Source organism: Rheinheimera sp. 4Y26 (assembly GCF_025245835.1).
In the GTDB taxonomy this organism is placed as follows: domain Bacteria; phylum Pseudomonadota; class Gammaproteobacteria; order Enterobacterales; family Alteromonadaceae; genus Pararheinheimera.
Genome location: NZ_JAOBWS010000018.1, coordinates 1 through 52030, shown reverse-complemented (window position 1 = coordinate 52030; position 52030 = coordinate 1). Strand labels below are relative to the sequence as shown.

Annotated in this window: 53 protein-coding genes; 30 read left to right on the top strand and 23 right to left on the bottom strand. The window is 49.6% G+C overall.

What is annotated here, in order from left to right; all coding sequences use genetic code 11:
* Window positions 1-371, bottom strand: a 371-nt coding sequence (locus tag N3Z11_RS17090; RefSeq protein WP_260658415.1) for an integrase repeat-containing protein, incomplete at its 3' end; no start/stop codon positions are given.
* Complete coding sequence (gene gmtY / locus N3Z11_RS17085; protein WP_260658414.1) at window positions 368-1669, bottom strand: gamma-mobile-trio recombinase GmtY; 1302 nt, start codon at window positions 1667-1669, stop codon at window positions 368-370. The genes N3Z11_RS17090 and gmtY, both read right to left, overlap by 4 nt.
* A gap of 163 nt (window positions 1670-1832) precedes the next feature.
* Here gmtY and N3Z11_RS17080 point away from each other — a divergent pair, with 163 nt between their 5' ends.
* Window positions 1833-2234, top strand: a complete 402-nt coding sequence (locus tag N3Z11_RS17080) for a GreA/GreB family elongation factor (RefSeq protein ID WP_260658413.1) — start codon at window positions 1833-1835, stop codon at window positions 2232-2234.
* A gap of 140 nt (window positions 2235-2374) precedes the next feature.
* Here N3Z11_RS17080 and N3Z11_RS17075 read toward each other — a convergent pair whose 3' ends face one another.
* Together N3Z11_RS17075 and N3Z11_RS17070 are read right to left on the bottom strand one after the other, a co-directional pair.
* Window positions 2375-3565 (bottom strand): acetyl-CoA C-acyltransferase, encoded by a 1191-nt coding sequence (locus N3Z11_RS17075; protein WP_260658412.1) that lies wholly within the window; start codon window positions 3563-3565, stop codon window positions 2375-2377.
* A gap of 1 nt (window position 3566) precedes the next feature.
* On the bottom strand, window positions 3567-4880 hold the full coding sequence (locus N3Z11_RS17070) for a mechanosensitive ion channel family protein (RefSeq protein WP_260658411.1): 1314 nt from the start codon (window positions 4878-4880) through the stop codon (window positions 3567-3569).
* Window positions 4881-5023: 143 nt separating this feature from the next.
* Between N3Z11_RS17070 and N3Z11_RS17065 the strand changes: the two genes are divergently transcribed.
* The 4 genes from N3Z11_RS17065 to envZ all read left to right on the top strand — a co-directional run bounded on the left by N3Z11_RS17065 (window position 5024) and on the right by envZ (window position 7844).
* On the top strand, window positions 5024-5314 hold the full coding sequence (locus N3Z11_RS17065) for a VF_A0006 family four-cysteine protein (protein ID WP_260658410.1): 291 nt from the start codon (window positions 5024-5026) through the stop codon (window positions 5312-5314).
* Window positions 5315-5452: 138 nt separating this feature from the next.
* A complete protein-coding gene (locus N3Z11_RS17060; RefSeq protein WP_260658409.1) occupies window positions 5453-5665 on the top strand; it encodes a hypothetical protein in 213 nt (70 codons plus the stop codon).
* Window positions 5666-5777: 112 nt separating this feature from the next.
* The gene (ompR, locus tag N3Z11_RS17055; RefSeq protein ID WP_260658408.1) at window positions 5778-6503 is read left to right on the top strand and encodes a two-component system response regulator OmpR; all 726 of its coding nucleotides are present in this window, start codon (window positions 5778-5780) and stop codon (window positions 6501-6503) included.
* On the top strand, window positions 6504-7844 hold the full coding sequence (envZ, locus tag N3Z11_RS17050; RefSeq protein WP_260658407.1) for a two-component system sensor histidine kinase EnvZ: 1341 nt from the start codon (window positions 6504-6506) through the stop codon (window positions 7842-7844). It abuts the gene before it with no gap.
* Window positions 7845-7989: 145 nt separating this feature from the next.
* On the opposite strand, the gene N3Z11_RS17045 is transcribed toward envZ, so the two are convergent.
* A complete protein-coding gene (locus N3Z11_RS17045; protein WP_260658406.1) occupies window positions 7990-9528 on the bottom strand; it encodes a phosphoenolpyruvate carboxykinase in 1539 nt (512 codons plus the stop codon).
* 800 nt (window positions 9529-10328) lie between these two features.
* Between N3Z11_RS17045 and N3Z11_RS17040 the strand changes: the two genes are divergently transcribed.
* The gene (locus tag N3Z11_RS17040) at window positions 10329-14012 is read left to right on the top strand and encodes a S8 family serine peptidase (RefSeq protein WP_260658405.1); all 3684 of its coding nucleotides are present in this window, start codon (window positions 10329-10331) and stop codon (window positions 14010-14012) included.
* Window positions 14013-14124: 112 nt separating this feature from the next.
* Here N3Z11_RS17040 and hslO read toward each other — a convergent pair whose 3' ends face one another.
* Window positions 14125-14976 carry an Hsp33 family molecular chaperone HslO gene (gene hslO, locus N3Z11_RS17035; protein WP_260658404.1) on the bottom strand — a complete coding sequence of 284 codons (852 nt, stop codon included), beginning with the start codon at window positions 14974-14976 and terminating at the stop codon, window positions 14125-14127.
* 7 nt (window positions 14977-14983) lie between these two features.
* On the bottom strand, window positions 14984-15397 hold the full coding sequence (hslR, locus tag N3Z11_RS17030; RefSeq protein WP_260658403.1) for a ribosome-associated heat shock protein Hsp15: 414 nt from the start codon (window positions 15395-15397) through the stop codon (window positions 14984-14986).
* A 154-nt stretch (window positions 15398-15551) separates the two neighbouring features.
* Between hslR and gspC the strand changes: the two genes are divergently transcribed.
* From gspC to N3Z11_RS16970, 12 genes are all read left to right on the top strand, one after another.
* A complete protein-coding gene (gene gspC / locus N3Z11_RS17025; protein ID WP_260658402.1) occupies window positions 15552-16490 on the top strand; it encodes a type II secretion system protein GspC in 939 nt (312 codons plus the stop codon).
* Between the two features lie 27 nt (window positions 16491-16517).
* Window positions 16518-18614 (top strand): type II secretion system secretin GspD, encoded by a 2097-nt coding sequence (gene gspD, locus N3Z11_RS17020; protein WP_260658401.1) that lies wholly within the window; start codon window positions 16518-16520, stop codon window positions 18612-18614.
* Entirely contained in the window at window positions 18615-20117 is a 1503-nt protein-coding gene (gspE, locus tag N3Z11_RS17015; RefSeq protein WP_260658400.1) for a type II secretion system ATPase GspE, read from the top strand. It begins immediately after the preceding gene.
* Window positions 20117-21340: a type II secretion system inner membrane protein GspF gene (gene gspF, locus N3Z11_RS17010; protein WP_260658399.1), complete on the top strand. Its 1224-nt coding sequence runs from the start codon at window positions 20117-20119 to the stop codon at window positions 21338-21340. The genes gspE and gspF overlap by 1 nt, the downstream gene beginning before the upstream one ends.
* Window positions 21341-21344: 4 nt before the next feature.
* The gene (gene gspG / locus N3Z11_RS17005) at window positions 21345-21785 is read left to right on the top strand and encodes a type II secretion system major pseudopilin GspG (protein ID WP_260658398.1); all 441 of its coding nucleotides are present in this window, start codon (window positions 21345-21347) and stop codon (window positions 21783-21785) included.
* Window positions 21785-22474, top strand: a complete 690-nt coding sequence (locus N3Z11_RS17000; protein ID WP_260658397.1) for a prepilin-type N-terminal cleavage/methylation domain-containing protein — start codon at window positions 21785-21787, stop codon at window positions 22472-22474. Before gspG ends, N3Z11_RS17000 begins: the two co-directional genes overlap by 1 nt.
* The gene (gene gspI / locus N3Z11_RS16995; protein WP_260658396.1) at window positions 22464-22937 is read left to right on the top strand and encodes a type II secretion system minor pseudopilin GspI; all 474 of its coding nucleotides are present in this window, start codon (window positions 22464-22466) and stop codon (window positions 22935-22937) included. The genes N3Z11_RS17000 and gspI overlap by 11 nt, the downstream gene beginning before the upstream one ends.
* Window positions 22934-23557 carry a type II secretion system minor pseudopilin GspJ gene (gene gspJ, locus N3Z11_RS16990; protein WP_260658395.1) on the top strand — a complete coding sequence of 208 codons (624 nt, stop codon included), beginning with the start codon at window positions 22934-22936 and terminating at the stop codon, window positions 23555-23557. Before gspI ends, gspJ begins: the two co-directional genes overlap by 4 nt.
* Window positions 23554-24744, top strand: coding sequence for a type II secretion system minor pseudopilin GspK (gene gspK / locus N3Z11_RS16985; RefSeq protein WP_260658394.1), 1191 nt, complete (start codon window positions 23554-23556; stop codon window positions 24742-24744). The genes gspJ and gspK overlap by 4 nt, the downstream gene beginning before the upstream one ends.
* On the top strand, window positions 24741-25931 hold the full coding sequence (gspL, locus tag N3Z11_RS16980; RefSeq protein WP_260658393.1) for a type II secretion system protein GspL: 1191 nt from the start codon (window positions 24741-24743) through the stop codon (window positions 25929-25931). Before gspK ends, gspL begins: the two co-directional genes overlap by 4 nt.
* A complete protein-coding gene (locus N3Z11_RS16975) occupies window positions 25928-26392 on the top strand; it encodes a type II secretion system protein M (RefSeq protein WP_260658392.1) in 465 nt (154 codons plus the stop codon). The genes gspL and N3Z11_RS16975 overlap by 4 nt, the downstream gene beginning before the upstream one ends.
* Window positions 26393-26512: 120 nt before the next feature.
* Window positions 26513-27271 (top strand): type II secretion system protein N, encoded by a 759-nt coding sequence (locus N3Z11_RS16970; protein WP_260658391.1) that lies wholly within the window; start codon window positions 26513-26515, stop codon window positions 27269-27271.
* Window positions 27272-27684: 413 nt separating this feature from the next.
* Here the strand turns inward: N3Z11_RS16970 and N3Z11_RS16965 are convergent, their stop codons facing one another.
* Both N3Z11_RS16965 and N3Z11_RS16960 read right to left on the bottom strand, forming a co-directional pair.
* Window positions 27685-28449: a hypothetical protein gene (locus N3Z11_RS16965; protein ID WP_260658390.1), complete on the bottom strand. Its 765-nt coding sequence runs from the start codon at window positions 28447-28449 to the stop codon at window positions 27685-27687.
* A 411-nt stretch (window positions 28450-28860) separates the two neighbouring features.
* Window positions 28861-29070, bottom strand: a complete 210-nt coding sequence (locus N3Z11_RS16960; protein WP_260658389.1) for a hypothetical protein — start codon at window positions 29068-29070, stop codon at window positions 28861-28863.
* 205 nt (window positions 29071-29275) lie between these two features.
* Between N3Z11_RS16960 and N3Z11_RS16955 the strand changes: the two genes are divergently transcribed.
* Window positions 29276-29653, top strand: coding sequence for a PadR family transcriptional regulator (locus N3Z11_RS16955; protein ID WP_260658388.1), 378 nt, complete (start codon window positions 29276-29278; stop codon window positions 29651-29653).
* A gap of 1 nt (window position 29654) precedes the next feature.
* A complete protein-coding gene (locus N3Z11_RS16950) occupies window positions 29655-30224 on the top strand; it encodes an HAAS signaling domain-containing protein (protein WP_260658387.1) in 570 nt (189 codons plus the stop codon).
* Between the two features lie 102 nt (window positions 30225-30326).
* Here N3Z11_RS16950 and yrfG read toward each other — a convergent pair whose 3' ends face one another.
* Window positions 30327-31004 carry a GMP/IMP nucleotidase gene (gene yrfG / locus N3Z11_RS16945; protein WP_260658386.1) on the bottom strand — a complete coding sequence of 226 codons (678 nt, stop codon included), beginning with the start codon at window positions 31002-31004 and terminating at the stop codon, window positions 30327-30329.
* 64 nt (window positions 31005-31068) lie between these two features.
* On the opposite strand from yrfG, the gene nudE reads away from it, so the two are divergent.
* Window positions 31069-31647: an ADP compounds hydrolase NudE gene (gene nudE / locus N3Z11_RS16940; RefSeq protein WP_260658385.1), complete on the top strand. Its 579-nt coding sequence runs from the start codon at window positions 31069-31071 to the stop codon at window positions 31645-31647.
* A complete protein-coding gene (cysQ, locus tag N3Z11_RS16935) occupies window positions 31634-32467 on the top strand; it encodes a 3'(2'),5'-bisphosphate nucleotidase CysQ (RefSeq protein ID WP_260658384.1) in 834 nt (277 codons plus the stop codon). The genes nudE and cysQ overlap by 14 nt, the downstream gene beginning before the upstream one ends.
* Window positions 32468-32476: 9 nt before the next feature.
* Here the strand turns inward: cysQ and N3Z11_RS16930 are convergent, their stop codons facing one another.
* Both N3Z11_RS16930 and N3Z11_RS16925 read right to left on the bottom strand, forming a co-directional pair.
* Window positions 32477-32716 carry a YheU family protein gene (locus N3Z11_RS16930; RefSeq protein ID WP_260658383.1) on the bottom strand — a complete coding sequence of 80 codons (240 nt, stop codon included), beginning with the start codon at window positions 32714-32716 and terminating at the stop codon, window positions 32477-32479.
* Window positions 32717-32729: 13 nt separating this feature from the next.
* Window positions 32730-33737: a hydrolase gene (locus tag N3Z11_RS16925; protein WP_260658382.1), complete on the bottom strand. Its 1008-nt coding sequence runs from the start codon at window positions 33735-33737 to the stop codon at window positions 32730-32732.
* An 86-nt stretch (window positions 33738-33823) separates the two neighbouring features.
* On the opposite strand from N3Z11_RS16925, the gene N3Z11_RS16920 reads away from it, so the two are divergent.
* Both N3Z11_RS16920 and N3Z11_RS16915 read left to right on the top strand, forming a co-directional pair.
* On the top strand, window positions 33824-34336 hold the full coding sequence (locus N3Z11_RS16920; RefSeq protein ID WP_260658381.1) for a hypothetical protein: 513 nt from the start codon (window positions 33824-33826) through the stop codon (window positions 34334-34336).
* Window positions 34329-35909 (top strand): GMC family oxidoreductase, encoded by a 1581-nt coding sequence (locus N3Z11_RS16915; RefSeq protein ID WP_260658380.1) that lies wholly within the window; start codon window positions 34329-34331, stop codon window positions 35907-35909. Before N3Z11_RS16920 ends, N3Z11_RS16915 begins: the two co-directional genes overlap by 8 nt.
* 235 nt (window positions 35910-36144) lie before the next feature.
* Here the strand turns inward: N3Z11_RS16915 and N3Z11_RS16910 are convergent, their stop codons facing one another.
* From N3Z11_RS16910 to N3Z11_RS16900, 3 genes are all read right to left on the bottom strand, one after another.
* Complete coding sequence (locus N3Z11_RS16910) at window positions 36145-36282, bottom strand: DUF3149 domain-containing protein (RefSeq protein WP_260658379.1); 138 nt, start codon at window positions 36280-36282, stop codon at window positions 36145-36147.
* A 62-nt stretch (window positions 36283-36344) separates the two neighbouring features.
* Window positions 36345-36875, bottom strand: a complete 531-nt coding sequence (locus N3Z11_RS16905) for a TIGR02444 family protein (protein ID WP_260658378.1) — start codon at window positions 36873-36875, stop codon at window positions 36345-36347.
* 8 nt (window positions 36876-36883) lie between these two features.
* Window positions 36884-38788, bottom strand: a complete 1905-nt coding sequence (locus N3Z11_RS16900) for an ABC transporter ATP-binding protein (protein WP_260658377.1) — start codon at window positions 38786-38788, stop codon at window positions 36884-36886.
* A gap of 128 nt (window positions 38789-38916) precedes the next feature.
* Between N3Z11_RS16900 and N3Z11_RS16895 the strand changes: the two genes are divergently transcribed.
* Window positions 38917-39123 (top strand): YheV family putative zinc ribbon protein, encoded by a 207-nt coding sequence (locus N3Z11_RS16895; RefSeq protein ID WP_260658376.1) that lies wholly within the window; start codon window positions 38917-38919, stop codon window positions 39121-39123.
* Between the two features lie 108 nt (window positions 39124-39231).
* Here N3Z11_RS16895 and N3Z11_RS16890 read toward each other — a convergent pair whose 3' ends face one another.
* Both N3Z11_RS16890 and N3Z11_RS16885 read right to left on the bottom strand, forming a co-directional pair.
* Window positions 39232-39465 (bottom strand): SlyX family protein, encoded by a 234-nt coding sequence (locus N3Z11_RS16890; protein WP_260658375.1) that lies wholly within the window; start codon window positions 39463-39465, stop codon window positions 39232-39234.
* Entirely contained in the window at window positions 39462-40445 is a 984-nt protein-coding gene (locus N3Z11_RS16885; protein WP_260658374.1) for a WD40 repeat domain-containing protein, read from the bottom strand. The genes N3Z11_RS16890 and N3Z11_RS16885 overlap by 4 nt, the downstream gene beginning before the upstream one ends.
* 98 nt (window positions 40446-40543) lie before the next feature.
* Between N3Z11_RS16885 and N3Z11_RS16880 the strand changes: the two genes are divergently transcribed.
* Entirely contained in the window at window positions 40544-41311 is a 768-nt protein-coding gene (locus tag N3Z11_RS16880; protein ID WP_260658373.1) for an FKBP-type peptidyl-prolyl cis-trans isomerase, read from the top strand.
* A gap of 82 nt (window positions 41312-41393) precedes the next feature.
* Here N3Z11_RS16880 and rsd read toward each other — a convergent pair whose 3' ends face one another.
* Complete coding sequence (rsd, locus tag N3Z11_RS16875; RefSeq protein ID WP_260658372.1) at window positions 41394-41882, bottom strand: sigma D regulator; 489 nt, start codon at window positions 41880-41882, stop codon at window positions 41394-41396.
* Window positions 41883-42028: 146 nt separating this feature from the next.
* On the opposite strand from rsd, the gene nudC reads away from it, so the two are divergent.
* Both nudC and hemE read left to right on the top strand, forming a co-directional pair.
* Complete coding sequence (gene nudC / locus N3Z11_RS16870; RefSeq protein WP_260658371.1) at window positions 42029-42832, top strand: NAD(+) diphosphatase; 804 nt, start codon at window positions 42029-42031, stop codon at window positions 42830-42832.
* Between the two features lie 289 nt (window positions 42833-43121).
* A complete protein-coding gene (gene hemE, locus N3Z11_RS16865; protein ID WP_260658370.1) occupies window positions 43122-44198 on the top strand; it encodes a uroporphyrinogen decarboxylase in 1077 nt (358 codons plus the stop codon).
* 144 nt (window positions 44199-44342) lie between these two features.
* Here hemE and N3Z11_RS16860 read toward each other — a convergent pair whose 3' ends face one another.
* The 3 genes from N3Z11_RS16860 to N3Z11_RS16850 form a co-directional block, all read right to left on the bottom strand.
* A complete protein-coding gene (locus N3Z11_RS16860; protein ID WP_260658369.1) occupies window positions 44343-45707 on the bottom strand; it encodes a TonB family protein in 1365 nt (454 codons plus the stop codon).
* Between the two features lie 125 nt (window positions 45708-45832).
* Window positions 45833-47260, bottom strand: coding sequence for a Si-specific NAD(P)(+) transhydrogenase (gene sthA / locus N3Z11_RS16855; protein WP_260658368.1), 1428 nt, complete (start codon window positions 47258-47260; stop codon window positions 45833-45835).
* A 123-nt stretch (window positions 47261-47383) separates the two neighbouring features.
* A complete protein-coding gene (locus tag N3Z11_RS16850; RefSeq protein ID WP_260658367.1) occupies window positions 47384-48523 on the bottom strand; it encodes a fatty acid desaturase in 1140 nt (379 codons plus the stop codon).
* A 98-nt stretch (window positions 48524-48621) separates the two neighbouring features.
* Between N3Z11_RS16850 and fabR the strand changes: the two genes are divergently transcribed.
* On the top strand, window positions 48622-49230 hold the full coding sequence (gene fabR / locus N3Z11_RS16845; protein WP_260658366.1) for an HTH-type transcriptional repressor FabR: 609 nt from the start codon (window positions 48622-48624) through the stop codon (window positions 49228-49230).
* Here the strand turns inward: fabR and trmA are convergent.
* A complete protein-coding gene (trmA, locus tag N3Z11_RS16840; protein ID WP_260658365.1) occupies window positions 49220-50314 on the bottom strand; it encodes a tRNA (uridine(54)-C5)-methyltransferase TrmA in 1095 nt (364 codons plus the stop codon). The genes fabR and trmA overlap by 11 nt on opposite strands.
* A 162-nt stretch (window positions 50315-50476) precedes the next feature.
* Here trmA and murI point away from each other — a divergent pair, with 162 nt between their 5' ends.
* A complete protein-coding gene (gene murI / locus N3Z11_RS16835; protein WP_260658364.1) occupies window positions 50477-51262 on the top strand; it encodes a glutamate racemase in 786 nt (261 codons plus the stop codon).
* Window position 51263: 1 nt separating this feature from the next.
* Here the strand turns inward: murI and N3Z11_RS16830 are convergent, their stop codons facing one another.
* Window positions 51264-51761 (bottom strand): RNA recognition motif domain-containing protein, encoded by a 498-nt coding sequence (locus N3Z11_RS16830; RefSeq protein ID WP_260658363.1) that lies wholly within the window; start codon window positions 51759-51761, stop codon window positions 51264-51266.
* Between the last annotated feature and the right edge of the window lie 269 nt (window positions 51762-52030).

The following is a 52030-nucleotide window of genomic DNA, read 5'->3' as shown; positions in this document are numbered from 1 at the left end:
TAGAACTGTACTTTTGGTTTCCCCAGGAAATGAGGCCAGCCCTGCCATTCTGCTTTATAGACTGCGTTGGGCACTGCAGGCAGGCGTGGGTCTTCTTTATATCTTTGGTTGTATTCAGCGCGGGTGGTGATGCCGAGAGCGATGGTTGCTTGGCTTGCTTCTGTTAAGGTCCGATAGAACGGTTCTTTTGACTTATCCAGGAAATGAAGCCAGCCCTGCCATTCTGCTTTATATACTACGTCGGGGTGTGCGGGCAGGCGTGGGTCTTCTTTGTACCTTCGCTTGTATTCAGGGCTGGTGGTGATGCCGAGAACGATGGTCGCTTGGCTTGCTTCGGCTAAGGTCGGATAAAACCGTACATTTTGTCTCAAAGTTCGATGTCCCTCATTTTTTGTCTAACTTCTGAATCTGTCGGTTTGATATAGACCAAACAGCTTTCTGGGCTTTTCTGGTGCATTGCCTTTTGGATTTCGAATTGGGAGAAACCTGCCTCAGCTAACCGATAACCATAAGCATGACGATGTGCATGAGGTGATAAACCATCATGTTTGGCAGCTGTCAGACCAATACGAGCCAGCGCACACTGATATTTTTTAAGAAAATTTTTCTTTGTTTCAGGCTTACCGGTCTGATTGCATATCAGGTATGGATGATTACCAGATGGGCGGTTGCTGAGGTAAAGCTGCAGATACTGTGTAAATAACAGAGAAGCACTTTCAGGAAAAAACAGAACGGTAAAAGAATAGTCTTTGTTAGTGAGTAACGGGTTTTTCCAACCTGAGTAGAGTGTATGGGTTCTGTGATACGCGTTCCTGGGATCCATCCTGTATTTGCTAATCAAGTATTGTCTACGATTACCAAACATGGGCTCAGGACTTGCTCCTGCGCTGGGGTGGAATACCTTCACCTTTGATGCCAAGGTTAAACGGTCTATCGAAACATCATGAGTAAATATGTGAAAGCACTCAGATAAACGAAGCCCACCGAAGTGCATTAGCAGCAAAATCAATATGCTGCCGTAGTCACAAGAGCCGTCCCTGCGTTGAAATCCATACTTTAATAATTTCCCAAATTCCTCATCTGGAAATCGGAACACCGATTCGATCTGAATGAGTGGTTGTGCAAGTTTGTGAACAGACCTTACCGATCTCATCTGCTCTTTATCTGGCTGATGTAGATAATTAAAGAAGCAGTTTGCAGAACGACGGTAATACGCACACCACAGCATCTTTTCTTCAGCTGCCGTTGCTTTTCGCCAAGGATTTAACTTTGGCAAGTCTCGTCCATTCACCTCATCCAGGTAATCGCAATAGGCATTGATATGGCCTAGTAAGGTATTGGCATCATCTATGCGACGGGCTAACCAATATAGTGATGTGGGATCTGAACCATCAGCGGCTATTGTTCCAAAACAAAGACAGTTAACAAAGTAGCGAAGTAATTCTATGGCTGAGAGCGCAGTGCTTTGATGTGCTTGTATGTATTGCAGTAACAGTTCTACCGCGAATGTATTTCGCTCATGCCATGATGGTGATTTATGACGGTTGCGCTCTAAAAAACGAAGGTGTGATAAAAGAAGGCCAGAATGAGTAAAAAGAGCGTGCACCACTAGGGGTTTACTGCAGTCATTGGCACGGTAGCTCACCCTGCGCTTAAGCACGTATTTCATCTGCTGAAAAAGCCATTAAGTAATAGTTACAGGTATATAGTTGATGGCTCTAATAAATACAAATATTACAGAAAGCTTGCTGAAAATTGTAAAATTGGCAGGGGAATAGCAGTAATTAGTATGTGATTTATGGTGGTACTAATATCAGTTTAATAAGAGGCTTTTGCGGCAAATAGACAGTAGGATCAGATACTTACGTAAGCGGCTTGATGACTTAAAAATTGTCGATTATGCACCTGAGCAGGAAGGTAAAGTGTTTTTTGGCGCCTGGGTAGAAATTGAAGATGAAGCAGGGGCCTGTCTGAAATTCCGTATTGTCGGGCCCGATGAAATTTATGGCCGCAAAGATTACATCTCAATTGATGCCCCTATGGCGCGGGCTTTGTTAAAAAAACAAGTGGATGACACTTTTGTGGTGCAAACACCGGCGGGCAGTAAAGAGTGGCTGGTCAGCCAGATTTATTACCCTAAAGCAGGTGCTGAACTGGCGCCGGACTGGGCGGCACGCTTGCTGGACGAGTTGGATGCGTCTGAACTTGATGATGCCGATGAACAACAGAGTTGAGACAGCGCGCTTTCACCAGATACTGCTGTCACAGCTTCACAGCTTCACAGCTTCACAGCTTCACAGCTTCACAGCTTCACAGCTTCACAGCTTCACAGCTTCACAGCTTCACAGTATCAGGCTGTAACCAAAGCGTTGTGTTAACTGCAGCGCTCCAGCAGCAAAGCCACACCCTGACCGCCGCCGATACACATGGTAACCAGCGCAAACTGCCCATCAATCCGTTCCAGCTCATACATGGCTTTGATAATTAATATCGAACCTGTGGCGCCAACCGGATGCCCTAATGCAATAGCACCGCCATTGGGGTTTACTCTGGCTTCGTCAAAACCCAGGCTCTGGCTGACGGCAATGGCCTGAGCTGCAAAAGCTTCGTTGGATTCAATTACCGCTAAATCCGTCACCGACAAGCCGGTTTTTTTCAGCAGTTGTTGCACAGCTGGTATAGGTCCAAGCCCCATCACTTCAGGCGCTACTCCGGCAAAACTATAACCTCTGAGTCTGGCTCTGATGCCAAGGCCATGACTTTGTGCATACTGGCGACTGCTCAGCACCAAAGCAGCAGCGCCGTCGTTCAGGCCAGAGCTGTTACCTGCCGTCACTATACCTTCTTTACTAAAAGCGGGTTTTAGCGCAGCCAGACTGGGCAGACTGGTGTCTGGCCTTGGATGTTCATCCTGCAAAAATATGCGGCTGTTTTTGCCCTGAGTGACTGTCACTGGCGTGATCTGGCCGGAAAAATGACCGGCCGAAATAGCGGCAGCGGCTTTTTGCTGGCTTTGCAGCGCAAACTCATCCAGTTGCTGACGGCTTAGCTGGTATTGACTGGCAATACGTTCGGCAGTGAGCCCCATATGCCCACTGCCAAAAGGGTCGCTCAGAATTCCCAGGGTTAAATCTGTAACAGGCGCTGATCCCATCCGTAAGCCAGTGCGCAGGCCCGGCAATAAATAAGCGCCACGGCTCATGCATTCTGCACCACCGGCCAGCGCCAGCAGGCTGTCGCCAAGCATCAGCATCTGGGCTGCTGAAATCACCGACTGCACCGCAGAACCACAAAGCCGGTTGACATTAAAAGCGGCTGAACTTTGAGCCATGCCTACACTCAACGCAATATGGCGTGCCAGATAAGCATCCTGTGGTGCAGTGGTAATAATGTGGCCAAACACTGCATGGTCGATGGCCGTTGCATCTACACCGGCCTGGCTGATGGCACTTTGGGCAGCAAAACTGCCAAGCTCCGCCGGGCTGAAGCCCGACAAACTGCCGCCAAAACTGCCAATGGCAGTACGGCTGCCACTTAAGATCACAATATCGTCAATCGCATGCATGTTAAGACTCCGGATCTGCCTGAGTTGGGGCATGGGCAGGCAGAGGCCAACCAGTTTTTAAATGCAGATCCCGTTGTGGGTAAGGGAAGCTGATGTGATGTTGTTTAAACTTGTGCCAGATGGCTCTGTTAATATCGGACTTGACGGCGCCACGGCCGTTCTCCAGATCGGCAATCCATACCCGGAGTTGCAGGTGAATGCCGTTGTCGGCAAAGTTCAGCAGTCTGACGGTTGGTTCTGGTGTTGTTAACACCCTGGGGGAAGCGTAAGCACATTCCAGCATTAATGCCATGGCTTGTTCAGGGTCGTCGTTGTAACTGACCTGCACATCAAGCTCCAGCCGCACATTAGGGTCGGCATAACTCCAATTGGTCACTTCATTGATGATCAGATGTTCATTGGGAATAAGCGAGTCAACACCCTGGCGGTTGCGCAGTACCACATAACGGGCATTCAGCTGTTCTACCCGGCCAAAGTTTTCGCCCACAGTGATGAGATCTCCTGGTTTGACAGATCTGTCTAATACCAGAATAAAACCACTGATAAAATTCGACGCTATGCGTTGTAAGCCCAAACCCAGACCTACGCCCAGGGCACCACCAAACACTGCCAGTGAGCTCATACTGATGCCGGCAGCATTCAACGCCACCAAGAAGGCTACTGTCACCAGAAAAAACTTGGTGAACTTCACCAATCCCACCTGCATGCTGGGGCTGATACTGCGAGAGTTTTTCAGGCGCTGGCTGATAAGTTCCGACAGCCACAAAGACACAGTAAAAGCTGCAGTGACCAGCATGATGAGCTCAAGCACCATCAATAGCGAGATGCGGGTTGTTCCTACTGTGAGGGCTAATTGGTCAATTAACGCGAGAGTTGCGCTGAGCCAGCCAGCCAGATGTAATACCAGCACCAGCCAAATCAGCGTTGAAATCAATGGCTCCAGTGTTTTTAGCAGCGGGCTGGATAAAAACGCCTTGCGCAGCATATAGACCAGTAAGCGGATCACCCCTAGTGCCAGTGCTACAGGTTGTAACAGCTGCAATACGGCCACTTCAAAATCAAAATTCAGCATGATCTCGGCGGCAAGCCACAAGCTCAACGCCATAAAAAACGGGAAAAATATGCGTTGTGAGCTACTGATGGCAACATGACGTAAATTGTTGCTACCATCGTCAATCAGTCTTTGTTGTAACCTGTGATTCAGCCACCAGCCCACAGCGGTAATGACTGCAATAATCGCCAGTTGCATTATAAAGTTGGGTTGCGATAAAAAGTTCTGGGTACTGTGCCAGAGGGTGTCGAACAAGTTGCTCATAAATAGTTATTTCACCGAAGAAAATTCAAATTACCTTAGCAAAAATGTACAACGAAAGCTGTAGTTAAAAATGCTGCTGACTTTTTGTTCAGCCGGTTTTCACTTGTGGTGGTTAGTTTCAGTAAACTAACCAGGAGCTTATGATGAAAAGACTGCAAATTTTGTTGTTATTACTGCCCTTCACTGCTGCAGCGGATGATAAAGACGAGTTGTATCATCAGTGTTTATTAAAAAATGCACCCAAGGCGCAACTGCCCCAGGTCTGGCATAAAGTGAAACAATCCTGCCATCAGCTGCACCGGGAGCTGGTGTTATTGCCAGACAAAAAAGCATATCACCAATGTGTGTTGCAACATTTACCAGCGGTTGAATTGGCTGAGGTGGTGCCTGATGTGTTAAAGGCCTGCGCCGATGATAATGATTTTAGAAACTAAAAATAATTTAAAATCATATGGATAGGTTTATTTTTCCTGCTTTGTGTTTTTGTCATCTACGTGTAACAAAAATCTGCTAGCGAATTTGCCTTGCTGTTGGCTATAGTCAGGGTACAGACCAAGCCAGAGGGTAAAAAGATGAAAAAAAATGCAGTGTTAGTTGGCGTGGCGACTTTGGCATTGATGCTTACCGGTTGCAGCACGCTTGATCAAAATTACGCTTATGTGGTGGATCAGGAACAAGTCAACAAAGCGGAAAATTCGCAGCGTCAGCATCGCCAGGTGGCGCATGTGGTCTGGGTGAATCCACCACTGAAAAAAGTCAGCAGTGCTGATTTGGCAAAACCCTGAGTAGTCACTGCCTGAGCAGAAACGATTTGTAACACCAAAACCCGCAATGTGTTTCCGACCTTGCGGGTTTTTCGTTTATAGTGGGAAAAAATCGTAGCCAAGGTAACTCTTTATGCAGACTCAGGAAACAACCAAAATTCTGGTGGTCGATGACGATATGAGATTACGTTCTTTGTTAGAACGTTATCTGGTAGAACAAGGATATATCGTTCGTACTTCGGCCAATTTTGAACAAATGACGCGGCTGATGGAACGGGAAAACTTCCATTTACTGGTGCTGGATCTCATGTTGCCGGGCGAAGACGGTTTGTCGATTTGCCGCAAGTTACGTCAGCAGGAAAACGAAATTCCTATCATTATGCTCACGGCCAAAGGTGACGAAGTTGACCGTATTATTGGCCTGGAAATGGGCGCGGATGATTATCTGCCTAAACCTTTTAACCCACGCGAATTATTAGCGCGCATTCGCGCTGTGCTGCGGCGTAAATCTAAAGAATTGCCAGGCGCACCGACGCAGGAAGAAACTCTGGTCAAATTCGGGCCTTTTAGCTTTAACCTGGCTACCCGTGAAATGCGCCGTGGTGATGAGCTGATGCCGCTTACCAGCGGTGAATTTGCTGTACTCAAGGTGCTGGTCAGCCACGCCCGCGAACCTTTATCGCGCGATAAACTGATGAATATGGCGCGTGGCCGTGATTATTCGGCCATGGAGCGCAGTATTGACGTGCAGGTGTCGAGATTACGCCGCATGATTGAAGATGATCCGACCAATCCACGTTATATCCAGACGGTATGGGGTCTGGGTTATGTGTTTGTGCCCGATGGTGTTGCCAGCTAAATGCGATTGTTGCCACGCAGTGCTTTTGGAAAAACGGTTTTTCTGATTGGTTTTTTATTATTAATTAACCAGTTAGTGTCGTATTTTCTGGTGGCTGTTTATGTTATCCAACCCAGCCTGCAACAAACCAACCACCTGATTGCCAAACAAATTAAGGTGGTTTTTATTGATGTAGGCCACAGCAATCCAACCTTGTCGGCTGAAATTACCGAAAGATTTCAGCAGGCAACCGGCATTGAGGTATACCGGCAGCAGGATGCGATGCTCAATGGCCTGGCCGACGCCACCTATTACCAGTACATCTCGGACCAAATGTCACGCGAGCTGGGTGGCCCGGCCGAAGTGCGCATTGAACAAAGTTTAAGTTTTGCCTTTTGGGTGCGCCCGCCGCAGGCGCCGGATTATTGGGTGCGTATTCCACTCAGTGGCCTTAATGAAACCGACTTTAAACCTTTGCAGATTTACATTCTGTTAATTGGCTTTTTAAGTGTGGCTGGCGGTTGGTGGTTTGCGCGGCAGCTCAACCGGCCTTTGCAGGGCTTGCAACAAGCGGCGCTCAGGGTTGGACGGGGTGATATTCCGGAGCCTCTCCCCGAAGTGGGCTCCAGCGAAATTATTGCCGTGACCCGCGCTTTTAACCATATGGCCAAAGGCATTAAACAACTGGAAAAAGACCGGGCCTTATTAATGGCCGGTGTTTCCCATGATTTGCGCACGCCGTTGACCCGTATTCGCCTTGCCAGTGAAATGATGAGCGAGGCCGACAGTTGGATAAGGGATGGCATTGCCAATGACATCGATGATATGAACGCTATCATCGACCAGTTTATTGATTACATCCGTCACCACAAAGAAGAGTCGCTCACTGAAGAGGATTTAAACCTGCTGGTCAGTGAACAAATCAGTGCTGAACGTTTGCAACAACGCGAGATCCAAACCGAACTGGCGACAAACTTACCTTTGGTGCCGCTGCGGCGTATTGCGATTAAAAGGGTACTGACCAATCTGATTGAAAACGCCTTTAAATATTCCGACGGTGCTATTGAAGTGCGTACAGGTTTTGAAAAAGGCAGTCAGCGGGTTTATGTGCAGGTACGCGATCACGGCCCTGGTATTCCGGAAAACCAGATGGCGCAGATGTTCGAACCTTTTACTCAGGGCGACAGCGCCAGGGGCAGTGCAGGTTCAGGTCTGGGTTTGGCCATTATCAAGAAGATTGTTGATATGCACAGAGGTGAAGTGACTTTACATAACCATGCTTTTGGCGGTTTGGTGGCAACAGTGTATTTGCCGCTGAAAAATAAAACTGAAGCAGCCGCTAAAACCAAAAAAGCAGGATAACAACCACGATATTGCCGTGAACGCTTTCAGCTACTGTTGCCTTCAGCTTCCCTGAACTTGTGCTGCGTGGGAGCGACCAATAAAAAAACCGCCACTTGGCGGTTTTTTTATTAAAGCCGGAACACCGGCTTTATCAGCTTATTCATTAAGCTTTTGGACCTGCATTGCGAATCGCTTCAGAAACGTCGTATTTCTTGAAGTTATTGGCAAATTCAGCCGCCAGTTTGGCAGCGTACTGGTCGTATTGTGTTTTGTCAGCCCAGGTATCACGTGGGTTTAACAGCGTGCTGTCTACACCTGGAATCGCAACTGGTACGTTCAGGTTCAGCTGTGGCAGGTGAATAGTTTCAACGCTTGCCAGTTCGCCAGACACGATAGCGTCAATAATGGCGCGGGTGGTCGGGATATCAAAACGTTTACCTACACCGTGTGGACCGCCGGTCCAGCCTGTGTTCACCAGGTACACTTTGCTACCAAATTCACGTACACGTTTGATCAGCAGCTCAGCATAAACGCCGGCCGGACGTGGGAAGAATGGTGCACCAAAACAGGTAGAGAAGGTAGACTCAATGGCTGCAGTAGAACCAATTTCAGTAGAACCTACTTTGGCAGTGTAACCACTTAAGAAGTGGTAAGCGGCCGCTTCTTCTGACAATACAGACACCGGTGGTAATACACCAGAAACGTCACAGGTCAGGAAAACGACAGCGCGTGGTTCGCCGGCACGGTTGGCCAGTACACGTTTTTCCACGTGAGCTAAGGGGTAAGCAGCGCGGCTGTTTTGTGTCAGACTGGCGTCTTTGTAGTCTGGTGTGCGGTTCGCATCCAGTACCACGTTTTCCAGGATGGTACCAAAACGGATGGCATCCCAAATCACAGGTTCGTTTTTCTTCGACAGGTCGATACACTTGGCGTAACAACCACCTTCGATGTTAAACACGCTGCCTGGTGCCCAGCCGTGTTCGTCGTCGCCAATCAGGTTGCGTTTTGGATCGGCAGATAAAGTAGTTTTACCAGTACCTGACAAACCAAAGAATAAAGTTACATCACCTTCGTCACCGACGTTGGCCGAACAGTGCATTGGTAATACACCTTTGGCCGGTAACAGGAAGTTTTGTACAGAGAACATGGCTTTTTTCATTTCGCCGGCATAACGCATGCCTGCTAACAACACTTTGTGGTCCGCAAAGTTGATCATCACTGTGCCGTCTGAGTTGGTGCCGTCACGGGCCGGATCGCAGACAAAACCAGGCACGTTCAGAATTTGCCACTGTGCTTTGTTGGCAGCATTCCAGCTTGCTGGGGTAATAAACAGGTTTTTGGCAAAAATGTGTTGCCATGCAGTTTCAGTGGTGACCACTACCGGCAGGTAATGCTCCGGATCTGCACCCACTTCCAGGTGCGACACAAAGTGTTCACGGTCAGAAATATAATGAGCTGCTTTGTCCCACAGCGCGTTAAATACTTCCGGCGCTATTGGCTGATTGACGTTACCCCACTGAATATCTTGTTCAGTGGTCGCTTCTTTAACAATATAACGATCTTTTGGTGAACGACCGGTGCGGGCACCTGTTTTCACAACTAAAGCGCCGTTATCGGCCAAAATTCCTTCCTGACGGCGAATGGCGTGTTCGACCAGATCGGCCACAGTTAAATCGACGTGACGAACAGTTTGAGCGGTCATTATCAGCTGACTCCTTGGGGGTACAGAGTTTGTGTTGTAGGCAGTAAATGATTTCAGGCTATTCTACTGTAACTGGACAGTTTCGGCGACAGAAAATTTGAATGGTACGACTAGAATATGCCTATGCTGACAAAAAATGGCGTGATCTTGAATATTCATCCGCATTTTTATGCATTTTGCTTGAGTGCTGCTGAATGTCGTAGTTTTTTATTACAGCCTGACTTACAACTTCAGCAGGCAGATGGAAAAGTGCTGAATGAAAAAATCTAAAGCAGATAAAATGGCAGAAACTGCACATAATTATGTACATCAGCTGTCGGCCAGGCAACGCTCCTGGTTTAAAACGCTATTTCCTGCCAACTGACAGCAATAACAGCCCTTTCAGCCGCTTTATGCACACAATAACTGGCGATGTGACTATGACTCTGCTTTATTTGCTGGCAATTTCCGGCAAGCATACAGCTGCTGGCGTGCGACAGTCAGTAAAAAAATGAGATGAGCGGTGGCTGGTCTGCCCGGCGCATCATTGACGTCAGCAAGAATACATGTGTAAAGTTTTTGTCATTTATTTACTAAATGAATTTATAAATGTGGGGAGTGACCGCTCTGCCTTCCTTTACATTTAATTAGCTACTGCATGTTTGTTCCCGCTGAGGCAATAACAATAGTGAGCTTATTCATCAGGTTGATGGTGTTTACCATTGCCCTGACAAACAAAATTTCGTTTTACATAAAAAATAACACCCAGGCAAAGACCTGGCGAATGCAACAAAAGTCCAAAAAATCCTTCTGGAGGAAACATGAAACAAATCTATAAAACAGCGCTGGCGACAGCCGTCGGGCTGGCCGTATCCAGCGGCCTGTCTGCAGCAACGCTTGAACAATATCGGATGGGAACGGCGCTGGCGACGGACCTGATTGGTGAACAAACAGCACCTCAGCAGTTGTTGGTCGATGATCAGCAGGTTCAGCCTTCTTCTTATTATGTGGTGTTACGTTCAGCCGGTTTGGCTGATTTAGCGTCTCAAGGTGTGGACGCAGCAGGGCTGCAAACAGCTCAGTTATCTATTGCTGATGCGCAGCAACAAGTAACAGCTGAATTACAACAACTGGACCGTGACTCTGAAGTACTGGCCTCTACCCGTAACCTGGCGGCAGGTTTAGTGGTACGCGCTTCACAATCAGCCTTAACTGCACTACAGCAAAATCCTCAGGTTGAAGCTATTTATCCGGTATTTGACAGCAAGCCAATGCTGGCCCCCAGTGTTGATTACATTAAAGCCAAAGCATTAATCAGCGCCGGTACAGTGACAGGTAAAGGTGTGCGTGTTGCTGTGTTAGACAGCGGTGTGGATTACACCCATAAAGCCATGGGCGGCGCAGGTACTGTTGCAGCTTATGATGCGCAGAATCTCGCCGTAGCCCCAAGCTGGCCGCAGGGGCGGGTGCTGGGTGGTTATGACTATATCAACAATGACGGCAACCCATTAGATCCAAGAACAGGTGGTCACGGTACTTTTGTTGCCAGTTCAGTGCTGGCGGTTGCACCTGAAGCCGAACTTTATGCTTATACCGTTTGTACCGGTACCTGCCCTGGTGCGGCACAGTTAGCTGCGTTAGATGCATCGATGGACCCGAACGGTGATGGTGATATCAGCGACCGCGTCAATGTGGTGAATATGTCTTTAGGTGGCCAGTTTGGTTCTGCCACAGCAGTCAGCGGTACTCAGTTTGCAATTCAGCGTGCGGCCAAACTTGGCGTAAATATGGTGATTTCTGCCGGTAATGACGGCCCGAACCCATTCCGTGTTGGCGGTCCAAGCACCACACCAAATGCATTGTCTGTTGGCGCTATGACACATCCGACCGGCGTTGGCACAGCTTTTACCAACAGCACTATTGCCGGTAAAAAAATTGCGATGGTGGCTTCTGGCTTTAACAAAGATGCGGTGTTCAGCTTTGATCAAACTTCAGCGCCGCTGGTGCGGGTTGATGCCAATCCACTTGGCTGTGACCCATTTGCTGAAAAGTCATTAGAAGGCAAAGCGGTGCTGGTAGACCGTGGTACCTGTAACTTCACACAAAAAGTGCTGAATGCACAAAATGCCGGCGCTAAATTTGTCATTATTGCCAACAATGCGGCTGGCGCAGGCCCAACCAATGCTGGTGGCGCCGATCCGCTGGTCACTATCCCTTCAGTGGGTATTTCGCTGGAAGACGGTAATGCGGTGAAAGCCGAGCTGGCAAAAGGTGCGGTCACTTACAGTGTGTCTACTGTATCTTTCCCATCAGCCGGTGGTATTGCAACTTTCACGTCGCGCGGCCCTTCAATGCAAGGTTTGTTAAAACCTGAAATTACGGCACCAGGCACCAACATTATTATGGCGGCTGTAGGTACGGGTGATAAAACGGCACCAAACTCAGGGACTTCTTTCTCAGGCCCAATTACCGCCGGTGCTGCTGCGTTGTTACGTCAGGCATTGCCAAACCGTACTGCACAGGAAGTTAAAGCAACTCTGATGAACACGGCAAACCCGGAGGTGTACAACCTGCCGGCTAAACATCCGGAAGCCAAACTGGCGCCTATTTCAGCCATTGGTGCTGGTTTAGTGGATGTAGACAAAGCGGTGAAACTGCCGGTTGCAGCCTGGGTTGACGACACTGCTTTTGATACCCAACAGGCGGCTCTGTCTTTTGGTCTGGTGAATTTAACCAAAACCACCACCCTGAAAAAAACCGTGACGCTGAAAAACTTCAGCACCACAGCCAGAACCTATAACCTGCGTATCAAAGACCGTTTTGCCGAAGATACAGCCACAGGTGCGCTGAGCTGGTCTTTCCCTGCATCTGTTACAGTGCAGCCGGGACAAGTGACCAAGTTTGACGTCAGCCTGACCATTAACCCGCAGAAATTACCGGCATGGGGCCTGGAAAACACCACGCCAACACTGGAAAAAGATGCGGCCTTAACCAAAGTAGAATTTGACGGTGCGCTGGTATTTGATGATCCGACAGTGACTGGTGACTACGACCTGCACCTGGTTTACCACGTGCTGCCAAAAGCTGTGGCTCAACTGTCAGTAGAAAACAAAATTGTTGATGGTAAAGCTGCACTGGTGGTGAGAAACAGCAGTGCCAAAGATGCTGAAGTGTATGCCACTCAGTTAATTGCCACTGATGCCAAAGAAAACGTGACACACGATATCCGTGCTGCATCCTTAGATGTGCTGGAAGTACCAACCAGCTTGTGTCCTTCAGGTTATTTACTGGCGCCAACCCTGACGCTGGAAAATGGCCTGAACCACCTGTTACAGGCTAACACCGGTGTGGATCTGGATGTGAACAACGACGGTGTCTACGACTATAAAATGGACTCGCTGTTATATAGCCGCCTGAATGCCAATAACCCGGCTGGTTTAATGGTTACTTTTGCCACACCTTACCCAACCCTGAGTGGTTTTGTTGGCAATATGTTCCATGCCACAGGTCAGCGTAATGTCACTTTAAGTGCCTGTTTTGATCATGTGGGTTTAACAGCCAGCAGCATTGGTCAGAATGTAACGCTGCGTTACCGTACTATTAACAACGGTTTTGCCATTGGTCTGGGTTCAGGCGTGCCGGCAGATGATATGGTTGTTGCCAAAGCCAAACTGACAGTGGGTGCTGTTGATGCAGTGATGACCTCTGGTGGTAAACCTGTCAGCGTGGTGCCTGCAGGTGGTGAGGTGGCACTGGATGTTAAGGTTGCAGATGGTGTGACCGGTTTTGCGCTGTTATCAGACGCGGGTGACGCCCTGTTTGCCGGTGACACCAGTGCCGTAGGTAAAGCGCCGGTAATCAGCAACCGCACTTTCAGCGTGGCCGAAAATGCAGCCGCCGGTACTGTGATTGGTCAACTGACCACTGAGTTTGATTACAACGAACCTGTGGTTGAGTTCTATCTGGCAGGCAGCAACAACTCGGCAATTCATCTGGAAAAAGATGGCCGTATTGTGGTGAAAAACACTGCAGGTCTGAACTATGACACAGGTGCAACCAGTGCAGTGCTGGAAGTTGTTGCTATCAATAGCCAGGGCGCTACTTCAGCACCAACCAGCGTGACTGTGAATATCAGCAACATTGCCGACGAAAAACCAACAGTTCAACTGCAAACCGTTAATGCAACACTGCCACAAGGCAGCACTGCAGGTACTGTGGTTGCCAATGTGGTGACTCAGGTGCGTGAAGCAGGTGCAACTGCCCGCAGCTTTACTGTGTCTCCATCCATCTTTGCTTATGCGGACGGTAAGATTGTATTAACCCGTACCCTGATCAAAGGTGATGCAGGTACAGTGAATCTGACAGTGACAGCCACTGACTCTGCCGGTTTAACTTCTGATGCAGCCACCAGCAGTGTCACCATCGAGAAGAAATCAAGCGGCTCTATGGGTTGGTTCAGCTTATTGTTACTGCCACTGGCGCTGTTACGTCGTCGCCAGCGTTAAGATGAAACACTGACGTTTTTGTCAGTCATAAAAAAGCCAGTCAGTTGACTGGCTTTTTTTATGTGGCTGCAGCACAACACAGCACGACAGTTACAAGGCTAACTGCTGAGGCTTAGAATTTTCTGGCTAGCTGGATCAGCGCGTTGCTGTCAAAATGATAAGTGGTGTTGCAATATTCGCAGCTGATATCCAGTTTGCCTTCGGCAATATGTTCTTCAATCGCCGCCTGACCCAGGCTGATAATGGCAGCTTCACATTTGTCGCGTGAACAACCGCAGACAAACTCAACCTTCTGTGCCGGGAATAACTCCACCACTTCCTGATGGAATAAACGGTACAACATATCTTCCGGTGCTAAGGTCAGCAGCTCTTCGGCTGTGATGGTATCGGTCAGCTGTTCCAGCTCAGCAAAGTCATGCTTGGCTTTGTCCTGATCCACCGGCAGTACCTGTAACAGCAATCCCGCGGCTTTGTTATGCACTTCGCCAATATCGGTATGCAGATAAATGCGGGTGGGCAGCTGCTCGGACTGATTAAAATAAGCTTCCAGTGTTTCCGACAAACTGTTGCCGGTAACAGGGATCACACCCTGATAACGTTCTCCCTGATCCGGGGTCACTGTGACCAGTAAAAAACCCTGACCAATCAGTTCCAGGAAACTGTCGCCTGTCACTTCACTTTGCATCCGCACTACACCACGGAACTGCTGTTTATTATTGCCGTTAACCGCCGCAAATTTCACCGGGCCGTCACCCTGAATCTGCACCGCAATCTGGCCTTCAAATTTTAAAGTGGCGGTTAATAAACTGGTGGCGGCCACCAGTTCGGCCAGTAATTGTTTCACCGGCTGGGCATATTGGTGATTCTGCAACATCAGATCCAGGCTGGCAGCCACCTGTACTATTTCTCCGCGCACGTCTTTTTCGCGGAATAAAAAACGAACCAGTTGATCAGATTGACTCATAACACCCTCATTGTTGCGATTTGAGCAGCAATAATTGCCGCCGCATTTTTTTGTCTGGTTTGCTGTCCGGATGAGGCGCAAACAACAAATTCAGTTTGCGAAGTTCGGCCCGCTCGGCGCGCTGCTGCACACTTTCAGCGGTTTCTTCATAAAGTTGTTGGGCCAGTGGCGCGGCCAGACGTTGTTCTGATAAAGCCCGCACTATCACAGTTTTTTCATCTGTGCCCTGGGTTAATCTGATGGTGGCACCAATTTCAACGTTTTTGCTGGCCTTACAACGTTGGCCATTATACTGAACTTTCCCGCCATCAATCATGTCTTTTGCCAGACTACGGGTTTTATAAAAACGGCAAGCCCACAACCATTTATCTAAACGTAATACGGCTGTGGTATTGTTCGGATTTGCGTTAGAGTGTGACATCGGAGTCTCCCAAAAAAGCAGGCGCGACCTTAACATAAAGCTTAGTTGGCCTCTAGCCGGCACTTGTTATCATTTGGTAAATTTTCAGCCTGCTCTTGTTGATACCAGAGCAACTGAGTAAGATGAATTTTGGTTAAAAAAAGAATTAGAAAAGATGAATTGGCCCTCTCTCTCCCGACATGAACTTCCTGCTGAGCTGATACGCCTCTACCAGCGGATACCAGTCAAACAGCTGAACCTGTTTTGCACTCTGGTGCTGGTGCTGCTGTTAGCCTGGCTGGCAGCCAGACTGAGCTGGATGTTGTGGCCAACTGAAACTGCTGCGCCGGTGCAGGCTGTGAGTACCGCAAATAGCGCATCCAACGAATCTGTCACCATTGAACCCTTGCTGGCTGCCCATTTATTTGGCCAGTATCAGGCCAAAGCTGAAGAGCCGGTGGCAAGACCTGCACCCAACCCAACAGATGCACCTAAAACCAGTCTGAATTTAAAACTGACCGGAGTGGTCGCCACCAAAAATAAACCCGAGCAAGGCACCGCCATTATTGAAAGTAACGGTGTAGAACAGGTTTATGGTGTGGATGAACAAATTGAAGGAACCAATGCCAGCTTAAAGCAGGTGCTGGAAGACAGAGTGTTGTTACAGGTGTCCGGCCGTTTTGAAACCCTGATGCTGGATGGTCTGGAATATCAGCAACTCAGTGCTGAAAACGCTGCTTTTAACGAAGGTATTCAGGAAGTACAGGCCATGCCTGAGCCAATGGAATATGGTCCGGCGCAGCAGGATATTGCTGCTGTGCGCCGCGAGATGCTGGCAGAACCGGCCAAACTTTTTGATTATATTCGGATTACACCGCGTCATCGTAATGGCCAGATGTATGGTTATGCCTTAACACCAGGCAAGGATCCGGAATTATTTGCCCGCATGGGGCTGATGCCCAACGACGTTGCCATCGAAATTAACGGTGTGCGGCTTGACGACATGCAGCAGGCTTATGGCCTGATCAACGAATTACGTGAGGCCAAAGAAGCCTCGATTAAAGTGGAACGTGACGGTGAGATTAAAGATGTTTTGTTTAGTCTGTCACAATAACAATCAGCTAATAATGGTTCACACCCAATGAATTTAAAGTCTATCCGTCGTCCGGCTTTGTTGTCGTGGCTGGGCGCAGGTGCGCTGGCCCTGCTGAGCTTTTTCAGTGCTGCGGTTGAATATCAGCCCAATTTTAAAGGCACTGAAATTAATGAGTTTATTAATATTGTCGGCAAAAACCTGAACAAAACCATTATTGTCGACCCGCAGGTGCGCGGCCGTATTAATGTGCGTTCTTACGAAATGCTGAATGAAGCGCAGTATTACCAGTTTTTCCTGAACGTGCTGGAAGTGTACGACTTCTCAGTGGTGGAGATGAAAAGTGGTGTACTGAAAGTCGTGCGGCAAAAAGACGCCAAAATGTCGAATATTCCGGTGGTGGGCGACGCCAACGGCGGTATTGGCGATGAAATGGTGACCCGCGTGGTGCAGGTGAAAAACGTGTCAGTGCGTGAATTAGCGCCTTTGTTACGCCAGTTTACCGACCAGGCCGGTGGCGGCCATGTGGTGAACTACGATCCGTCCAACGTCATTATGATGACGGGCCAGGCTGAAGTGGTAAACCGGCTGGTGGATATTATCCAGCGCGTCGATAAAGCCGGTAATCAGGATATTGAAATTATTAAACTTAGTTTTGCCTCTGCCGGTGAAGTAGTGCGCATTCTGGACAATATCTATAAAAAACAAGGGCAAGGTGACCAGCCTGAGTTTTTAATTCCAAAAATTGTTGCCGATGAGCGCACCAACAGTGTGATTGTTTCCGGCGAATTGCAGGCACGCCAGCGGGTGGCCGAAATTGTCAAACGCCTGGATGCACAGCAGGAAAATCAGGGCAATACCCGGGTGTATTACCTGAAATACGCCAAAGCCGAAGACTTAGTCAAAGTGCTGCAGGGGGTCAGTAATTCGATGGTGGCCGCAGCTGCCGGTCAGAATAGCGGTCAGGCCGCAGGTCAGGGCGCGGCACGCAGCAGTAGCCGTGGTGATGTCAGTATTGAAAGCCACACCGAAAGTAACTCTGTGGTGGTGACAGCCCAGCCGGATATGCTCAGAAGCCTGGAAGATGTGATTCGCCAGATTGACGTGCGCCGTGCCCAGGTATTGGTGGAAGCCATTATTGTGGAAATTGGTGAAACTTCAGGCATTAACCTGGGCGTACAGTGGATTAGTGCCGAAGGTGGCATCCAGCAATTTACCAATAGTGGTGTACCTGTGACTTCTGTGGCGGCAGGTGCTGCCGCCGCACGTAAAATCACCCCACCAAAACGAGTAGAGCAATCAACCATTCCGGGCGTGCCAAGCACCATAGTGCAAGATCCTGATTTACCTGGTGATTACAGCAAACTGGGTGAAGCTTTGGGTGGCCTGAACGGCGCTATGCTCGGTATTATCAAAAACGACTGGGGCGCGATTTTACAAGCCGTTTCCAGCGACAGTAACTCCAATATTCTGGCCACGCCGCACCTCACTACACTGGATAACCAGGAATCTTATTTTATTGTCGGTGAAGAAATTCCGATTAAAACCACCACCAGCCCGGGACAAGGTGGTACCAACCCCTTTACCACGCTGGATCGGCTGGAAATTGGTATCAAGCTGAAAGTGACCCCACAAATTAACGAAGGTAATGCGGTAAAACTCACCATAGAGCAGGAAGTTTCAGGCCGTGCCGGTGAAATTGAAGGCAACCCTATTGTCAGTAAAAGGGAAATTAAAACTACAGTGATGGCCGAAGATGGCGCCACTGTGGTGCTCGGTGGTCTGATTGACGAAGACGTGCAGGAAAGTGAATCCAAGGTACCTTTGCTTGGTGATATTCCGCTGATTGGTCAGTTATTCCGCTCGAATAAATCTGAGAAGAAAAAACGCAACCTGATGGTATTTATCCGCCCGACCATTATGCGGGAAGGTGGTGTGATGAACGAAGTCAGCCAGCGCAAATACAACTATATGCGTGCCCAGCAGCTCAGTGCTCAGGATGACGGCATTAAGCTGATGCCAAACACCGACAAACCACAAATGCCGGTGTGGGGTCAGGACCGTGAATTACCACCGGAAATTCAACAAAAACTGGACGCTATTGATCCACTGAAACAGCCGGATGCCGCAGAGGAGCAAAACTAAATGGCCGGTGTTGAACTGGAGGCCGTGAGCCCAAGCCGGGTTCGTTTGCCTTTTGGTTTTGCCAAGCGTCATGGGGTGTTGCTGCAGCCGCAGGGCGACGGCTGGGTGTTATTTATCAATCCAAACACCAATGCTGCCGCCATGCTGGAAGTACGGCGGGTGTTGTCGTTGCCTTTTGCCGTGCAAAAGCTTAGTGCCGTTGAATTTGAAGCCATGCTGGAAGCTGCGTATCAGCGTGATTCCAGCGAAGCACAACAAATTATGCAGGACATTGGCAATGAGGTGAATCTGGCTTCGTTGGCTGATGAAATTCCGGAAACCGAAGACTTATTAGAAAACGAAGACGACGCGCCCATTATTAAACTCATCAACGCCATGCTGGGTGAAGCTATTAAGCTCGGTGCTTCGGATATTCACGTCGAAACCTTTGAAAAAGCGCTGGTGGTGCGGTTTCGCATCGACGGCATTTTGCGTGAAATGCTCAGGCCCAACCGCAAGTTATCCAGTTTACTGGTGTCACGTATTAAGGTAATGGCCAAACTGGACATCGCTGAAAAACGTGTGCCGCAGGATGGCCGCATTAGTTTGCGCATTGCCGGCCGCGCCGTGGATGTGCGGGTGTCAACCATGCCGTCCAGCCATGGTGAGCGCGTGGTATTACGTTTACTGGATAAAAACAATTCGCACCTGAACCTGGCCGATTTGGGCATGACCCCTTCGGTACAGGACAGTTTTGCCAAACTGATTTTAAAACCACACGGTATTATTCTGGTGACAGGCCCGACAGGTTCGGGTAAATCCACCACTTTGTATGCGGGTCTTACCGACATTAACACTAAAGATCGCAACATTCTGACTGTCGAAGACCCTATTGAATATGAGCTTGAAGGCATAGGCCAGACTCAGGTGAATACCAAGGTGAATATGACCTTCGCCCGTGGCCTGCGCGCTATTTTGCGTCAGGACCCTGATGTGGTGATGGTGGGTGAAATCCGCGATTTAGAAACAGCGCAAATTGCGGTGCAGGCCAGCTTAACCGGTCACTTAGTGCTCAGTACTTTGCACACAAATACAGCGTCCGGCGCTATTACCCGATTGGAAGATATGGGGGTTGAACCCTTTTTATTATCTTCCAGTTTGCTCGGTGTGTTAGCGCAGCGGCTGGTGCGAACCCTGTGCCCGCATTGTAAAGAAGCACACGACCCCGACAAAGAAGAGCGGGCCTTGCTCGGTATCACCAAAAAAGATGGTCAGCAGATTTTCCGTGCTGTGGGTTGTGAACAATGCAACCAGACCGGCTATCGCGGCCGGACCGGTATTCATGAACTCATCGTTGTTGATGAACATTGCCGTGAGCTGATTCACAACGGTAAAGGCGAACAAGCCATTGAAAAATATGTCAGAAGCCAAAGCCCGAGCATTCGTCAGGACGGTTTTTCCAAAGTATTGGCAGGCCATACCACACTGGAAGAAGTGCTGCGGGTCACCCGTGAGGATGCATAGTGGCGGCATTTGAATATCAGGCGCTTGACGCCAGAGGCCGCAAAAGCAAAGGGGTGATGGAGGCAGACAATGCCCGTCACGCCCGGCAGCTGCTGCGCGAGCAAAAGTTAACACCGCTCAGTCTGGAGCTGGCATCGCAGCAGGAAAAAATGCTGGCCAGCGGCAAAAAGTGGTTTCAAAGTGGTATCAGCGCCAGCGATTTAGCTTTGATCACCCGTCAGATTGCCACTTTAGTCGAAGCGGCTTTGCCAATTGAAAACGCGCTGCAGGCGGTGGCGGAACAATGTGAAAAACCGCGTTTGCAAAGCATGATGATGACAGTGCGTTCCAAAGTGGTGGAAGGTTACAGTCTGGCCGAAGGTTTGGCCGAGTTTCCGCATGTGTTTGACCATTTGTACCGCTCTATGGTGGCAGCCGGTGAAAAATCCGGTCATCTGGATGCTGTGCTGAACCGCTTAGCCGACTACACAGAACAACGTCAGCATATGCGTAGCCAGATTATGCAGGCGATGTTGTATCCGGCCATTCTGACCTTTTTTGCCATAGCGGTGATCAGCATTTTGCTGGCAGCAGTGGTGCCAAAAATTGTCGATCAGTTTGAGCATATGGGGCAGAGTCTGCCGGGTGCTACCTTGTTTTTAATAGCGGCCAGCGACTTTATCCGCTCTTATGGCATCTTTGTACTGCTGGCTTTGTTGCTGGCGGTGGTGGCACTGAAAAAGGCCTTGCTTAAACCTGCGCTGCGGCTGAAGTACGACCGCATGTTGCTCAAAGCCGGTATGCTCGGCAAAGTCAGCCGTGGCCTGAACACAGCCCGTTTTGCCCGCACTCTGAGTATTTTAAATGCCAGCGCCGTGCCTTTATTGGAAGCGATGCGCATCAGCGCCGACGTGCTGGACAATACCTATATGAAACAAGCCATTGGCGAAGCCACCTTGAGGGTGCGGGAAGGCACGTCGCTTCGAGCCGCTTTGGATCAAACCAAACTTTTTCCACCCATGATGCTGCATATGATCGCCAGCGGTGAAAAAAGCGGGCAGCTTGACGGCATGCTGGAGCGGGCCGCCAATACTCAGGATCGTGAATTTGAAACTTTGGTGACAGTGTCGCTGAAGGTATTTGAACCTGTGCTGGTGTCGGTGATGGCCGGCATGGTGCTGTTTATTGTATTGGCGATTCTGCAGCCAATTTTAGCGTTAAATAATTTAGTCGGAGGAGGTTAGCAAGATGCAACAACAACGTGGTTTTACCCTGTTGGAAGTGATGGTGGTGATTGTCATCCTGGGTATTATTGCCAGTATGGTGGTGCCTAACCTGATGGGAAATAAAGAAAAAGCCGACCAGCAAAAAGTGGTGGTGGATATTCAGCAGCTGGAAAACGCACTGGATTTATACAAGCTCAACAATGGTTTTTACCCAACCACTGAGCAGGGTTTACAGGCGTTAGTGACTCAGGCCACCACTGAACCTGTGCCACGTTCATTCCCTGAAGGTGGTTTTGTCAAGCGCCTGCCAAAAGATCCGTGGGATGGTGAATATCAGCTGGCAAGCCCGGGTGAAATGGGCAAAATTGACGTGTATTCGATGGGGCCGGATCGTACCGCCGGTACTGAAGACGACATTGGTAACTGGAACCTGGACGGCGACAGCGCCGATCAACAGAACTAATGAAACAAAAGCCGCTGACACCGGGTTTTACCCTGGTTGAAATCCTGTTGGTGATCCTGCTGATTGGACTGTTGGCGGCCTCTGTGGTCATTAGTTTTACCGGTGAAAGCCGCGATAAAAAGCTGGCCAAACAAACAGAGCAGCTGCAGCTGCTGATTCAGCTGGCGTCTGAAACTGCCATGCTGAAACAGCAGGAGCTGGGTTTGTATCTGGATGATGAAGGCTATCGTTTTATGTTGTTTAAAGACGAAAAGTGGCACAGCATCCGCGAACCCAAAGCGTTGCGCAGTTACAAATTTGCCGACGGCATCAGTTTTGAGCTGGAGCTGGAAGGCCTGGAGTGGAGTGAAGGCAATTTACTCAGTCAGGTTGAATGGCAGGAAGAAGACAAACTGTTTGAAGAAAACAGTTTTGATGAGCTGGACGCGGCGAAAAAACGCGACAAAGAACTGGAAGACAGCAAAGACCCAAATAAAAAAACGCAGGCACCGCTTAAAACCGGTTTTGTGACCGAGCCGCGTAAACAAGGGGACCCGGCACAACCACAAATTTTTATTTTGTCGTCCGGCGAAATCACGCCCTTTTTGCTGACGCTTAAAGAACAAAGTGAAAACCCGGCCTGGCGGCAACAACTCAAAGCGGTGTTTAGTATTCCGCTGGAGCGTGGTGAGGTGGAACTTGACCGTTAACTCAGCACTGCAGCGACGCCTGGCTTGGGTCAAAAGCTTTGGCAAAGCTCCGGCGAAGATAGTTGCTCAAGTCGATCGTCGCAACTCAGCACAACAGGGTTTTACCCTGATTGAGCTGTTGGTGGCCATGGCCATTTTTGCCATTGCCGGTGTGGCGGTGATGCGCGCCACCACTGAACATATCCGGGCTGTCACTCAGCTGGAAGAAATGACTCTGGCCAGTTTTATTGCTGAAAATCAGTTACAGCTCAACCGGCTGGAACAAAAGTGGCCGCCGGAAGCAAAAAAACAGGGTGAAGTGAAAATGGCCAACCGGATGTGGCTGTGGCAACAAAGCAGCCTGGAAACGGCCGACCCGAATTTTCGCCAGCTGAAAGTCAGTGTCAGCCCGGCCGAAGAGCCGGAGCGGGTGATTTACAGCTTGCAGACTTTTGTCGCTAAACCTGAGCTTGCCAAAGAATGATCAGGCAGCAGCTGGCTAGCCAGCGTGGTTTTACCTTTATTGAAATGCTGCTGGCCACCGCCATTTTTGCGCTGGTGGGGCTGGCTTCAGTTGCTGTGCTCGACAGTGTAACGCGCAGCGACACCGCATCGCAGGCCGCTTTGGCCCGGCTGCAAAAATTGCAGCAGGTGATGATGTTAATGGAGCGCGACCTTTGGCAAATTACGCCAAGGCAAATCCGCGTCAGTGGTGAAGCGCCAAGCAAGGTGATGATGGGCGGTGCGCCCAACTGGCTGGAAAGTGACGACGACGGCCTGTCGTTCAGCCATGCCGGCTGGACCAATCCGGCGATGATCTTGCCACGCAGTGAAGTGCAGCTGGTGGGCTACAGGTTAAAAGAAAATAAGCTGGAACGGCTGTTTTATCTGTATCCGGATGCGGTCACAGGCACAGAACCTCAGGTGCAGGTGCTGTTAGAAGAAATCGACAGTTTTAAACTGACTTATCTGGATCAGGAAGGAATTTGGCAAGACAGCTGGATGCAGGAAACCATGCCCAAAGCGCTGCGAATGGTGATTACCCAGCAAAGTACCGGTGAGCTTGAGCGTATTTTTACTTTACCGGCCGGACTGACCCAATGATGGCCAGATTAAACACACAGCCGGGCATCATGATAAAACGCAGCAGCCTGCGGCGGCAAAGCGGTGTTGCGCTCATCGCCGTGATGATGGTGGTGGCACTGGTGGTGGTGATTGCCGTCAGTATGAGTGGCCGTTTGCAGCTGCAGTTACAGCGTCAGCTGAATCTGATGGAGCGTCAGCAAGCCTTGTGGCTGGCACTGGGCGCCGAAGAATTTAGCCGCCAGTTGCTGAAAACCTCTGTTGCCGGCAAAGAAACGGTGAATTTAAGCCAGCCCTGGGCGGCTGAAGCTGCCACTTTTCCGGTGGAGCAGGGCAGTATCAGCGGCAAAATAACTGACTTACAAGGTTGTTTTAACTTAAATGCGCTGCAGTTACCGGCCAAAAACGGTTCAGGGCAAAACGGGCAAAACAGCGACGCTGAGCGCAACCGCGACGGTGAACAAAACCGCAATAGCGAACAAAATACGAACGGGGAAGGCCAGAATAGCGCGGCGGATAATAACCCGGAGCAGAACAGAAACAATCAGCAGCTGGCAGCGCGTAATAACAGGACAGGGCAACAAGCCACGCCGGCGCAGCAGGCGATGCAAAGGTTGCTGGAACAGTCGGCCAGCGATTTGTCGATGCCGGCTGAATATCTGGTGGCGCGGCTGACCGACTGGCTGGATGCCGACAATCAGCTGCAAAGCGCTGGTGGTGCTGAAGAAAATGATTATGCCGCGCTGGAGTTTCCGTATTACAGCGCCAACAGCCTGATGGTGAGTAAGTCGGAGCTGAGGCAAATTCTGGATGTGACACCGGCCGATTATGCACTGGTAGCGCCTTTGGTTTGTGTTATTCCGCAGCAGTCGTTGTTGCAGCTGAATGTAAATACCCTGACCGAAGCGCAGGCGGCTGTGCTTGCGGGCATGATCCCGGGGCTGGCGCTGGATGATGCGCAGGCGCTGATTGCCGGCCGGCCGGAAAAAGGTTTTGATAGTCTGGATCAGTTCTGGGCCAGCAGCCAGCTGTCGGGTCTGGCGATACCGGACGATGTCAAAACCATGTTTAGTGTGAAATCGCGTTTTTTCCAGGCTGAGCTGACAGTACAGTTGGCAGACAGCAGTTTTAAATTGACCTCGGTATTTAAAGTTGATGACAATCAAGCAGTACAAGTGGTCGCTCGGCGCTTTGGAGGCCCAGGGTGAATGAACAACTGATAATCCGGCTTGGCAGTGTGGCCAGTGCGCCGGTGGACTGGCTGGTGTGGTCGGCGCTGACGGCGGAAATTATTGCCAGTGGTCGCTTAGCGTCAACGGCAGAACTGCCGGCTTTGGCCGAACGTTTGGGCGCCCGCCCTGTGGTGGCGCTGGTACCGGCTTGTGACGTGGTACTCAAATCTGTGCCGCTGCCTGGCAAACCGAACCGTCAGCTGTTGCAGGCGCTGCCTTTTATGCTGGAAGAAGATCAGGCCGAAGATATTGAGCAGCTGCTGCTAGTTAACGGCCAGACCGTGCAACAGGACGGCCAGTATAGTCAGCAGGTGGCTGTGGTGCGCCGCGCTATGCTGGAACAATGGCTGGATGTTTTGCAGCAAGCCGGTTTTTCGGTGCAGCGCATGTTACCCGACGCTTTGTTATTGCCGGATGCCGAAGTGCCGGTGGCGATTGAACTGTCAGGCCAATGGTTATTAAAACAGGGGCCATGGCAACTCAGTTGTATTGACAGCAGCTGGTGGCCGGATTACCTGGCGCTGCTGGAACTGCCATTGCTGCTCAGTTACAGCCCCTGGCCGGAAACTGTATTACAGCAACATCAGCTGGCACCGGCCGAATTACCGCTGGCATTGTTGGCGCGGCAGTTAACAAACACTTCTTTTACCCTGTTGCAGGGTGAATATGCGCCGAAAAAACCACAAAACAAATACTGGCAGCAGTGGCGCAGCACTGCGCTGTTAAGTTCTGCTGTGCTGGTGGTATATCTGCTGACGGTGGCACTCGAAGGCTGGCAGTATCAGCGTATCGCTGACAACAACCGGATGGCAGCCACCGAACTTTATAAAAGCAAATACCCGAACGAGCGGATTGTGAACTTAAAACGCCAGGTAGAGCGTAAGCTGGCGGCCACTGGCGGTGGCGACCCGAATCAGAGCCTGGCCGGTTTGTTATTGCAGCTACAGCCGCTGTTGGCACAACAACCTGGTTTAAGTCTGGATAACCTGCGGTATGACAGCAAAAAAGCCGAACTCAGGTTTCAGGCCACTGCCGATGGTTTTCAGAGTTTTGAGCAGTTAAAAACCCAGTTACAACAACAGGGTTTTAGCGTGGAACAAGGCGCGCTGAGCAATATTGCCGGTAAAGTGCAGGGCACCATCACGATGCGGAGCAAAGCATGAAACAATTTGAACTCTGGTGGGCATCGTTACAACAACGCGAGCAGCAGCTGGTGACAGGCGCTGCAGTGGTGGTGGTGATTGCCATATTTTACGGCCTGATTTGGCAGCCGCTGCATCAGGCGCGTATTGACCAGCAGCTGGCGGCCAAAGGTGCAGCCGAACAATTACAGTGGTTACAAAGTCAGTTGCCCAGGCTGGGTAACACTGCGGTCGGCCCAAAAACTCAGGGCAGCCTGACCGATGTGGTGTCACAAACCGCCGGCCGTTATCAGGTGCAGGTGAGCCGGATGCAACCACAAAACGACCAGCTGCAGTTATCCCTGGAAGATTTGCCTTTTGATCAGTTATTACGCTGGCTGCACGAATTGCAGTATCAGCAGGGCGTCACCCTGGTGCAGCTGGATATAGCCCGAAGTGACGTATCAGGCCAGGTGCGGGTGCGCCGGATGGTGCTGGAATAACAAAACGTCGCTGGTCTGAAACAGATTGTGCCCAAAAACAGGCGGCATCCAAAAATAGCGGGTGCCGCAAAACAGGCGGTGCCTAAAAACAAATGGTGCCCCGGAAACAGGTTGTAGTAGATGAAAAAATCGATGTTGTGGCTGCTGGGTTTGCTGGCCTATCTGCTGTTTATGCTGGTGCTGACACCGGCCAGTCTGTGGTTAAAACTGCTGACTTTACCGGCCGATCTGCAGTTAGGCCCGGTAACAGGTACTTTATGGCAAGGCCAGATAGCCGGTGTACAAAAATCGCCCTTTTACCTGCCGCAGCTGAGCTGGCAGCTGCAGCCGTCTTTGTTATGGCGCGGCAAGCTTGGCCTGAAGCTGCAGGGCGGTAACCTGCGTGACAGCAGTCTGCCTTATCTGGCGGTACAGGCCGAGCTCGGCTTTGGCAAGGTGCTGCTGCAACAATCCACCATCCGGCTGCCGGTAGCGCCCATCATGTCGCAATTACAGTTGCCAATGCCGGTTGATGCCAGCGGTAACATAGTACTGAATTTACAAAAGTTTGAATTAGGAAAGCCTTATTGCACCGAGCTTGGCGGCACCGCCAGCTGGCAACAGGCCAAATTTAAAGCCCCCACCGGCTGGATCGACTTACAAGCCATCGACAGCACACTAAGCTGCGACAACGGCAACCTGAGTTTAACCACCAAAGCCGACAACCCACTGGGATTAATGGTAAAAGCCGATGTATTACAGGGCAGCTACCAAATAGCCGGCACGTTAAAACCAGCAGCCTCAATGCCGAAAGAAGTACACCAGGCCATGCAGTTTGTCGGCCAACCCGACGCCGAAGGCCGTTTCCCATTAAAGCTGCAAGGCCGGATAGGGAAGTAGGTTTTTTGGCTGGCGCTGCCGGAGAATGGCAGCGCTGCAGCTTTGTTGCTTGTAGTTGGTGTGGCGCTGGTCGGTTGTCGTGGCAGCGGTTAAGTCGGTTTTGCAGGCATCACTTTCGGCAATGACTAAAATTCTCTTGTTCTGCCGTTCTGCCTGCTGAAGTTGGCAGTTGAAGTTTATTGGCACAACTCAGGTTAAACCGGCAGGGCACGAACCACCACCGGCAACTACTCCGTTCGCGCCTCCCGCGCTCACTCTTGAATACTCACTTTGCAGTTCCCGGCGTTGGTTTGGGGGTAGTGTTTGTTTTGAGCGAATTGCAGAAATAATGCCAGTCAAAACACGAGCAACTTGTTGCGAGTAGAGGTCGCTTCGCAAGGTGCCCCTAACCTGCAAGTTTTTGATAACGCTTGTTATATCAAATCTAGTTTAAGTACAGCCAGTTTGAGATCAGGCCAAATAGTTTCGGCGGGTATACATTGGCATTTATTTCGATTTGCTCTGAGTTCGTCTACAAAGTCAACTGCAAAATTAAAATCGCTGAAACTGAACTCTATAAGACATGTCTTTTCACGGCACTGTATTGTATTGATTGAATAGTTGCCTTGTTTGAAATATTCTGAAAATATGTTCCTTGCAGTCACCTCTGCCCTATAAGACCAATCTCCATACCCTTTCAAATTATTTAGTTGCTCTAAAAGAGCGCCATGCACATGAAGTGGTTCATGCATAGTTAAATCTCTATATTTCTTTGTTATTATCACAAATTCAATATTTTCATTGATTTTGTTTGCGATATAGGCATTGTTGCCATCGACAATTACGTTATCTTCTGAATCTTTGTATTTATCCAAGAGGTGTTTATATTTCTCAGAATTCTTGTCTAAATACGGAGACCAACTACCAATTAACTCATCTAAATTATTTTCATTTTTGGAATTGTTGAGATCTGCCAAATCAATGCTATCCCCTTGGTGGTAAACTATATTTGTAGTTTTTTTGTTTTTATGGGAATCATTTTTATCTAAGGCTGTATTGTTATGGTCTATTTCCTCATGATTTGAGGATTTTGTAAGCTCGGTATCTTTCGACGAAATTGTAGGTGTGTAATATGCAAAAAATAAATAAACAACGACAAGGAGCAAAACAGTAGGAGATAACTTATTAATAACGTTCATACTTAATTGAAAATCCTTTTAATGTATTCCAAAGAAAAAACACCCGCAAGACACCAATGAAACAGCCTTCATTTACTAATTTCATTCGCGCATATAGGGTCACGCATATAGGGTCAGGTCTTGCGTTTTGCCTAGTTTTAAATAATTTCAGGTAAAACGCCAGACTTTGAGTACCAAATAGCAATTTGGCTCAAAGGCAAAAAACAAGACCTGACCCTATTGGTTCTGCAAAATTTCAGTTTTGCCAACCAAAGGCATCGGCACCAAAAACCAATTCCCTCAGCCAGCGCTTTTCCCCCCCGTTTAGTGAGCCGTTGTTTTGGCCGGTTTTGAGGTTTTAAGACGCCAACTGTTTGAGACGGCTGACGGTAGCAGCCGTCGAGTTTTGGCGGCGCCTCAAACTTTTGATTTTTAGCGGGCTTTCGAAGACTCACCGGGGTGATTTCTTTGTGTCCCTTTCTTTGTCAGCAAAGAAAGGGACTCGCCCGCCGGGGCGAAACCCGGCATAACACCCTCAGCTGCAAGCTGAAAACCACAACGCGCCATGCCGCAGGCATCAACCAAAAAAACAACGTCAAACAGCAAACAAACCAGATAACTGTCACCTATGTGATTAAACAAAAACGCCACCTATCAGTGTGAGTAGCCCGCCCCTCGGCAAAGCCCCATCAGCTGCAAGCTGAAATCCAAAGCCCCAAAAGCACTATTGCTTAAAAAATAAACTTGATCTTTGAAACCCCCATCACTATGCTCAACAGCATACCTTGCAATACAAGGTATAGTTCAATACATAGCAAGCCAGCCCCCTGGCCACATAAGGTGACAGATGAACCCGAACGACGCTCTGATGGAAAAATGGGAAGTGCAGCTGCGCAAAGGCACGCTGGAACTGGCCATTCTGGCGGCTTTACAACAGCGCACTTTATATGGGCTGGAACTGCTGAAGTTACTGCAAAGCCTGCCGTCGACCACCATCACTGAAGGTACTTTGTATCCGCTGCTGGACAGATTAAAACGTGACGAACTGGTGGACGCGCAGTGGGTGCAGGAAGGAGACAGCCGGCCGCGTAAGTATTACCAGCTGACGGCAACAGGCGCTCAAAAGCTCACCGAACTGACCCGGCTCTGGCGCCAGTCGGTCACCGATATTGAATTTCTGCTGGCCAATCCGGGCCCGCAAGCCTTACCTATGACAGGAGTCTGATATGCAGCAGGCAGAATTAACCAACAACGACATTATTCATCGTTACCTGAATGACTTACGCCGTTATCTGGCACGTCTGGCACCCCATGAAACACAGGAAGTGATCCGCGAAATTGAAAGCCATTTGTTTGATGTGATGGAGCAGCAGGAAGCGGCTGGCAATAAAGCCGACGCTGCGGCCATTTTGCATGGTTTTGGTGAACCGCGGCAGCTGGCGGCGCAATATATTGCCCATATTGAAGAAGGTGCACCGCCGCCAAAGGGTTTTAAAGCCATTCAAACGATGAAAAAAAGCGTGACCGCAACCCTGTATTTTGCCATGGCGGTGTTTGGTTTTAGCGCGGCTTTATGTTTGCTGTTTGTCGCAGGGGCTAAATTCCTGCTGCCGGAGTCGGTGGGGGTTTGGTCTACCCCACATGGCAACAGCATAGTGGTGGGTTTTGTGTCGGTGCCGCCGACAGCAATGCCAGAGGTGATGGGCTGGTGGATAGTGCCGGTAGCAGCAGTGCTGGCTTTGGCTGTGGCGCTGCTGACCCGCAAAGTACTGAGTGTGTTAAAGCAGCATATGTAAGTGGGTATCAAAAAAGCCTGCACCATCAAGGCTGCAGGCTTTTGTTGGGCTTTAGTAACAACAACGCCGGCAAGTGCGGGTTATTCGCTGGTCTGAGCCTATTTAGGCCAACCGGTTGGCTAACAAAATTTCATCCAGCAAGACGGTATAGTCGGTAATAGCCGGGAATTCGGTAATACTGCGTACCGGCAGCTGACTGTCGGGGTTGGCTACGGCCAGCAAATGGCCAATGCCAAATTCTTTGGCGGCATGCAAAATGGGCAGGCTGTCATCCACAAACAAAGTGCGTTTGGGGTCAAAACCCAAACGGGCCTGCAGTTTATGCCACAGTGCCTGGCTTTCTTTGGTCACGCCAAATTCGTGGGTCGAAATCAGCTCGCTGATATAGTTGCTCAGTTCAGTGCGCTCAATTTTCAGCGACAAACTGCCCGGGTGGGCATTGGTCACCAGCACAATTTGCCGGCCGCTTTTTTTCAGCGCCGTTAAAAAGTCCGGCACGTCAGAGCGCATGGCAATTTTGTGCATCACTTCACGTTTTAATTCGGTAATGGGCAGTTGCAGCCTTTTGCCCCAGTAATCCAGGCAATACCATTCCAGCTTGCCTTGCAGCACGTCATATTCGGCTTTCAGTTGGGCTTTGGCCTCTTCAGTGCTGATGCCGCTGATTTCACTCCAGCGTTTGGGCAAATGTTCCAGCCAGAAATAATTGTCAAAATGTAAGTCCAGCAGGGTGCCGTCCATATCCAGTAACACAGTGTCGATATTCGCCCAGTCCAGCATAGGTTTTTCCATCTGTTCGATTTATAGTAGAGCGCAGAACAGGCATTGTAGCAGAGGCAGTGGTATGGCTGAACGTCAGGACGACAAACAAAAACCGCAAATTCTCAGTCAGGAAATCGTGGCGCAAAGCCGCTTGTTTAAAATTGAACAAATCCAGCTGCAATTTAGCAATGGTGAACAGCGGTTATTTGAGCGCATGCGTGGTTCCGGTCGTGGCGCCGTCATGGTGGTGGCTTGCCCTGATGCGGAACATTTTTATCTGATCCGCGAATACAGTGCCGGCACCCACGATTATCAGCTGGGCTTTCCCAAAGGTTTGGTTGACCCGGGGGAAGAAGTGCTGGACGCCGCCAACCGCGAGCTGAAAGAAGAAGCAGGTTTTGGTGCTAGTACTTTAGTACCACTAAAAAGTGTGGCGCTGGCTCCGGGATATTTTAATGCTACAATGCAGATAGTTCTTGCCACCGGCCTTTACCCGCAAAGCCTGCCAGGCGACGAGCCTGAGCCGCTGGAACTGGTGAAATGGCGCTGGCAGGACTTCGACGAGTTATTACTACAAGCCGATTTTACCGAAGCCCGCAGTATTGCGGCCTTGTTTCTGGCGAAAAAGTATCTGGAAAGTCATCAGGATGTTTTTAAGTAAACTGTTAGAACCGGTCAAAGCAGCCGCTGCTGAAGCCGGCGCTGTGCTCTGGCAGATGTACCAAAGTGGTGACTACGAGCATAACGCCAAAGACGACAACAGCCCTGTGACCAGTGCAGATTATGCCGCCAACCAGATCATCATCGACCGGCTCAGCAGCCTGACGCCGGACATTCCTATTATTTCTGAAGAAAGCAATTTAGTGCCGCTGGCGCAGCGTCAGCACTGGCCGCGTTATTGGTTGATTGACCCAATGGACGGTACCCAGGAGTTTGTTGCCAGAAGCGGCGATTTTGCCGTCAGCATTGCGTTGGTGGAACACGGCTGGCCTGCACTTGGGGTGATTTATTGGCCAAAAGAGCAAATTTGTTATTACGCCACCCGCGGCCACGGCGCTTTTAAACAACAGCGCAATTTAATTAACCATATTAAAGTGCGCCAGCATCATGCCGGTTTGCCGCTGCGTATTGCCGTCAGCCGGCGCCAGCCGCTGGAACGGATCCATGCTTTGCTGGCAACGGGTCAGGATGTGGAATTTGTGCCGCTTGGCAGCTGCAGTTTAAAAAGCTGCTTAGTGGCAGAAGGCGGCGCCGACTGTTATTTACGCCTTGGGCCTACCGGCGAATGGGACACTGGTGCTGTGCATATTATTGTGGAAGAAGCCGGCGGTAAAATTCTCGACAGCCAGTTTTATCCGCTGAGTTATAACCAGCGTGAAACCCTGGCCAATCCGGATTTTATGGTGATAGGCCAGTCCAGTGTTGGCTGGCCACAACTGATCACCGCCCATCATTCCGGCCGCGAGTTGCCGCAGCTTTAACAGCGAGGCTCAGCTTTGGCCGGCGGCCAGCAGCTGGCGATAATCCCGCTCTGTTACTAAGTCTACCGACTCTTCCTGCTCTGAATACACAATTAACACCTTGCCCTGCTGGATTTGCGTCAGCACCATGGCTACTTTGTCGGCCAGGCTGGTTTCGAAGTCGCCATAGTCGGTGCCTTCGCGCAGTACAAAAGCTTCCACCAGCGCCTGTAAAGTGTCGGGGTTCAGTTGTTGATAAGGGATCAGCATCTGATAAAAGTCCTTAAGCTAAATGTTGTTGGAAAAACGCCGGTATCACCTGATCCAGCCAATAACGTGGTTGCCCTGGTATACCGCCACTGACAAAACCAACATGGCCGCCATATTCGCTGAGCAGTAGCTGGCTATAAGGGCTCAGCTCGTCAGCTGCCGGTATGGCTTCAGCAGCCAAAAATGGATCATCTTTGGCGTGGATCAGCAGATGGGGCCGTTCAATAGCACGTAAATAAGCCTTGGCGCTGCAGCGGCGGTAATAATCTTCGGCGTCGGCAAAACCATGTAAAGGCGCGGTAAGCCGCTGGTCAAATTCGCGGATGCTTTGCAGGCGCGCAATGTCGTCCGCTTTGATGGCGAGCGGGAAGTCGGCATGACGATTCAGTTTGCGCTGCATAGTGGCTTTGAGCCGGTTTAATAAATAACGCTGGTACACTTTGCTAAAACCTCGGTTGATGCGATCGGCGCTGGCGGATAACTGCAGCGGTGCCGACACTGCCGCAGCAGCAAACAGCGGGCAGTGCTGCGCAGTTTCACCACAATATTTCATCAGTACATTGCCCCCCAGCGAAAAACCAACAGCGGCCAGCGGCACACCCGGATAACGCGCCTTTAACGTATGCAGCACAAAACTTAAATCTTCGGTGTCGCCCGAATGATAAGCGCGTGGCAGTTTATTGGCCTGGCCATGGCAACCGCGAAAATGCATTAACACAGCGGCAAAACCCTGTTGCTGCAAACTGTTTAGCATACCGCGCACATAATGGCTGTGAATATTGCCTTCCAGACCATGCAGTATCAGCACCAGCGCCTTTGCTTCTGCCGGCGGCGTTTGGCCAAAACATAACATCAGCTCATCGCCGTCCGGCAGCTGCAACAACTCGGCTTGGTGCGGCAGTGATTTTTTTGGCGCCAGATATTTAGCCAGGATGGTTTGCAGATGGCAGTTTTTCAGCCACCAGGCTGGTTTAAATTCAGGTAAATCAGCAGTTTGCTCTGGTTTTTGCCGTGCTTGCAATTTAGAAGTTCCTCATTAACAATGCTTTTTACTACTGGTCTAATCAGAGCCGGCTTGCCTTTATCAGCAGGCGGAGTGTACCGCAGATGCAAAGACGACAGTTTATCATGCTTGGCCTGGCCGCTGGCGCAACGTTAGCCACAGGGTTAACGCTTTATCCAATGTTCAGCGAGGCTGACAAAACCCAACAGCAGCAAGACGCCAGTCTGGTACTGGATGCTTTGTTACCTGCTATTTTGCTTGGTGCTTTGCCAAAAGGCGAAGCTGAGCATCAAGAAGCACTGCAAAATACCCGTCAGGCGGTGCTGGACTATTTACCCTTTTTACCAAAACGCCAGCAGGCGGAATTACAGCAGCTGTTTTTTTTATTGTCGCAGCAGCTGACCCGGCTGGCGCTGACCGGCCATCTGCTGGCACTTGGCGAGTTGTCGCTGGAGCAGCGGCTGCAGCTACTCAGCAGTTGGCGCGACAGTTACCTCACCTTGTTACAACAAGCTTATAACGGCCTGCGCGAATTATTGCTGGCGGCTTATTATGGCCAGCCGGCGCATTGGCAGGCACTTGCTTATACTGCGCCGGAGTTTCGCGCTTATGAATGATCCAATCAAAGCGGGCCTGGCCAAAGGTTGGCGCCATATTGATGCGGCAACTTTAACTGAAGATCAGCAGTTTGAAGCGGACGTGGTGATTATTGGCACCGGCGCCGGTGGTGGTATGACGGCCGAAATTCTGACCCAGGCCGGTTTATCGGTGATTATGCTGGAGCAGGGTGCACTGTGGAGTAGCAGTGATTTTCGCCAGCAGGAACGCTGGGCTTATCCGCATTTATATCAGGATGGTGCGGGCCGTAAAACCAAAGATCAGGCCATTGCCATTTTGCAGGGCCGCACTGTGGGCGGCTCTACCACTGTGAACTGGACCACTTCTATCCGCACGCCCAAACCCACGCTGGATTATTGGCAAGCTGAGTTTGGCCTGGATTTTAGTGGTGAACAAAGCCTGGCCCCTTATTTTGCCAAAGCAGCCGGCCGGCTGCATATCTCAGAGTGGCAGGTACCGCCAAACCCCAATAACGCAGCGTTAAAACGCGGCTGCGAAAACCTGGGCTGGCAATACACAGTCATTGAGCGCAATGTGCATGGCTGCGCCAATTTGGGTTACTGCGGTATGGGTTGCCCGCTCAATGCCAAACAGTCGATGCTGGTGACCACTATTCCGGCGGCGCTTGAAGCGGGCGCTTTGTTAGTCAGCCGGGTGTCGGCCCGGAAGTTTCAGTGGCGGGGTGATCAAATTCTGCAGCTGGATGCTGTGCCTGTTGATCAGCATTACCAGCCGCTTTCTTCAGTGAAACTGCGGTTTAAAGCGCGGCATTATGTGCTGGCGGGCGGGGCCATTAACTCACCGGCTTTGTTGTTGCGCTCTAAGGTGCCGAACCCGTCCGGGCGGCTTGGTAAACATACCTATTTGCACCCTAGTGTGATTTCCGGTGCTTTGTTTCGCGATGCGGTGTCTGGCCATGCCGGTGCGCCGCAGTCGATTTATTCCGACCAGTTTGTCTGGCCCAAAGGTGATGAAGCCGGTTTTAAACTGGAAGTGCCGCCGGTGCATCCGGTACTGATGGCGTCCAAACTGACCGGTATGGCCGAGCTGCATGCCGGCATGATGCAGAAATTTAATCATTTGCAGGTGATGATTGCGCTGCTGCGTGATGGTTTTCACCCTGATGCTCAGGGTGGCGAGGTGCAGCTGGATGCCCATGGCGAGCCGGTGCTGGATTATCCGCTGACCGATTATTTATGGCGGGGTATGCAACAGGCTTATCTGGCGATGGCCGAGTTACAATTTGCCGCCGGTGCCGAGGCGGTAATGCCGGTGCATCAGGACGCCATGCTTTACAGCAGCTGGCAGCAGGCCAAAACCGCTATTGCCGGTTTACCGCTGAAAACCTACCGCGCGGCGCTGGCGTCGGCTCATGTGATGGGCGGTTGTAATATGAGTGGCGATGCGGCTAAAGGGGTGGTGGATGCCAATGGCAGCCATTATCAGCTGCAAAATTTATCGGTGATTGATGGCTCAGTACTGCCAAGCAGTCTGGGGGCCAATCCACAATTAACCTTATATGCACTGGCCTGGCGTAACGCCGATTTATTAGCAGCGCGGCTGCGTGGTTGATGAGAGAAAGAAGCTGCGGGCAGCGGTAAAATTATTGTTTCAGCAGCCAGGCACTAATGGCCCACCACAAATAAAAAATACAAATAAAAAAGCCGGTAGCCTAAGGCTTCCGGCGGTTATACCAAAACGGTATCAGCAGGCACTTACACAGCAAGTGGGTTGTTACCTTCTGGCGGTTTACCCGGCAGCAACCCATACAGGAACAATGGACAGGAACAATAAACAAAAAACGTTGTTAGTTTTTTACGTCGTCATGACCAATTTTGTAGAAGAAATACACGGCGTAAAACAGGCAGAGGCCAATCACAATTGCCAGGCCAGTAAAAGAAATAAAAATTACCGGATCATTTAAAAATTCTTGCCACAGGTTCATGGTGTCGCCTCCATCTGGTTGATAAAGGCAGTGTAGGTTGGTGCGGGCGGCCCGATCCTGACTTAGATCAAGCTTTTGGGTGTCGGAAAAGCCAGCTGCATTGCCTGTTGATCCAGATCAAGGATCTGCGCCTGCAGCTCGTCCGTGAGTACCACATCAAGCAGCTGCAGATACAAGGTTAATAAACTGACCTTGTTGGTTGCCGGCAGAACCTTGCTCAGGCGGCATTGTGGCAATGTGGCTATCAGCTGTTGCTGCTCCAGCTGTTCGGCAGAAAGTTCAGCCTTCAGTAGCGCCTGTTTCATCTGTTCTGCCGCTTTGGCATTCAGGCCGGCTGGTAAGGACCGGCGAAGTTGTCTAAGTGCCAGCGTAAACTGCTGTTCTGCATTCAGACTTTGTTGCAGCAGCCTGATATCGCCGGGCTCACACTGCAGCTGCTGTTTTTGCAGATACAACAACAGCAGCAGCAGGTTCACATTGGCACCATAACTGTCTTGCCACTGCAGACAGAGCGGTTGGATGCCGGGGTACAGTGCCAGACTAAATTGCCAGAACAACTCCGCATCCGGCAACGTTTTGTGATTAACCGCCATTTTTATGATTAACCGCCATTTTTCTGCCAGAAGTCGTTGGTTTGCTGCTCCAGTTGCTCCTGCGCTTCAAACCACTGCTCTTCCACTGAAGCCAGCTCAGCTTTGAACTTGGTTTGTTCTGCCAGCACCTGCGTCAGCTCAGCTTTGCGGCTTTGATCATACAAGCCGGTGTCGGTGAGTTTTTCTTCCAGCTGCGCCAGTTTGGCTTCCAGCTGATGTTGTTGCTGCTCCAGCTTTTCGATGTTTTGTTTTAATTTGCGCGTTAAGTTACGTAAATCTGCTTCTAAGCGTTTTTGATCTTTACGCACAGCAGCACCACTGCTGGCGGGCTCGGCGCTGAACTGCTGCGCTTTGCTGTCATTTTGCAGCCACTGGTAATAATCATTTAAATCACCGGCAAAAGGCGCCACTTTGCCATGGGCCACCAGATAAAACTCATCTGTGGTGCTGGATAATAAATGCCGGTCGTGTGACACCACCACTATGGCGCCTTCAAAACTTTGCAGCGCCATCACTATGGCTTCACGCATTTCTAAGTCGAGGTGGTTGGTGGGTTCGTCCAGTAACAGCAGGTTAGGGCGTTGATACACCAACAGAGCTAGCACCAGCCGTGCTTTTTCACCACCGGAAAATGGCGCGCAGGCAGCTAAAGCTTTGTCACCATGAAAACCAAAACCACCTAAAAAGTCGCGCAGGCTTTGTTCAGTGGCCTGTGGCGCCAGCCGCACCATATGCTGCAGTGGCGAATCTTCTGGTCTTAAGGTTTCCAGCTGATGCTGCGCAAAATAACCAATAGCCACACCAGCGGCATACCAGATGTCGCCACTTTGGGGTTGCAAACTGCCGGACAACAATTTGATCAGCGTGGATTTACCGGCACCATTACGGCCGAGTAAACCAATACGGCTGCCTGGCAGCAGCTGAAAATTAATTTGCTGCAAAATACTGTGATCGCCATAGCCGGCGCGTACGTTTTCCATTTTCAGCAGTGGGTTGGGTAAAGCCCGTGGCTCGAGAAACTCAAACTGAAAGGGCGAATCAACATGAGCCGGCGCTAATAACGTCATACGTTCCAGCGCTTTAATCCGGCTTTGGGCCTGTTTGGCTTTGGTGGCCTGGGCGCGGAACCTGTCGATAAATTTTTGCAGGTGGGCAACCTGGCGTTGTTGTTTTTCATAAGTGGATTGCTGCTGCGCCAGATGTTCGGCGCGCTGGCGTTCAAACTGGCTGTAGTTGCCACGGTAGAGGGTCAGCTGCTGACTTTCGATATGCACTATATTGTCGACCACAGCGTCGAGGAAATCGCGGTCGTGGCTGATCAGTAGCATGGTGCCTTCAAAATTGGCGAGGTATTTTTCCAGCCAGAGCACAGCGTCTAAATCGAGGTGGTTGGTAGGTTCATCGAGCAGCAATAATTCTGCCCTTTGCATTAAAGCGCGCGCCAGATTAAGCCGCATCCGCCAGCCACCTGAGAATGATTTGACCTGTTGCTGTTGCATGGCACCGCTAAAACCCAGGCCATCCAGTAAAGTGCCGGCTTTGGCTTCGGCGCGGTAACCGTCCAGCGCTTCAATCTGGTGATGCACTGCAATCAGGTCAGTGTCTTCACGGGCCTGACGCACTTGCATTAAAAGCGGATATAAAGCTTCGTCGCCTTGCAGTACATAATCCATGGCGCTGCATTCAACGGCTGGGGTTTCCTGCGCCACAGTGGCTATGGTCCAGCTGTTTGGAATACTGACTGTGCCGGCGTCGGCCTGCAGTTTACCCTGTAACAAGGCAAACAAAGTCGATTTGCCACAGCCGTTGGCACCGATAATTCCGACCTTTTGGCCCGGGAATACGGTAAGATCGGCCTGTTGCAGCAAACATAAAATGCCGCGGCGTAATTCGACTTGTTGCAGTTGGATCATTGAAAGTAGTACCTGTAGCAGTGTGACCCGGCCATCAGGCCAGACAATTTGGGCTGCTAATGTAATCGGATCGGCCACACAAACCAAGAGTTTCGCTGATTTTTGCCTGTTTCGAGGATGTAAAAACCATGACCACCCGGAAGAAAAAACGTTTTATCGCAGGCGCGACCTGCCCCAAATGTAAGGCAGTGGATACCATGTCGCTGTTTCTTGAGCACAATGTGGAAAAAGTGGAATGTGTCAGCTGTGGTTATCAGATGGCGCAGCCTGAATCTCAGGTGGAGCGGCTGGCGCGGGAAAATGAAACTGTGATTGGGGTGTTTAAACCTGAATAAAGCTGCGGCTGACAAGGTTTTTATCTGGCGTCTCAGCTAACACCCTGCAGCTGTGATAGCTGGCAAGGTGTTGCTTCCTTTGTGCGGTGCCCCAATAAGTGCCGCCAATTAATAATGTGGTGGAGGTGGCTCTTCGTGTGGTCTTAAAATGCCGCTGTCCGCGCCGCCTTGCAGTTTTTCCGCCAGCATCAGTACCTGACGCTGCAGTTTTTCTATGCGCTTCTGGTGTTCTAATAATTCGCTATGCAGCTGATGTAATGCATCATCCTGAAACGCCAGTTTGCTTTCTAAATCAAAAATTTGCGTTTGCAGTTGTTGTTCGGTGGGTGTCAGTGCACTCATGGTTCAAATTCCCATAGTTCGGCCAGACCACTGGAACTTTCTGTCAGGATCCGGTCTGGTGCGATAAAAACCGCATCATATACCACGGCGCTGGGTGGTTTGCTACCCGGAAAAGCGCTGACTTGCCAATCTTTCACCACTTTGCCTGTATTCACATCCCACACAGTGACGCGGCGTGAAGCAGAGCCAGCGACCAGATAACGGCCGTCGTCGCTAAAACGGGCTGTGGTAAAAACCCGGCCGCGCCCCAGTTCCAGTTTTTGTTTCAGTTTGCCGGTGGTTAAATCCCAGATGCTGGCTTGTTTTTGGCTGTCAGCGGTAAAAGCCAGCGTGCCTTTGTGGTCCAGTGCCACTTTGGTTACCCGGGTTGGATGCACAAAAGTCTGCAGAATTTGTGCTGTTTGCGTATCCCACAAATAAGCTTTTAAATCGTTGCCGCCGGTCAGCGCATAACGGCCATTCGGTGATAAAGCCACGGTATTTACTTTTTCGCTATGGCCTAAAAACTCCAGCCGGCGACCGGTTTTCAGTGTGATGTGCTGCACTTTGCTGTCGCTCTGGGCAATTAACAGCTGAGTGCCGCCCTGCGAAACCGCAATATCCCGCACTATGGATGTGGGCAAAGACCAGAAACCGATGTTTTTGCCATCCCGCATTTGCCATAACGACAAATTTTTATCGTCTGCGGTAAGCAGATGCTGGCCGTCCGGGCTGAATGCCAGATAGCTGATAAAGTTTTCCGTTGGGTTTTGCTGACTTAAGCGGTATTTGGCTGTTTGGGTTGTTAAATCCCAAACCACCACACCGGATGTCAGGCTGGAAACTGCAGCCAGTTCAGCTGAGGTTGAAATAGCGGCGGCTACAGTACCGTGAGATGCATGTTCAGCGCTTGAAACGGCTTTGTTTTGAACTTCTGAGCAGGCGACCAGCCAAAGGCTGAGAAAAATGCCTAGATATTTCATTCTATGTGTTAACGTCATCAGCACAAATCTGTAGTATAGGCATGGTTAAAGGTTAGTCCTTTATTACTATAACAACACACTTTTGCAGCGAAGTCTGCAGTTTATTGGAGAAACAAATGCGCTTATTGACCAAGGTGTCGCTGATTGCCGCCGCCATGATTTCACTGTCTGCCTGTCAGAAAGAAGCTGCCGCGCCAGCTGCGCCAGTACTGGATACAGACGCTGCAAAACAATCTTACGCTATGGGCGTTTCAGTAGGTAAATACCTGAACAGCGCTGTAGAAGAACACAAAAAATTAGGCTTGCCATTAGCCTCTGACACTATGGTTCGTGGTGTTCAGGATGCTCTGGCTGGTAAAGCTGCGCTGACTGACGAAGAAGTGCAGAAAGTTATGACTGCTTTAGACGAGCAGTTCCGCGCGAAACAAGCTGAAGTTGCTAAAGCAAAAGCTGCTGAAACTATTGCCAAAGGCGAAGCTTTCCTGGCTGAAAACGCCAAAAAAGAAGGCGTAAAAGTAACTGAATCTGGTCTGCAGTACGAAGTGATCACTGCAGCTGATGGTCCAAAACCAAAAGCTGAAGAAAAAGTACGGGTGAAGTACAAAGGTACTTTCATTGACGGCACTGAATTTGACAGCACTGACAAATCAAACGGTGGCGAGCCGGTTGAGTTCCAGTTAAATCAGGTGATTCCGGGCTGGACTGAAGGCGTGCAGTTAATGGGCGTTGGTTCTAAGTTCAAATTTACTATCCCATCAGCTTTAGGTTACGGTGACCGTGATGTTGGCCCAATCCCGGCAAACAGCGTGCTGCAATTTGAAGTTGAGCTGTTAGGCATTGTGGCTGAAGAAGCTGCTCCTGCCGGCGAAGCTGCAAAAAAGTAGTAATAGCCACGCCGTATAAAACGGATTAGTGGACACAAAAAAACCGCCTTCACCGGCGGTTTTTTTATGCTGCTGACTGAAGTCAGGCTGAAACCGAACCTTTGCTGTGTTTGTTATGCAAGGTTTGAATTAATTCGTCTTCCAGACCAAAACGTTCTTCCAGCACCTGGCCCAAAGTTGACAGGTCTGAGTCAAAACTACTGAAATTATGGCCTGGGCCGGTTTCAGCGTATTTGTCATTAAACTCCAGCGCTACATCTGTGGAGGCGGCAATTTTTGGATATAAGGTTTGAGCCAGTGATTTACTGTCGCTGCCGTTTTCCTGACACTGTGACACTATCTGGTCATAGACTTCAAAATGACCGGCTGAAAGGTAATCCATCAGCAACTGACAAAAACCCAGGATAGCGTCCTGAGACGGTAACTGATTATCCTGCTGTTTATCAAAGGGAGGTAAAGCCGCCAGTTTGCAATAAGATACGATCAGTTGTTGCCGCTCTTCCAGCCAGTTATCAATAGCGGTAGAGGTACCGCCCCATTGTTGTCGAGCTGTTTGCAGACGGGTATACATAACCATATCCTTGCTTAATTAAATTCGGCTTATACCGCTAATAAAAAGAATTCCGCACTAAAGATCAACTACTTTTTGATTGGTCGGCTCAGTATTTCCCTTTATGATGACAGCCTGCATCCGGAAGTTGTATTGGGACAAGCACAATGAAAAGCCATAGTCTGCAGCTGAAACATCATGATCAGGGGTATTGGTTTGTGGTGAATCGCGGCAAGCTGAAATTGACCACTGAGTCCCTTAGTATTCCTTTTGGTGCCTGGAATCAGCAACAGATCACAGAGCCTGAGATGATTTGCCATATAGGACAGTGGCAAGAGCAACCTTGTTATCTGGTTGTAAGTAACGACCAGCAACAGGAGCCGGAACAATGGCACAGTGCCCGCGCCTTACTGGAGCAGGCTGAACAGGTGTGGTTTGAGCTGGCGTCCCGCGCAGTGCAATTGGCGCTGTTTTTACAAACACACAGGTATTGTGGCCAGTGTGGCAGCAAAATGCAGCTGGTGAGCTGGGAGCTGGCGATGTTATGCCATAAGTGTGGTCATCGTTGTTATCCAAGGATTTCACCTTGTGTGCTGGTGGCTATCTGTAAAGAGCAACAAATTCTGTTGGCCCGCTCAAAACGGCATAAGCCGGGCTTTTTTTCCATTCTGGCCGGTTTTGTCGAGTCGGGGGAAACGCTGGAGCAGGCTGCAGTGCGCGAAGTGTATGAAGAAGTGGGGATCCGTATTCAGAATCTGCGTTATGCCGGCAGTCAGCCCTGGCCTTTTCCACATTCATTGATGACGGGTTTTCTGGCTGATTATCACAGTGGTGATATTGTGTGTCAGGAAGATGAAATTGAAGAAGCAGGCTGGTTTGATTTTGCTGCGCTGCCGGACATTCCACCGGTGCAAACTTTGTCTGGCCGGATGATCCGTCAGCTGCAGGCAGAAACTTCAGCAGATGAATAAATAATCACTTTAAGCTGCGCAAGCTGGTAATTTGCGACTGATAATACAGTTGAAAAAACAGCAAATAAAAAAGCCACATAAGTGGCTTAAGTATTTGTTTATGGGCCCGTAGGTGCGAGCTCTTATTTTTAGATTTCTTCACTAGCGCGTCGATTTTATAACAGAAGCTTTTTCGCGCCGCAAGAGTAAATTTGCAGATAAATGCAGAAAAATTCATTAAACAGCAAACATAGTGTCATCTTCACTATGCTGTTAAAATAACTCAACACAGCTTAATGGTAGAGCCAAGATGGAATTAAAAAACGATCGTTACCTGCGCGCCCTGTTAAAACAACCGGTTGACCGCACCCCTATCTGGATGATGCGCCAGGCAGGCCGTTATTTGCCTGAATACCGGGAGATCAGAGCCAAAGCCGGCGATTTTATGTCTTTGTGTAAAAACCCTGAGCTGGCTTGCGAAGTCACCTTGCAACCGCTGCGTCGTTATCCGTTGGACGCAGCCATTCTGTTCAGCGACATTCTGACCATTCCGGATGCGATGGGCATGGGTTTGTATTTTGGTGAAGGTGAAGGCCCAAAATTTACTAAACAGCTGACTGACTTTATGGATGTGGTGCAGTTGCCGGTGCCGGATCCTGAAGTGGAGTTAAAGTATGTGATGGACGCTGTGCGCACCATCCGCCGTGAATTAAAAGGTGAAGTGCCACTGATTGGTTTTTCCGGCAGCCCATGGACTTTAGCCACTTACATGATTGAAGGGGGGAGCAGCAAAACCTTCTCAAAAATCAAAAAGCTGATGTATACCGAACCAGAAGTTGTACATATTCTGCTCGATAAACTGGCGCAAAGTGTGGTGTTGTATCTGAATGCCCAAATTGCTGCAGGCGCTCAGTCTGTGATGATTTTTGACACCTGGGGCGGTGTGTTAACCCCAAATGCCTACCGCGAATATTCATTAAGTTATATGCAGCAAATTGTGGAAGGCTTAACCCGACAGGCGGATGGTCGTCCTGTGCCTGTAACCTTATTCACGAAAAACGGTGGTTTGTGGCTGGAAGATATTGCTGCCACTGGCTGTGACGCTGTAGGTCTGGACTGGACTATCGATATTCGCCATGCCCGCAACCGCATTGGCGATAAAGTCGCGCTGCAGGGCAATATGGACCCGGCTATTCTGCTGGGTTCACCCGAGCGCATCCGGTTGGAAGTACAGGCGATTCTGGATGGTTATGGTCAGGGATCAGGCCATGTGTTTAATCTGGGTCATGGTATTACCCCAGACGTGGATCCGGAAAAAGCCGGTATTTTTATTGAAGCAGTGCAATCTTTCAGCCGCACTTATCATATGAATACCGACATTTTATAACATAGCGTCGCTGCTGAGTTTCAGCGGTAAAGCGGATAACCCGCAATGAACAATAAAGGCGCCAGTGGCGCCTTTATTGTTGTGTGTCCAGTGCTAAATATTGTTGATACTTATTGCAGCACTATTTACTGCTACTTTGGTGGTTTATTCAGTTTCAGCCTGAACCAGCCCCCGATAATCGTTTAATAATTCACGGTAGTTTTCAGTAGCCCAATTGCGTGCCTGTGCTGCCACAACAGCCTGTTCCAGCATTTCTTCACCGCGTTCCTGTTTGCCTTGTTCAATCAGGGCAATGCCAATGGTTGACAACAATTTGGGGTTATCTTCATCCTGTGCCAGCCCTTGTTCGGCTAGTTGAATGGCGCGCTCGGCATTACGCAGTTTTGGGTTATCTGACATGGCCAGCAAGGAAGCATATTCTACGATGGCTGGTACATAATTCTGCGCTGCAGCGTTTTCAAGATAGCGGGCAGCCCGTTCAGGGTCAAACTGGATGTTATCGCTATCCAGTAATTGATGCGACAACAGGTAGCTGGCTTGTGGGTCACCGTCAGCGGCCGCATAAGTCAGCCAGTTAATGGCTTTATTGCTGTCTTTATCGCACATGCTGCCGGTGAGCAGACATTGGGCAACGGTAAACTGCGCCGGTGCATAACCGTTAATGGCGGCTTTTAAATACCAGGGCAGCGCTTTCTGGTCTTTCACTAGTCCGGCTTGGGCAATCAAACCAAATTTATATTGGTTGGCTGCAGAATCGGCCTCTGCCGCCTTACGAATAGCTGCAATGTATTCGTTGTTTTCGCGTGCAAATTTGCGGGACGCTGTAACCAGTTTATCCAGGTTAAAGACGTGAATCTGATGGTCGAGCCGGATAGAGTCGCCGTACGAATTGCGTGGTGGCGAGAAGGTCCAGTTTTCCATGGCCGCCAAGACATATTTATCAATGGCACCTGCCGGGAAAGACAGCGCAACTTTGGCGTTTTCTACCCGACCGTTTTCGTTAATGTCATAGGTGACAACCGACCAGGCGGCAATACCGCTACGCGGGAAGTGGCCGGGATAATCGGGTTTATCCTGTTTCAGCGGTGTTACCACTGTTGGCTGGCGATACACCTGATGGATGGTTGGGTAGAGGTTACTCTTTAACGCCAGAGCTCCGTACTGACCATTGATTTCCGTATACGCCTGTTTGCCTGCCCGGCGTGATTCTAACTTGCCGCGCAATTCCACATACTTTTCAGCGGCGCCCGGTTGTGATAAGCCTTTAGCTGTCAGTGCCCAGGCATAAGCTTTATTCAGGTCAGCTTCGGTGCCTAAACCTTCTTCATAACATTGTGACAGTAACAGTTGTGCCTGCGGATGGCCCAGTTGCGCCAGAATTTGTAACTGTGGCATCGCCTGTTCGTAGTTTTTATCCTGAAACAGTTTGTACGCACTGCCAAAATCGGCAAGGGCTGAACTACTGAACCCGACAGCAAGCAGATAACAGCATAAACGCATCAGAAACATGCCCGAACTCCCTGGAATTTTTTATGGTGTTTTTTTCGAGTGTACAACGGTTTATTCGACAAAACAAAACAAAAACGGCGCAATTTTGCGCCGTTTTTAGCAATATGTTGCTGAAACCGCTGGTTTTAGAACAAACGGTTTAAACCGTTCATCGCGGCCACCCGATAAGCCTCTGCCATGGTTGGGTAGTTAAAGGTGGTGTGCACAAAATACTCGACATTATTGCCGCCATTTGTTTGCATCATAATGGCCTGACCAATGTGTACAATTTCGGCCGCTCTTTCGCCAAAACAGTGAATGCCGAGAATTTCTTTGGTATCGCGGTGAAACAACAATTTCAGACTTCCCACATTGGTGTTGGCAATTTGTGCCCGCGCCAGATGTTTAAACTGGGCACGACCTACCTCATAAGGGATTCTGGCGGCTGTCAGTTGCTGCTCGGTTTTACCCACAGAACTCATTTCCGGAATGGTGTAAATACCAACCGGAATGTCTTCTATCAGTTGCATCGGGCAATGGCCATGAATTATGGCGTTACCGGCAATCCGGCCCTGATCATAAGCAGCGCTGGCGAGACTTGGGTAGCCAATCACATCACCAACAGCGTAAATATTCGGTACTTCAGTCTGATAATTGTGGTTTACTTTCAGTTGGCCGCGGCTGTCGGCTTTTAATCCAACAGCGGCCAGGTTCAGTGTGTCGGTGTTGCCGGTACGGCCATTGGCAAACAAAATACAGTCGGCTTTCATTTTTTTACCTGACTGCAAATGCAAAATCACACCATCTTCTAATCCTTCAATAGATTCAAACTCTTCGCCGTGGCGAATGGTCACACCCGAGTTCCAGAAGTGATAACTCAGTGCGTCAGAAATTTCGGTGTCCATAAAAGACAGTAGTCTGTCGCGGGTGTTGACTAAATCCACCCGGACGCCCAAGCCACGGAAAATAGAGGCATATTCACAACCAATCACACCGGCGCCAAAAATAATGATGTGCCTTGGGTCATCTTTCAGCGACAAAATGGTGTCGCTGTCAAAAATGTGTGGATGGTTAAAGTCGACATTGGCGGGGCGATAGGGTCTTGAACCTGTCGCCAGGATGATGGTTTCCGCCGTGATTTGCCGATCCGGGCCGTTGGCCGGTTTGATATTAATAGTGTGGTTATCGATAAATGAAGCTTCACCGGAAAACACTTCGACTCTGTTGCGATCGTAAAAGCTGCTACGCAGCCGCACCTGTTTACGAATAACACCGGCTGCATGTTTTAAAATTTGTGGAAAAGTCAGATTGGCGGACTGATTTTCCATCTGGAACAATGGATTTTCATTGTATTCAATAAAGCGGCTGACCGAGTGACGCAGTGCTTTGGACGGAATAGTGCCCCAGTGGGTGCAACCGCCGCCGACCTGCTCGTGACGTTCAACCACAGCCACTCTTTTGCCGCTTTTGGCCAGGTTCATGGCTGCACCTTCACCACCTGGGCCTGTGCCGATAATGATGGCGTCATACTGATATTGTGCTTGAGGTGTGGCAGAGCTTGATTTGGCAGGCACAGCAGATCCCTATTCTGGTCTAATTGTCTGAGCTTTGATGATAGCAGCATCGTTTACAGATGTTGAAGCGGAAAAGGCAACTTGCGTTGCCTTTTCATCAGGAAAATCAGCACACTGGCCGACTTATGCGTATTGCTGAATAAAACTCTGCCATTGGCGTTGTTGTTGTAACCAGTTTTGTTTCATTTCCTGATATTGCTTGCGAATATCGAAGTCGTTGTATTGCTGTAGCAGTTGCACCTTTTTCTGTTGCAGTTCATCTTTCTTCTGCTGATATAACTGCTTTTGCACCGAATAATACGCCTGCATCCGTTCCAGTAATAAGGCATATTCCTGCTCCATCCGCGCCAATAATAGCTCAGCATCCGGCAATAACTTCGCTTTGGCCTGGGCTCTTTTTAATTGCATCAGTGCCTTGGCTTTCATAATCCGGTCTTCAGGACAAACTTTCAGATTTCGGGTTAACCCCAGCCATGAGCAGGTTTTGATTAACCATTTCGTCGGGTCGAACTGCCACCAGCGGATACCGTTGCGGTAATCATATTCAAAAATATGGTGGAAGTTATGGTAACCCTCACCATAGGTTAAAAACGCCAGCACCCCGTTGTCGCGCGCGCTGTTTTCATCGGTATAAGGCTGATTACCCCAGATATGGGCCAAAGAGTTGATAAAAAACGTAAAGTGATGACTCAGCACCAGTCGCAGCACACCCACACTCAGCAACATGCCAAGGTAGTTGTCGGTCAAAAAACCTAAAAACAGTGGAATACCAAAATTGGTGGCAATGGTCAGCAGCAAATAATGTTTGTGCTGGAACATGACAATAGCGTTGTTTTGTAAGTCCCGCACATTGCTGTAATCGCTGTAGCGCTGGCTTTGATATTCTCTGAGCATCCAGCCGATATGACTAAACCAGAAACCACGTTTGGCTGAGTAGGGGTCCTTGTCATTTTGATCGACAAATTTATGGTGCACCCTGTGATCGGAAGACCAGTGCAGGGCGCTGTTTTGTAGCGCAAAAGCACCACCAATGGCAAAAAACCACTGCAAAAGTGGATGGGCTTCATAAGTTTTATGTGCCCAGAGTCTGTGGTAACCCGCGGTAATAGACATACCGCAGTAGCCGAGGCACAAAATAGTGGCGACTATTTCAGTGGTGCTAAAACCAACGGTCAGGGCGTAATAAGGCACAGCAATAGCTGAAATTAAAAAAGTGATACTAAACAGCAGGACATTGGTCCAGATAATAGGTGGTTTTTGCATTTATAGGTACATTTGGCTTACATCTGTAAGCTAATTTTACTGTGCAATTGCGGCGGGTCAAGGTATAAAATGCCGGACATCAGATACAGGGAGGCATTGTGACCAGAGCCCAACAAAAAGAACGCACCCGCCGCGCTATTATTGACGCTGCTTTTGCGCAGTTAAGCCCGGATAAAGGCTTTTCCAGCCTGAGTTTGCGCGAAGTAGCACGCGAAGCCGGTATAGCACCAACCTCTTTTTACCGTCATTTTGCCGATATGGATGAGCTGGGTTTAACCCTGGTGGATGAAGCAGGTTTAATGTTACGGCAGTTATTGCGTCAGGCCAGACACCGTATCGAAAAAAATGGCAGTGTCATTCGAACTTCCATTGAGACTTTTATGGAGTTTGTGGTTGGTAACAGCAATGTATTTCGGTTGTTGTTGCGGGAGCGTTCTGGCACATCGGCGCCATTTCGTCGTGCGGTTGCCCGCGAAATTCAGCATTTTTGTGCTGAACTGGCAGATTATCTGCGAAAAGAAACTGCTTGTCCGGATGAGTTTGCCCAGGTTCAGGCCGAGGCAATGGTAACGCTGGTGTTTCATGCCGGCGCTGACGCACTGGATGCCAGCCCTGATTTACGCTTACAAATTACCCATAAAACCATTACCCAACTGCGCTGGCTGGCGCATGGCGCAGCGGGTTATGCACGCCGGCCTAAAGAATAATTTTTTTAAGCCAGACACCACATTCAATGTGGTGGGTGTATGGGAACTGGTCAAACAACGCAAACTTTTGCACCTGATGGGTTTTACACAAAGTTTGCAGATTATGCGCCAGCGTATCCGGGTTGCAGGAAATATACAGAATATCGTCAAAACGGCTGACCAGTTGCTCTGTGGCCGGATCCAAACCCGCCCGCGGCGGGTCTACCAAAATGGTATTGAGCTGCAAACCGGCTAAATCAATGTTTTTTAACTGTTGCCCCTTGGACAGCGCTGCGCTGACATCTTCAGCAGACATCTGCAACACCCGCACATTATTGATTTGGTTTAAGGCAATATTGTATTCGGCACAACGAATAGAAGAACGCGCAATTTCAGTGGCAACCACCTGATCAAAATAAGGGGCCAGCGCCAGCGAAAAATTGCCGTTGCCACAATATAGTTCCAGCAAATCACCGCTCAGGTTTTTGGCAATATCACAGGCCCAGCCCAGCATTTTCTGATTCACTTCACCGTTGGGTTGGGTAAAGCTGTTTTCAATTTGCTGGTATTGCAGTTGCTGCTGTTGTACCTGCAGCCGCTCAATCACAAAGTCACGGTCAACCAGAATTTTCTGTTTCCGGGCGCGGCCAATAAAATCCACCTTATATAAAGCAGCAAATTCGGCTTTTAGTGCTGCAGCTTCGCCGGCCCATTCCGGCGGGATCGGCTTTTTATAAATCAGTGATACCACAAGTTCACCGCTTAAAGTGGCCAGGTAGTCAATTTGGTATAAACGATTACGCAGCAGCGGGCGCTGTTTTAATGCCTGCAGCAATACCGGCATAAAATCAGCAATGGTTTTACAGGCTATCGGAAAATAATCAATCCGTTGTTTGGTTTTGGTTTCTGGGTCAAACATGATGTGGAACATGTCATCCCCTTCGTGCCAGATGCGAAACTCAGCTCTTAAGCGGTAATGTGCGGGCGCTGAGGGAAAGACTTCGGCTTGTTCCACACCAAAAGGGGCGAACAGTTGTTGCATGGAATCTGCTTTCTCCGACAGCAATGCCTGATATTGTTCCGGAAAAACCTGACCTAACTGCATAATGTGCCCCTCGCTGAAAAAAGCGGCCATTCTAAGAGGTTTTGCCTCAAGATCCAATCAAGGGCCACTATATATATTGTCCGTGCTCGATGGCTTTATTTAATTTGCTGCTCTGCGCCCTGGCTTCTGGCAAAATAATGGCTTGTTGCCGGAGGGAATCAAATGCGGATTGGTTTTATTGATAGTGGTGTTGGTGGCTTAAGTGTTTATCAACAGGTACAGCAACAGGTGCCTGCCGACTACATCTATCTGATGGATAACAAATATCTACCCTACGGAGAAAAAAGCGAAAGTTTTATTCAGCAGCGCCTGTATCAGCTGTCGCAACATCTGATAGAGCTGGGTGCTGAGCTGATTGTTATCGCCTGTAATACCGCAACCACCCAGGCAGTTGAATTTCTGCGCCAGCATTTTTCTATTCCTTTTGTAGGTGTTGTGCCTGCTATTAAACCTGCAGCTGCGTTGAGTCAGGGTAAAGGCTTTGCTGTGCTGGCCACACCTGCAACGGCCAATGGGGAATATATGGCAGGTTTGATTCGCCAGTTTGCCCCGCATGACGACGTGATTAAATTTGGCAGCAGCGAACTGGTGCGTTTAGCCGAAGATAAAGTTTGGTATCAGCAGGATGTGCGTCAGCAAGTCAGCGACATCTTGTCGGTGAGTCCTATAGCCGGGCATGGCTGCGGCATCGTGGTATTAGGCTGTACGCATTTTCCGTTTCTGGCGGAAGAAATAAAGCAGGCTTTGCCCAGCGCAACAGTATTACTTGATACGGGTGAAGCGATAGCAAGGCGGGTAAAACAATTGGTAGGTTTGCAGTCTTTGACTGATAAGCAGTATCAGCATTGTTTTATCAGTACCAGAGCGCTTAATGAGCTGCAAAGCGACAGACTAAAAAAACTCGGCTTTGACCAGCAACAGTGCTGGCCAATGCCGATTTTGTCGTAGCTTATTCTTCGCCGTCTTCGTTATCCTGACGTTCTTTGGCTTCGCGCACTTTTAAGGTGCGGCCTTCAAATTCAAAGTCATTCAGCTTTTGGATCATCTTGTTGGCATCTTTTGCCGACACTTCGACAAAACCAAAACCACGGCGCCGTCCTGTTTGTCGGTCTTTCATCAAACGAACATTCACCACCTGGCCTGATTGTTGAAACAACTCACGCACTGCTTCTTCATTGGCACGGTAAGGCAAGTTACCTACATATAAAGTGGCGGTATCGCCTGTGGCGGTCACAACAGCAGCTTTATTGCTTTTGCTTTCAGACGCAGCAGCTAAAGGTTTGGTTTCAATCAGGATCGGAACCAGAATACCGGCGATGATGACACCGATGGTCATTGCCACACCGGCAGAGGGCAACAGGTCAACAGGAAGAAAATAACTAACAAGGTATACAAGGATGGCAAGCGCCAGGGTAAAAGGTAAAGAACGGCTTAAACTTGATGACATAAGTGATTCCTAAATACATGAGAGTGAAAAGATACTGAGAAAAACAAACTACTTATAGTAGTCAAAAGCTATCTTAACCAGTCACTATCACTTCGCCAACAGATAAAACTCAGAAAAACCAATGGTTTTTGCGGTAAAAATGCACATAACGTGTGTTTTATAAGCGAACGAGTTGAAATCTTCAAAAAACTATAAATTCGCGCTTGCGCCATTTCAAAAACGCCCTATAATGCGCGCCATGCCGACGGGGTGGTGCGAAAGCAGCAAGC

Coding starts and splice junctions, on each gene's coding strand:
- gmtY (WP_260658414.1), bottom strand. CDS start 1,669: ATGAAATACGTGCTTAAGCGCAGGGTGAGCTACCGTGCCAATGACTGC.
- N3Z11_RS16955 (WP_260658388.1), top strand. CDS start 29,276: ATGAACCCGAACGACGCTCTGATGGAAAAATGGGAAGTGCAGCTGCGC.
- N3Z11_RS16885 (WP_260658374.1), bottom strand. CDS start 40,445: ATGACGTTAACACATAGAATGAAATATCTAGGCATTTTTCTCAGCCTT.
- N3Z11_RS16915 (WP_260658380.1), top strand. CDS start 34,329: ATGAATGATCCAATCAAAGCGGGCCTGGCCAAAGGTTGGCGCCATATT.
- nudE (WP_260658385.1), top strand. CDS start 31,069: ATGGCTGAACGTCAGGACGACAAACAAAAACCGCAAATTCTCAGTCAG.
- N3Z11_RS16830 (WP_260658363.1), bottom strand. CDS start 51,761: ATGTCATCAAGTTTAAGCCGTTCTTTACCTTTTACCCTGGCGCTTGCC.
- N3Z11_RS16880 (WP_260658373.1), top strand. CDS start 40,544: ATGCGCTTATTGACCAAGGTGTCGCTGATTGCCGCCGCCATGATTTCA.
- rsd (WP_260658372.1), bottom strand. CDS start 41,882: ATGTATACCCGTCTGCAAACAGCTCGACAACAATGGGGCGGTACCTCT.
- N3Z11_RS16895 (WP_260658376.1), top strand. CDS start 38,917: ATGACCACCCGGAAGAAAAAACGTTTTATCGCAGGCGCGACCTGCCCC.
- cysQ (WP_260658384.1), top strand. CDS start 31,634: ATGTTTTTAAGTAAACTGTTAGAACCGGTCAAAGCAGCCGCTGCTGAA.
- N3Z11_RS16975 (WP_260658392.1), top strand. CDS start 25,928: ATGAAACAATTTGAACTCTGGTGGGCATCGTTACAACAACGCGAGCAG.
- N3Z11_RS17075 (WP_260658412.1), bottom strand. CDS start 3,565: ATGCATGCGATTGACGATATTGTGATCTTAAGTGGCAGCCGTACTGCC.
- N3Z11_RS17070 (WP_260658411.1), bottom strand. CDS start 4,880: ATGAGCAACTTGTTCGACACCCTCTGGCACAGTACCCAGAACTTTTTA.
- gspJ (WP_260658395.1), top strand. CDS start 22,934: ATGATCAGGCAGCAGCTGGCTAGCCAGCGTGGTTTTACCTTTATTGAA.
- N3Z11_RS17060 (WP_260658409.1), top strand. CDS start 5,453: ATGAAAAAAAATGCAGTGTTAGTTGGCGTGGCGACTTTGGCATTGATG.
- hslO (WP_260658404.1), bottom strand. CDS start 14,976: ATGAGTCAATCTGATCAACTGGTTCGTTTTTTATTCCGCGAAAAAGAC.
- nudC (WP_260658371.1), top strand. CDS start 42,029: ATGAAAAGCCATAGTCTGCAGCTGAAACATCATGATCAGGGGTATTGG.
- N3Z11_RS16900 (WP_260658377.1), bottom strand. CDS start 38,788: ATGATCCAACTGCAACAAGTCGAATTACGCCGCGGCATTTTATGTTTG.
- gspK (WP_260658394.1), top strand. CDS start 23,554: ATGATGGCCAGATTAAACACACAGCCGGGCATCATGATAAAACGCAGC.
- hslR (WP_260658403.1), bottom strand. CDS start 15,397: ATGTCACACTCTAACGCAAATCCGAACAATACCACAGCCGTATTACGT.
- gspD (WP_260658401.1), top strand. CDS start 16,518: ATGAATTTAAAGTCTATCCGTCGTCCGGCTTTGTTGTCGTGGCTGGGC.
- N3Z11_RS16920 (WP_260658381.1), top strand. CDS start 33,824: ATGCAAAGACGACAGTTTATCATGCTTGGCCTGGCCGCTGGCGCAACG.
- murI (WP_260658364.1), top strand. CDS start 50,477: ATGCGGATTGGTTTTATTGATAGTGGTGTTGGTGGCTTAAGTGTTTAT.
- N3Z11_RS17065 (WP_260658410.1), top strand. CDS start 5,024: ATGAAAAGACTGCAAATTTTGTTGTTATTACTGCCCTTCACTGCTGCA.
- N3Z11_RS17040 (WP_260658405.1), top strand. CDS start 10,329: ATGAAACAAATCTATAAAACAGCGCTGGCGACAGCCGTCGGGCTGGCC.
- yrfG (WP_260658386.1), bottom strand. CDS start 31,004: ATGCTGGACTGGGCGAATATCGACACTGTGTTACTGGATATGGACGGC.
- ompR (WP_260658408.1), top strand. CDS start 5,778: ATGCAGACTCAGGAAACAACCAAAATTCTGGTGGTCGATGACGATATG.
- N3Z11_RS16930 (WP_260658383.1), bottom strand. CDS start 32,716: ATGCTGATCCCTTATCAACAACTGAACCCCGACACTTTACAGGCGCTG.
- N3Z11_RS17000 (WP_260658397.1), top strand. CDS start 21,785: ATGAAACAAAAGCCGCTGACACCGGGTTTTACCCTGGTTGAAATCCTG.
- envZ (WP_260658407.1), top strand. CDS start 6,504: ATGCGATTGTTGCCACGCAGTGCTTTTGGAAAAACGGTTTTTCTGATT.
- N3Z11_RS17045 (WP_260658406.1), bottom strand. CDS start 9,528: ATGACCGCTCAAACTGTTCGTCACGTCGATTTAACTGTGGCCGATCTG.
- N3Z11_RS16905 (WP_260658378.1), bottom strand. CDS start 36,875: ATGGCGGTTAATCACAAAACGTTGCCGGATGCGGAGTTGTTCTGGCAA.
- N3Z11_RS16850 (WP_260658367.1), bottom strand. CDS start 48,523: ATGCAAAAACCACCTATTATCTGGACCAATGTCCTGCTGTTTAGTATC.
- gspC (WP_260658402.1), top strand. CDS start 15,552: ATGAATTGGCCCTCTCTCTCCCGACATGAACTTCCTGCTGAGCTGATA.
- N3Z11_RS16910 (WP_260658379.1), bottom strand. CDS start 36,282: ATGAACCTGTGGCAAGAATTTTTAAATGATCCGGTAATTTTTATTTCT.
- gspE (WP_260658400.1), top strand. CDS start 18,615: ATGGCCGGTGTTGAACTGGAGGCCGTGAGCCCAAGCCGGGTTCGTTTG.
- gspG (WP_260658398.1), top strand. CDS start 21,345: ATGCAACAACAACGTGGTTTTACCCTGTTGGAAGTGATGGTGGTGATT.
- trmA (WP_260658365.1), bottom strand. CDS start 50,314: ATGCAGTTAGGTCAGGTTTTTCCGGAACAATATCAGGCATTGCTGTCG.
- hemE (WP_260658370.1), top strand. CDS start 43,122: ATGGAATTAAAAAACGATCGTTACCTGCGCGCCCTGTTAAAACAACCG.
- N3Z11_RS16970 (WP_260658391.1), top strand. CDS start 26,513: ATGAAAAAATCGATGTTGTGGCTGCTGGGTTTGCTGGCCTATCTGCTG.
- N3Z11_RS16890 (WP_260658375.1), bottom strand. CDS start 39,465: ATGAGTGCACTGACACCCACCGAACAACAACTGCAAACGCAAATTTTT.
- N3Z11_RS16950 (WP_260658387.1), top strand. CDS start 29,655: ATGCAGCAGGCAGAATTAACCAACAACGACATTATTCATCGTTACCTG.
- N3Z11_RS16965 (WP_260658390.1), bottom strand. CDS start 28,449: ATGAACGTTATTAATAAGTTATCTCCTACTGTTTTGCTCCTTGTCGTT.
- N3Z11_RS16860 (WP_260658369.1), bottom strand. CDS start 45,707: ATGTTTCTGATGCGTTTATGCTGTTATCTGCTTGCTGTCGGGTTCAGT.